Raw genomic sequence first — 55814 nt, forward strand, 5'->3', positions numbered from 1 at the left:
TCTGCGCCGGCGAGTGCATCACGACGGTGTCCCGCGACGGCGCGGAGCTCTCGCTCACGGCCTGCACACGCGACCAGGGCTGTCCCCGCTCGAACCTGGCGATGCTTACAGACGAAGGCGCGCGAACGCTCGACGAGATCGAGGACGCGCTCTCGGGCGCCGCCCTCGACGACCGCTACGGCTGCCCTGACTGCGCCGACGGCGGCGCGACGTCGGTGCGCCTGCGCCGCGATGGTCTCGAGACGTCGCACCTCTACGAGTACGCCGAGGCGCCGGCGCTCCTCCAGGCGCTCGATCGCCTGGTGGCCGACCTCCGGCTCGGCCTGGACTCCTGCACATCGGGACCGCTCCTGAAGCCCTCGGCGGGGTGCACGCCCAAGTGAACGCGCTCGACCGGAGGCTCCGGGCCGGCTCGTCCGGGTGAGACCGCCGCCGGAGCCGCGCCCGGCCAGCGCCGCCCGCCGGAGCGGGCGCTACCCGTCGTCCGGCAGATAGAGCTTCACGTCGTCGAACTCGGCGGTGCCCTCGTAATAATTGATGTGCGGATCACCGAAGAAGAAGTGATCCGGGTAGGCCGACCCCGCCGGCCAGGTCTCGAAGGTCTTGCCGAAGTCGACGGTCTCGTTGGGGTGTTCCGCCTCGATCTCGTCGGGGCGCTGGTTGTAGTGCCACGTCACCGGCGGCTCGCGGAAATCCCTCCGCGCGGCGTACGTCGTGCTGCCGCCGTGGTGGAACCTGCCCGCCGCGGACATCGCATAACCCCGGCCGTCGCGCTCGACGGTGACCACGTAAGCCTCCCTGTCGAGGTACTTGTCCACGAAGATGGGGCCGTTTTTCCACCCGCCGGCGGTGTACGACGTGAACCCATTTCCCGTCCACGGGCTCCCGAACGCGTCGCCGCGGAGCCAGATCATGCTCACATAACGTGATCCGTCCTGCTCGGCCCGGCCGGTCGAGGGGTTCCATACCTGCGACCAGGGGCCGTCCTCGCCGAAGTTGCTGTCGGTGTCCATCACGACCTTCCGGTGGTGATGGATGAAGACGTTGTTGTGAGGGGCCGGCCGCGGATAATCGGTGATGCAGAGAAAGTAAACACCATTATCGGATGTCGCCGACCGCGGCGCGGCGCTGTGATCGCCGAACCGCCACGGGTCGGCCAGCTCGTCCCCGTCGTAGCCGTTGGTCTTGCCCCCGTGCGTCCAGCTGCCCTCGCGCAGGCCGCCGAAGTCGATGTTCGAGACCGTCACCTCCACGCGGTACCGCGCGGGCAGCGGCGCGGTCGAGCGGAGGATCGCGCCGTCGTAGTGGCGGGTGGAGACGAGCCTCGCCTTGCCGCCCGCCGCCTCGAAGCGGCCGCCTGTCTCGGGGACGCCGTCGCGGTCGCTGTCGCGGCCATACAGCTCGACCGTGAGCCAGCCACCCTCGCCATACGTGAAGGACTTCCGGAACGATCGGAACCTCGCCAGGCCTTCCCGGAACACCTCGCCGCCCTGCGCGGAGAAGAACTCACCATCTTCGTCGAAGACATCGACGTGATAGGGGCTCTCGTCGCCATACCGATCCTCGGTCCACGCCGCGGGCTCCTGGAACGGCGCATCGAAGGTCTCGTGGTGGACGAGCTTCCAACCGGCGCCGGCGGCCCGCGCCGCCGGCCTCGGCCCGCCGCCGCTCGCCCCGAGCGACTCGGGCGCGGGCGCGCGCGAGCACGCCGCCGGCAACACGAGGGCGAGCGCGGCGAGGCGTCGCGTCGTCGCCTCGCGCGTGGGCGGCGCCACGGCGGATCAGCGGTTGGGCTGCGGGGTGAGGCGCAGGTACGGGCGGACGGCGTTGTACCCCTTGGGGAACTTCTGCGCGAGGACGGCGGGGTCCTGGAGCGAGGGGACGATCACCACCTCATCGCCGTCCTTCCAGTTCGCGGGCGTCGCCACGGAGTGGCTGTCCGTGAGCTGGAGCGAGTCGATGAGGCGCAGGATCTCGTCGAAGTTGCGCCCCGTGCTCGCCGGGTACGTGAACGTCGCGCGGATCTTCTTGTTCGGATCGATGACGAACACCGAGCGCACCGTGAGCGTGTCGCTCGCCTGCGGGTGGATCATCCCGTAAAGGCCCGACACCTTCCGGTCCACGTCGGCGAGGATCGGGTAGTTCAGCTTCGTGCGCTGCGTCTCCTCGATATCCACCGACCAGCGCTTGTGCGAGTCGACGTCGTCGACGCTGAGCGCGATGGGCTTCACGCCGCGCTTGTCGAACTCCGCCTTGAGGTTGGCGACAGCGCCGAGCTCGGTCGTGCAAACCGGGGTGAAATCCTTCGGGTGCGAGAACAGGATCACCCACGAGCTCCCGGCCCACTCGTGGAATCGGATGGTCCCGTGCGTGGACTCTTGCTCGAAATCAGGCGCGATGCTTCCGAGTTGCAGGCTCATGACATTCCCTCCTGGCCGCAGCCATAGTCTCCGCTATGGCGGAGGAATGTCCGTCAAGCCGCTCAGCGTGTCAAGCCGGGAGCGGCGGTGTTTCGCGCCGGGGCGCCGCAGGCGCGCTCGACCGCGCCGCGCCTGGCCGGCGCGGCCGCGCCTCAGAGCGCGCCGACCTCGCGCCGGAGGCCGCGCCACGGGATCTCCCGCGGCGGCGCGGCGCGGCGCTCGCCTGCCCCGTCCGGCGGCGCCGCGGTCGAGCACTCGCCGTGCTCCAGCAGGTGCAGGGCCTCGGCGAGGCACGTCTCGCCCGCGTCGCCGAGCTCTGCGCCGAGCGTGTCGTCGGCGGCGCAGTCGGGGGGGAGGCCATCGTAGAAATCGCCCTCTTCCTTCGCGTTGAGCACCCGGAACGCGATCGGGTGCACGACCATGTCGCAGTGGTCCCATCCGTACATGCCGACGGGCTTGCCGTGCGTGGTCGAGCCGACGATCTTCACGTCCATGTAGGCGCGCAGGCTGTTGATCAGCGACTCGCTCGCGGAGGCCGTCCCGCCGGACGTGATGACGACCAGCCGGGACAGGGGGAGCGGCGGCTGGTCGAGGTCGTCGAACGTCTCCCGCTTGTCCCAGTCGACGTGCCTGTCGTTGTGCGCGGTGATGTCGAGCAGCGCGCCGGCCTCTGCCGGCCGGTGGATCAGGCTCGCGAGGTGCCTCTCGACGGAGAGGCGCCCACCTCCGTTGTAGCGCAGGTCGAGCACCAGCTCGTCGACCTGGCTCTCCCTGAACAGCGCGAAGGCGCTGTCGAGCTCGCTCACCGAAGGCTCGATGAAGGTGGTGAGCATGAGATATCCGACGGTCGCGGACCCTGCCTGCAGGATACGCGGGCTCACGACGGTGGTGATGCCATACCACGCCTTCCGGAGCGCGACCGTGAAGGCCTCGGCGTCCGCGCGCTCGATCGTCAGCGACATCTCGTACCCTTCCTCGTCGGGGCCTGCGAGCTCCTCCCAGAGGTCGTCGCTCACGACCTGCTCGACGTCGATGCCGTTGATCGCCACCACCGCGTCGCCCCGCCGGAGGTCGGCCTCTCCGGCAGGCGAGCCCGGCTGGACCAGCGCGAGCCGGAGGCTGCCTTCCTGGTCGAAGCTCCACCGCATGCCGAACCCGAGGGTCTGCCCTTCCCGGAAGAACGCGTCATCGACGCTCTTGGTCGAGATGTAGCTCCAGCGGTCTCGCGGCTCTGTGGCGAGATCCACGAGCAGCGCCTCGGGCGAGGGGTACGCCCGGTAGTCCAGGTCGGGTACGCCGTCGTACCAGAGATAGGCGTCCTTCATCAGCTCGAACAGGAACTGGTTCTGTCCCTGCAGCGAGCAGTCTGCCTTTGGCTCCGCATCACCGTCCGAGGCGGAGCAGCCTCCCGTCGCGGCGGCGGCCAGCGCGAGGGTGCATGCGGAGAGGACCACGACGAGCTTCGAGGCGAGCATGCGCCTCAGCACACCACGAAACGGAAAGGGCGAGCAACGCGATCCCCGACCGAGGTTGGTCCCTGAAGGGGCTTGGTTGGCCGTTCGTCCCGACCGGGGTTGAGGTTTATTGTAACGCGACTCACTCTGCCGCCGTTCGTCCCGACCGGGTTGGGTTCACCGACCGGTGCGAGCCCCGACCGGGGTTGGGTTCAGCCGCAGCCGCGGTTCATTCCCCGACCGGCGCTGCGGCCAATTGTGATCTATTTCACTTCGCACCTCGACCAGATCCCGACCGGGGTTGAGGTTTGCCCGATCCATTTCCCGACCGGGGTTGAGGTTTATCCGACCGGGGTTGAGGCTTATTGTAACGCAATTCACTCTGCCGCCGCGACCAGGTCCCGACCGGGGTTGAGGTTTGCCCGCTTCTGCAGGATCGGGACCACGTGCTCGACGAACGCCTCGAGCCCCGACGGCAGCACCGGCGGCATCACGTTGAAGCCATCGGCCGCCCCCTGCTCCCACCAGTGCTGGATCGCGTCCGCCACCTGCTCGGGCGCGCCAGCGAACGTCCGGTGGCCACGGCCGCGCCGCCCAGCCGCCCGATCAGCTGGCGCACCGTCAGCCGCTCCCGCCGCGCCAGGCTCACGATCAGCGTGTACCGGCTCTTCGCCCCCTCGATCTGATCCTCGCTCGGCAGATCCCGCGGCAGCTCCGCGTCGAGGTCGAGCTCCTCCGGCTTCACCCGCAGCGTCTGCGCGAGCTGGCGCTTCGCGTACTCCGGCTTGACGTGCCGCGGCGGGTAGATCTTGCGATCATCGCCCCAGACGCCGTTCTCCTTGTCGCCGAGCGGCGCGTCGTCGCCCCAGCTGTCCCACAGCTTCAGCGACACATCGATGAACTCCGCCGCCCGCGATGAGAAACGCGTTGAGATGCAGCTGTCCGGGTCGTTGGGTCACGGGGAACTCCGTTCCAGTTCAGGGTTCGCGTCAGGATCTCCGGCAGCGGCCGCGCCCGGCGCGCCCCCCAGCGCCGAAAGCAGCGACTCGCGGTGGGCGAGGAACCGCGGCTCGCGCAGCGGGCGCGGCGCCGGCAGATCGATCCGCCGCTCCTCGGCGATGCGGCCGCCCTCGAGCACCAGCACCCGATCGGCGAGCGCGATCGCCTCGTCGACGTCGTGGGTGACCAGCAGCACGGCCGGCCGGTGCCGCGCGCACAGCTCGCGCAGGAGGTCGTGCATGCGCGCGCGGGTCAGCGCGTCGAGCGCGCCGAACGGCTCGTCGGCCAGCACGAGCTCCGGATCGCGCACCAGCGACCGCGCCAGCGCCACCCGCTGCTGCTCGCCGCCGGACAGCTCGACGGGCCACGCGCGCTCCCGCCCGGCGAGCCCCACCTCCGCGAGCGCGCCCAGGCCGCGCTCCCGGGCCTGCGGCGCGTCGAGCCCCAGGATCACGTTGTCGAGCACCCGCGCCCAAGGCAGGAGCCGCGTGTCCTGGAACACGACCGCCCGGTTGTCCGGCACGTGCAGCTCGCCCGAGCCGGTCACCTCGTCGTCCAGCTCGGCGATCGCCCGCAGCAGGGTGCTCTTGCCCGATCCGCTGCGGCCGAGCAGCGCGACGAACTCGCCCCGCTCGATCGTGAGGTCGATCCCGTCGAGCACCACGCGGGCGCCGAAGCGGCGGACCAGGCCGCGGATCCGCACCGCGGGCGGGGCCGCCGTCAACCGGCCAGGATGCGGCGCCATGACAGGGCCTTTCGCTCGATGAGCCGCACGGCCGAGTCGGAGGCCAGGCCGAACAGCCCGTACACGACGAGGCCGAGGAGGATGATCTCCGTCTGCCCGTACGAGCGCGCCAGCGACATCATGTAGCCGATGCCGCTCGTGGCGTTGATCTGCTCGACCACCACGAGCGCCAGCCACGCGCCGGTCACCGCCAGCCGGAGGCCCATCAGGAAGCCCGGAAGCGCCCCCGGCAACGCCACCTTCCGGATGAACTGCCACCTCGTCAGGCGGACCGCCTCGGCCAGCTCCACGTAGCGCGCGTCGATGGTGCGCAGCGCCGCGTGGGTGTGGACGTAGACCGGGATGACGACGCCGAGCGCGATGGTGAGCACCTTCATCTGCTCGCCGATGCCGAACCAGAGGATCAGCAGCGGGATGAGCGCCAGCGTCGGGATCGCGCGCTTGATCTGCACCGGCCCGTCGAGCAGCGCCTCGCCGACGCGCGTCAGCCCGGCGAGGAGCGCCAGCACCGTACCCAGGCCGGCCCCGAGCGCGAGCCCCAGGAAGGCCCGCTGCGCCGACGTGAGCAGGTTGGACAGGAGCCGCCCATCGGCGATCAGCTCGTGCGCCGTGGTCACCACGGTCCACGGCGCGGAGAGCACGCGCGCGTCGAGCGCGCCCGTCGCCGAGGCGGCGGCCCACAGCGCGAGCAGCAGCGCCGGGCCGAGCGCGAGGCCGTACGGGATGCGCCGCCCCGGGCCCAGGCGGCGCCGCAAGCGGCGGCCGGACAGGCGGCGGCCGGTCGGGGCGCCGGACGGCGGCGCGGAGACGTCCGCTGTTGCGGTGAGATCCGGGAAGCTGGCGAGGCGCGGCGAGGCGGCGCTCGTGGGCAGTGCGGTCGTCATGGAGTGCTCCTGTCGGCCGTCGCCGGCCGGTCCGTCGGTCCGGCGCCCTCGGCGGCGCCGGCCACCTCCGCTCCGATCGTCTGGAATCGGAGGTCGAAGATCGTCCTGGCCTCGAACCGCTTCTGGCCGGAGACCTCGGCGAGCAAGTCGGCGGTCTCCTGGGTCAGCGCGATCGCCTCGGACCAGTCGCCCGGGTACTGCGGCTTGCCGGCGGCCTCGATGAGGAAGCGCCCTTCCCTGGCCGAGAGGCCCTGATCCTTGACGTAGTACGCCTCGATCCACGCCTCCGGGTGCGCATAGGCCCACAGCTGGGCCCTGGCCCGCCGCTTCGCGTAGTCGACCAGCGCGGCCGCCTTGTGAGCGTCCCTGAGCGCCTCGGCGCGCACGTAAAGGAAGCCGAGGTTGTCGCGGACCCCGTGCGCGATCGACGAGGCGCCCTCGGCGCGGTACTCGTTGAGATAACGCAGCAGGGTGACGCCGGCCAGCGGCGCGACGTCGACCTGGCGGCTGGTGAGCGCCTCCTTGAACTCGGTGCTCCCGAGCTGGACGAGCGTCACCTCCTCCTGCGACAGCCCGGCCTTCTTCAGCACGCGCAGGACGAGCGCGCCCTGCGCCTGCCCCGGCGAATAGGCGATCTTCTTGCCGCGGAGATCGCCGATGGACGCGACCTGCGCGCCCGGCGCGGTGGCCAGCTCGTAGATGGGCTTCTCCCGCACCTGCACGGTGAGGATCTTCACGTCGACCCCGGTGAAGGTGGCGTGGATGGGCGGCGTGTCGCCGACCGCGCCCGCGTCGAGCACCCCGGCGCGGAACGCCTCGATGGTCTGCGGTCCTCCGCTGATGTTCTGCCAGTCGACGCGGAATGGCAGCCTGTCGATGTCGCCGGAGAGCTGGAGTTGCTTCTGCACCGTCGGATCACCGATGCTGAGCCGCGTCTCGCGCGGGATCTCGGCCGGGATCGGGGCGTCCGGAGCGAGCGTGGCAGCCGCGCTCGTCTCGCCGCCGCGCTTGCACCCGGACGAGGCAATCAGCGCTGAGAGCGCAGAGAGCGCCGCGAACGTCGCGAGTGAGCGAACCCTGTCGATGAACGAGCGCAGATGGACCTCGGTGCGCGGCTGGAAGCGGTGCCGTTTCGCGGATGCCCGGGCGCCGCCCCGCCCGCCGCCCAGCCGGCGGGGGAGAGGAGCGCTCGGGAGACGCCGGGACGGGCCTCGCGGAGCCGATGGCCCGCGGCCCGTCCTCGGGATCGTCTCGCCATGACCAGCAACGCCCGTGCCGCCGCGCCGCTCGCCCGTCGACAGCGCCGTCCAGCGGCCCGCGCCCGCCGCCGCGCGGCGCCCGCCGGCCGGGCCAAGGCCGCGCTGCTTCCCCAGCAACAGCCGGTGGTGATCCGCTGCTCCGGCGCGAGCACGGCCCGCCGCCCTCCGGCGGGAGCAGGCGCGGAGGGGGCGGCCCGCTACCGCGCCGCGGCGGGGGCCTCGCGCCGCCCTTGGACGCCGAACGCGTCGAGCAGGTAGTCGCGGAAGGCGCGGATCTTGGACGGCAGGAAGCGCGTCCCCGGGTGGACGAGGTACAGGGAGGCGGCGCCGTGGATCGCGTAGTCCTTGAGCACGGGCACGAGCCGCTTCGCGTCGAGGTCGCCGCGCACGTTGAGCGCGGGGACCAGCGCGATCCCGCCCCCGGCCAGCGCGACCTCGCGGCAGAAGGAGAAATCGGAGGCCGAGATCGCCGCGCGCACCCGGAGCTCCGCGCGATCGCGGCCGTCGCGCGCCGAGAGCGCGATCGACGCGTGCCCGCGCGCGGTCTGGGCGAGCAGCAGCCGGTGCCCCGCGAGCTCCTCGGGCCGGCGCACGGCCCCGTGCTTGCGCAGGTAGGACGGCGCCGCGAACAGGCCGACCTCGATGTGCTGCAGCTTGTGGGCGATGAGCGACGAGTCCGGGAGGCTCGAGGTCGCGCGCAGGGCCACGTCGACCTGGTGGGCGTCGAAATCGAGGAGCGCCTCGGTGAGCAGCAGCTCCAGCGAGATCTCGGGGAAGCGCTCCGCGAAGCCGGCCGAGAGCGGCGCCAGGATGCTCAGCCCGAGATCGAACGGCGCCGTCACGCGCAGGTGCCCGCGCGGCCTCGAGCGCGCCTGCTGCACCGCCACGTTCGCGTCCTCCAGCAGCTCGAGCGCCCGGCCGACGCGCATCCGGTAGGCGAGCCCGTCCTCGGTCGCCTGCACGAGCCGCGGGCTGCGGCGGAGCAGCTCCACCCCGAGCGCGTGCTCCAGGCGCGTGATGCGGCGGCTGACGCTGCCCTTCGTCTCGCCCAGCGTCTTCGCGGCCGCCGTGATCGATCCGAGGTCGACCACCAGGCAGAAGGCCCGCAAATCGCTCACATTCGCGTCGATCGTTTCCGTTTTGACAACCCGCCGTTTCATTTCAGGGTCATTGTACCACTCCTGGAAACGACCTAGGGTGGGCTCATCATGGATCGCCGGGCTGCATTGAGGCTCCTCCTTGCCGCGGGCGGGGCCGCACCGATCGCCGGCGCCTGCGGGCGCTCGACGTCGACCGCGCCCGGCCCGGCTCCGGCGTCGAGCTCCACGTCCAGCGCGGCCGAGAGAGGTTCGATGTCAGACATCCAGCAAACAGCGCGCGAGGGGCGCATGCCAGCCCTGTTCCTCGCGCACGGCTCTCCCTTCCTGCTCGACGATCGCGCGTGGGTCGCCGAGCTCGCCGCCTGGGCGCAGGCGGTGCCGCGCCCCGCGGCGATTCTCATGATCTCGGCCCACTGGGTGGACGCGCCGGTCACGCTCGGTGCGACCGAGACCGTGCCCCTCGTCTACGACTTCTACAACTTCCCCGAGAGGTACTACCAGGTGACGTACCCCGCGCCCGGCGCCCCCGCGCTCGCGCGGCGCGTCCGGGAGCTGCTCGGCCCGCTGGGGCCGGTCGCCGAGGCGCCTCGCCGCGGGCTCGACCACGGCGCCTATGTGCCGCTCCTCTGCATGTACCCGGGCGCGGACGTCCCGGTGCTCCAGATCTCTTTGCCGACGCTCTCTCCAGCTCCGCTCCTCGAGATGGGGCGAGCGCTCGCGCCGCTCCGCGACGAGGGGGTGTTGATCGTCGGCAGCGGTTTCTTGACCCATAACCTCCGCGCGGCAGACTGGCGCGGAGATGCGGTCGCGCAGCCCTGGGCCACGGAGTTCGACGCATGGTGCGCCGAGGTCCTCTCGCAGCGCGACGTGGGCGCGCTCATCGAGTACCGCGCCCGCGCGCCGGGCGTGCGGATGGCGCTCCCGACCCACGAGCATTTCGTGCCGGTCGTCGCCGCCATGGGGGCGTCGATCGACGTGAGCGAGCCGGTGCAGTTCCCCATCACGGGGCTCACCTATGGCTCGTTCACGAAGCGTTCTGTGCAGTTTGGCTGACCGATAAGGAGATTGTCTCTCATGTTCACCGCTCGTTTCGCTCGCATCGCCCTCCCCGCCGCGCTCTTGCTCTCGCTCGCGGGGTGCGAAGATCCGACCAAGGACAAGCCCAAGGCGACCATCTCGACCGCCGCGCCCGCGCAGACCCAGGCCGCCGCCGCGCCCGCGGGCCCCGCCGAGGCGCTGCCCCTCGACGCGGCCGCCTCGACCATCGGCTTCGTCGGCTCGAAGGTCACGGGCAAACACGAGGGCAAATTCGAGAAGATCTCGGGCTCGATCACGCTCGCCGGCGGCAAGGCCGCGGGCGGCAAGGTCACCGTCGAGGCCGACGCGTCGTCGGTGAAGAGCGACGCCGAGAAGCTCGACGGCCACCTCAAGTCGCCGGACTTCTTCGACGTCGAGAAGTACCCGAAGGCGACGTTCACCTCGACCGAGATCAAGGCCGGCGGCGAGAACGGCGCGACGCACACCGTCACGGGCGAGCTCGAGCTGCACGGCGTGAAGAAGACGATCACCTTCCCGGCGACCATCACCGAGGGCGCCGACGCCGTGTCGGGCAGCGCGGAGTTCGTGATCAACCGCAAGGACTTCGGCATCGTCTATCCGGGCAAGCAGGACGATCTGATCCGCGACGACGTGCTGCTGAAGCTCTCGCTCAAGGCGCCCCGCAAGCAGGGCTGAGCGCCGGCCGGACAACCGGGCGCGCCGCCCGCGCGGGCGGCGCTGTCCCCCACTGGCGCGCCGCGAAGAGGCGCCGGGTTAGACGCGCCACTCCTGGAAATGTCCACAGCTGGGGCAGCCCGCTCGGGCGATGACGATGTCGAACAGTCCCACGACGCTTAGTTTGGCTAACTGATCACGGATGTCTCTGCACCAGCATCGCCGGGTGGGCGAAAGAGACCAGCCCCGGCGCGAACAGGTGCACGATTCCAAGGCGCTCCAGATCCCCATCGAGCCCGCCGTAGGCCCTCCGGACCACGAAGAGGGCGACCGCTCCGAGGAGGCCGGCCAGGATTCGCAGGAGAGACCCGGCGCCGAACACGGTGAGGGCGAGGCCGGACAGCAGGAGCACGCTGAGCCAGGGATCGCGCCCGCGGGGGAGCAGGATCGCGGGCATGGCGTGTGCGCTGTGCATCGCGTTCCCCGATGTGTCTACCGATCCTGGCGTTCAGCCGCGGACGCCGGATCGGGCATGGTGAGGGAGGGCGCCGTCGTCTGCGACGGCTCGTCGGGCGGCGTCACCCGTGTCACGCCGGCTCCTGTCCTCGCAGGCGAAACTCTTCGTCTATGCGGGCCTGGAGCAGTTTTTTGGCGTCGTCACGAAGCGGCTCACCGTGCGCGCTGATGAGATGGCGAAACGGCAGATCGGCCAGGCGGCGAAAATCTGAAATATCGGGGGCGCACGCCTCTCGCCAGGTCGCGGGGATGTTCGCCGCGCCGATCAACCCTTGAGCGACGAACAGCACGCCCGTTTCTTCGGAGAAGAAGCGATCGACGTGTGACCAGTTCTGGACGGCATCACACGTGATGAGGATTCCGCCCTCTCGCGGGAGCAAAACGGCGGCTTCAGGGAACCGCGCCGTCGTGAACTCGAATACGGAGCCTCCGTGAGCCGGGAACGGGCCCCCTGCTGCGAGCGCTCGGTCGGCAGGTCGGCCGTCGGCCGCCACCGCCTCGGGGAGCGCCCACAGGGTGGCGCCGTAGCGGTCACGATAGAAGGGATCGTCTCGACCGTGGAATGCACCGAGCCGCACGATGTGGCGGACCTGGCCGAGAGCGTCGAGCTGGCGCAGCCCCTCCTCGGTCAGGCGCACGGTGTTCACGAGCGTGAGCTCTCGGTTCTGCCGGAGCACGGTCATCGTGCGGCTCGTCTGGAGATCGATCCCGGCGTGGTGAGTCCTGTTCGTACCCACGACGTAAAAGACCTCTGGGAATGCGTCCTGAACCTCGCCATGCGGCCATGCGGGGCTGTACTCAAGCATTTGGAATGTCTCCACACGGTCGCGGCGTCGCGGCGCCTCAAAAGTATCCCCGCCTCGTCCAGCCGTCGCGGGTCTGCCGGATGCGCCACCCATTCGTCGCGGCCACGCTTCCTGAGCTGCCCGCATGGTGCCGATACTACAGGGGTCTGTGGCTACTGTCAGGCCGACCTTCGCGTCTGCCGAGCCCGATCGAGCGCCACGATCGTGCTCGCCGCGCCAGCCTCGGCCACGCCGTGAGAACGATGCGCGCATGCTCCACAGCGACGTCTCTCGACACGCCCTCTGCCTGCTCGCAACCCTCTCCGCCTCCACGCTCCTCGCCGGGTGCGTGGATCACGACGCGTTGCCCCCGCACGAAGGCGATCCGGTCTGCACCGGCTGGGGCGACGAAGCGCCTGCCGACGGCGTCCTCGAGCTGCCCCGCCCGACCGGCCCGCACCCGGTCGGCACGCAGATCCACGCCCTCACCGACAGCGCGCGTGGAGAAGAGGCGACGGAAGATCCCGACGACCGCCGGGAGCTCATGGTGCAGCTCTTCTACCCGGCCGATCCCTGCGGCACAGGGCAGCTCGCGCCGTACCTGTCGCCGGAGGAGGGCGACAGCCGCCGCATGACCGGCGGCCTCCCGATCGAGGACGGCTTCGAGGCGAGCATCCTCACGCACGCGCGCGTGGGCGTGCCGCTCGCCGAAGACGGCGCGCCGCACCCGGTGCTCCTCTTCTCGCACGGGTTCGGGATGCTCCGCGCCGACTACACGAGCCTCCTCGAGGACCTGGCGAGCCACGGCTTCGTCGTGGCCGCCATCAGCCACACCTACGACACCGAGCTCACGGTGTTCCCCGACGGCCGCGCCGTGCCCTTCGGCTCGGTCGTCCCGACGCCGGCGATGGACGCGTCGGAGGAGGAGATCGAGGCCTTTTCTCAGGCGATGAACGAGCACGTCGCGGTCTGGGTCGACGACGCGCGCTTCGTGCTCGACGAGCTCACGGCCGCCGCGCAGGACGACCCGGGCGGCCTGCTCACGGGCCGGCTCGACCTCGAGCGGGTCGGCGTGCTCGGCCACTCCTACGGCGGCGCGATGGCCGCCGAGGCGTGCGCCCGCGACGACCGCTTCGACGCCGGCCTCGACATCGACGGCAGCCTCTTCGGGCCGCAGAAGGGCGCCGGCGGCAGGAGCCTCGCGCAGCCCTTCTTCATCCTGCTCGCGGCGAACCACCCCGACGATGCGAGCATCGACGAGACCTACGGCGCGCTGAAGGGGCAAGCCTACCGGGCGCGGGTCGACGACACCGCCCACCTCACGTTCTCGGACCTGCCGCTCGTCGTCGAGCACTTCCTCGGCGAGGGCGTCGCCCCGGAGCAGCTCGGCACGCTCGCTCCGGCGCGCGCGGTCGAGATCACGAACGCGTACACGCGCGCCTTCGTCCAGGCGCACGTGCGCGGCGACGCGGCCCCGCTGCTCGACGGTCCCTCGCCGGAGTACCCGGAGGTGACCTTCGAGAAGCGGCCCTGACGCCCGGCGGGCCCGCTGAGCCCGCCCGTCCACGCGCCGCGCCCGCCCGCCGGCCCCGCGCTCCTCGCCACGGCGCTCCGGAACCTTGAAGATGTCACGCCTCCATGTCCGGGGTACACCCACGTCGTGGGCGCTGTAGAGTCGGTCCCCGGAGATCGCCGCCGTCCTCAACCCTGGAGAGGTTCATGCTGACGAAGCTCAACGAGCGTGAAGCCGTCGCGTCTTGCGAGCGCTGCTGGGAGCAGGAGATCGTCCCCGCGCTGCACGACTACATCCGCATCCCCAACAAGTCGCCCGCCTTCGACCCCGCCTGGCGCGAGAACGGCCACATGGACAGGGCGGCGTCGCTGATCGCGGCCTGGTGCGAGGCGCAGCCGATCCCCGGGCTCACGGTGGAGGTGGTGCGCATCGGCAACCGCACGCCGGTGATCCTGATGGAGGTGCCGGGCACGCGCGACGACACGGTGCTCCTCTACGGACACCTCGACAAGCAGCCCGAGATGACGGGGTGGCGCGAGGGGCTCGGCCCCTGGGAGCCGGTGCGGGAGGGCGACAAGCTCTACGGCCGCGGGGGCGCCGACGACGGCTACTCGGCCTTCGCGTCGCTCGCGGCGCTGCGCCTGCTGCACGAGCAGGGGATCCCGCACGCGCGCTGCGTGGTGCTCATCGAGGGCTGCGAGGAGAGCGGCAGCCCGGACCTGCCGGCCTACATCGACGCGCTCGCGGGGCGCATCGGCAAGCCGAGCCTCGTCGTGTGCCTCGACTCCGGCTGCGGCAACTACGACCAGCTCTGGACCACGACGTCGCTCCGCGGGCTGCTCCAGGGCACGCTCGACGTGAACATCCTGCGCGAGGGCGTCCACTCGGGCGTGGGCAGCGGCGTGGTGCCCTCGAGCTTCCGGATCCTGCGGCAGCTCCTGTCGCGCATCGAGGACGAGCGGACCGGGCGCGTCCTCGTGGACGCGCTGCACGTGCAGATCCCGGAGGAGCGCGCGGCGCAGGCGCGGGCCGCGGCCGACGTGCTGGGCGCGTCGGTCGTGTGCGAGCTGCCGTGGGTGAAGGGCGCGTGCCCGGTGACCGGCGACACGGCGGAGCTCCTCCTGAACCGCACCTGGCGCCCCGCGCTCTCCGTGACGGGCGTCGACGGCCTGCCGCCCATCGCGGGCGCGGGCAACGTGCTGCGCCCGTTCACGAGGGCGAAGCTCTCGATGCGCCTGCCGCCGCGCCTCGACCCGAGGAAGGCGGCGGCGGCGCTGAAGGAGGCCCTGGAGAAGGACCCGCCGTACGGGGCGGAGGTCCGGTTCCACGTGAGCGAGCCGTCGGCCGGTTGGGACGCGCCGGCGACGGCGCCCTGGCTCGATGCGGCGGTGCGCAAGGCGTCGAAGATGTTCTTCGACCGGCCGGCCATGGGGATCGGCGAGGGCGGGACGATCCCGTTCATGGCGATGCTGGGAGAGAAGTTCCCGGAGGCGCAATTCCTGATCACCGGCGTGCTCGGGCCGCAATCGAACGCGCACGGTCCGAACGAGTTCCTGCACCTCGGCATGGGGAAGAAGCTGACCTGCTGCGTGGCGAGCGTGATCGCGGACCACGGGGCGCGGGCGCGCTGAGGGATGCGGCCGCGCGCTTTGCAGACGCGCGCGCGTCCACGGCGGGGGCGGGCACGACCGGGAGCCCGCACGCGCCGCCCGTTGACACACGGTTGACACACCGCCGGGATCGCCGTGTGCTGGGGCCGAGGAGAACATCGTGATGGCACAACTTCGATATGCCGCGCTCTGCCTCGCTGCGCTCTGCGCGGGAGGCTGCGGTTCGAGCGACGAGCCCGGGGACACGGGCACGCCGAGCACGGGCGCGACCACCACGTCTCAGAGCTCGAGCTCGAGCGGCGCAGGCGGCGACCAAGGGGGGACGGGCGGCGGGACCGCGACGACGACCGTCGTGGTGAACGAGATCTCGGCCAAGGGCGGCGACTGGATCGAGCTCGGCAACCCGGGCCCGGGCTCGGCCGACCTCGGCGGGCTCGGCCTGTGCGACTCCGACGACAGCGGGGAGTGCAACACGGCCGACGCGCTCAGGTTCCCCGAAGGCACGCAGCTCGCCCCGGGCGCGTACCTGCTCATCCTCGGCGACCAGCTGCCCGAGGACGGCCCTGGGCCCCACACCGCGTGCCTGCCGGACGGCGGCCCGAGCAGCTGCTTCTATGCGACCTGGAAGGTGAGCGCCTCCAGGGGCGAGACCGTCTACCTCATCTCCGAGAGCGACCAGGTGCTCGCCGAGCTCAAGTACCCGATCGAGGCCGCAGCAGATGGGGAGACGTGGGGCAGGTTGCCCGACCTGACCGGCGAGGGCGCCGCCACGGCGCCGACCCCCGGGGCGGCGAACGCGGCGCCCTAGCTCGGCCCGCCGGGAATCCGGAGAGAGAGTCAACGCAAAGGCGCAGAGGCGCAAAGGCGCAAAAGAAAGAATGGATATCATGCATCTTGGCGTCTTTGCGCTCTTGGCGCCTTTGCGTTCAACTCTCTCTCTGCACCGAACCGCGATGCTCATGTCACCGACGTCTGCACTCGAGATCCTTCGCGCTCCGCAGCTGCCGCCGTGCCGCCTCCGGGCGCCCCATCCGGAGGGAGGGCCTGCGCCTGGCGTCCTGGCACGCCGCTCTGCGGCGCCGGCGCCGGCGCTCGCGCTCTCGCTGCTCCTGTCGGCTTGCGGGGCCTCGGATCCGCCGGCGGTGCGGGAGACGGGCTGCCCTCGTTGCACCGGGGCCGCGCGAATCGGCGCGCTCCCGCCGGGCGACATCGACGAGTGCTCCGGTGTCGTCGCCAGCGGGCTGCACCCGGAGGTGCTCTATGTTCACAACGACCACGGCGATGACCCCCGCTTCTTCGCGATCGGGCTCGGCGGCGCGCTGCGGGCCGAGGTGACCGTGGCCGGCGCGGCCGCGGTCGACTGGGAGGACATCGCGCGCGGGCCCTGCCGTTCGGGCGGGGGCAGCTGCCTCTTCCTCGCGGACATCGGCGACAACGACGGCGAGCGCGACAGCACCACGATCTACAGCGTGCCGGAGCCGGACACGCTGGGAGGAGGGCCGCTCGCCTCGACCGCCGAGGTGTTCGTGCTCTCGTACCCCGACGGAGCCCACGACGCGGAGACGCTGCTCATCCACCCCGCAACAGGAGCGATCACCCTCGTGACGAAGGTCAACAAGGGCACCTCGAGCGTCTACGAGCTGGCAGCGCTTCCCGCCGCGGGCGCGCCGGCGACGCTCGTCCGGACGGGATCCATCGAGCCGCCCGCCGGCAGCGCGCGCTTCACCAGCGGCGACGTCCACCCGGACGGCACGGGCGTGCTGCTGCGCACCTCATCCCACGTGCTCTACTACCCGATGACACCGGATCAGACAGTGGCGCAGGCGCTGGCCGAACCGCCCTGCGTGCTGCCGTCGCCCGACGAGGAGCAGGCCGAGGCGATCGCGTGGGTGCCCGGCGGATGGGACTACGTGACGGTCGGTGAAGGGAAAGAGGAGCCGATCCACCGCGTGTCCTGCCAGGCGCCCTGAAGGACGCCCGAGGTGCCGAGTCCGCGCGGGTCGTTGCGCGCGGCCCGATGACGACACGCCTTCTCGGTGGACGAGGCTTTCTGTATCCTCATCCTCCTCCCGCCACCGAGGCCGCAAGGAGGACCATCATGTCGCGATACTGGAAGACCGCGGCCGCGCTGCTCATCATGGCGCTGCTCGATGCCGGCTGCGGGTCCTCCGAGCAGGACACGTCCTCCGGCGCGACGGGCGGCGGATCCACCTCGGTCAGCGCCGCGTCCAGCGCGACCGGCGGAGCCTCGTCGAGCGACGCCAGCAGCGCATCGACAGGCCAGCCGCCCGTCAATCCGGGCGAGGTCGACTGCCGCACGCCCGGTGACGGGAAGTCCACCCTGGCCTTCGTCAACAAGTGCGATCAGCCGCTCCAGTTCCTGGGGAGCCTCATCGACGGCGGGGAGCTCGGCCCGGGACAGTTCGCGTGCCGCGACGTGGGCACCAGCGAGGAGCCGCTGTCGTCCCTGCGCTACTGGGCATACGCCGGGTCGGACCCCGGCGGCGGCCGACACACGCTGGCCGAGATGACCCTCAACACCGATTTCAACGACTTCGATTGGTACAACATCAGCCACGTGGACGCGCACAACCTCCCGCTGGCGATCGTGCCCGTCGGACTGCCGGACTGCCGGACGCTGTCGTGCCCGACGAGCCTGCTCGCGCAGTGCCCGGAGGAGGGCCGCTACAAGGACGAGAGCGGCGCGACGATCTCCTGCGTGAGCCCTGACCGGGACGATCCCGCGAACCCCGTGGCCGCGTACTTCGAAGAGGCATGCAAGGACGCGTATTCGTGGTCCGGCGATGATCAGGAGTCGATGGCCGCCTGCGCCGGGGAAGACTACGACATCGTGTTTTGCCCCTGACGTGCGGAAGCGCTCACGCGCCCTGTTCAGCGCGCAGCGTCGGCACCCCGCCGCCCTCGACCCACGCGACGTGCACCCCGTGCAGGCCCGCAGCCCAGGGAGCCGCGAGCTTCTCGAGGGCCGCGGCCGCAGGCGGGCGCTTGCCCAGCCCGATGGCGTGGCGGGCGAGGCGCGGGCCCCTGTCGAATGCATGAGGCCAGGCCCGCAGATCTCCGACCCCGGCGCGCTCGAAGGACGAGAGCAGCGCGCGGATCCGGCCGCGCACCCAGCCCAGGCCGGAAGCCACGCCCTCGGGTTCGGGCGCCTCGACGGTGATCACGGCCCAGGCGGCGTGGCGCCGGTGCAGCGGCGGGGGCGCGAGCAGATCGGGCAGCGGATCGCGGCCGGCGGCCAGGGCCGACTCCACGGCTTCCCAGGCGGAGTACAGCTCGTCGGACAGCGTCGCAAGGGCGGCGGCGCCGACGGTATCGCTGCACGAGCGCACGGGCGCCGTCGGCGTCGCGATGCGCACGGGATCCCCGGGCGTGCCGACCGCCGGAGCCGAAGGATCCAGCGCGATGGGCCGGCGAAAATCCCAGGCTGCCCAGGCGCCGAAGAAGCGGGACAGCAGGGGCCCGGGCTCCAGGTCCGGGGCCTCGCAGACGACCCGCGCGGCCAGGACGAGCCATGCGATGCCCGGCAGACCACCGAACGGCGCGGCGTCGATGCCCTTTGCGCGAGCCCATGCCTTGACGGCGCGGGCCAGCGCCAGGAATGCCTCGCGGCGCCGAGGAGCAGCGGAGGGAGCGGACGCCGCATCGACAGCCTCGAGCAGCGCGTCGGCGTCGGTGACGGCGCTCAGGGCCACCGCGGCGGCCTCGCCCAGCTCGAGGCGCCGCGCGACGGCGTGCTCGGGTCGCACCGCGCCCGCGTCGACGAGCGTCAGGTCCGCGTCCAGGCCAACCGCGCAGAGCTCGAGGCACGGCACGCGGATCGCCTCCACACGCCGCACGGTCGACGCCTCGGGCAGGGCCGAGCGCACCTGGACCTCGACGGCGTCGAGATCGATGGGCCCCGGCAGGGCGGCGACGAGGTCGAGGTCCGCGCCGGGCAGCGCGCAGCCGAGCCGCCGCGAGCCCGTGACGTGGAGCGCGCCCCCGGGCAGGGCCGCCTTCAGCCGGGCCACGAGCGCTGACGCGCGGTCGGGCTTCGGAGCGCGGCTGGACGCGGCCGGCGCGGGCTCGGCCGCCCAGCGCACCGAGCCGCTGCCCAGCGCGACCGAGGCCCGCACCTGCATCGGCTCGGCGCCGCGCCGCGACAGCAGGACCAGCTCGCCGACCGCGGCCTCGCGGCGGCCGAGCTGCGCGGCCCAGCCGGGCTGCACGCGCGCCGGGTCGTCCACGCGGCCCAGGGTCAGGTGGGGCGTATAGCCCTCGGCGCGCCCCACGCACCGCGGAAAGCGGCGCGCCAGCGCCTGATGCAGCCGCGCCCACGGATCTTTGCCGCCCGCGGCGGGGTCGAGCCAGACGGTGGCGTCCGCGCCGTGCCGGAACGAGCGCGTACCCTCCAGCACCGCGGGGAACGGGCCGACCTCGCGCGCGGCGGCCGACAGGAGCGGGAGCGCCGCCTCGAAGCTCGACTCGGGCACGAAGCCGAACAGGAGGTTCACGTGCGGCGGCCAGCGGTCGATCTGCGGGTCGTGGAGCGCGCGGATGGCCTGGATCTCGGGCCAGAGCGGCTCGGGCGGTACCCACGCGAGGGCCGTGCGCGCGGTCGTCGCCACGTCGAGGACCTCGCCCGGCGCCTCGCCGACGGAGAGCTCGACACGGACGCCGTAATGGTCGGACAGGAACAGGCCATCCGGCGGAAGCGGCGTCGTCCCTTCCAGATCGGCGGTGATCGGGCGCAGCGCCGCCCCGCGAAACATCACACGATCCAGCCGGCAGGCGCGGCCGGACAGCGACGAGACGGCGGCCAGCGGGTTGACGGTGGGATCGAACGTGGGCGCCTCGTCCCCGGCGCCGCGGGCCTCCAGCCAGGCGTCCACGAGGCCGAGCTTCGACGCGGGACCCGGCCCGCCGTCATTGAGGTCGCCCAGCAGCACCACGTCGCCCTCGACGGCGGAGAGGCCCACGGCGAGGTCTTCCAGCTCGGCCGCGCGTTTCCGTGCCCCCTCCTCCGCGTGATCGCTCGTGAGGTGCGTGGTCACCACGACGAGCGGCTCTCCCGCGAGCGCCAGCGTCATCGCGACGGCGGCCTTGTACTTCCCCAGGGCGTGCCACCCCACCTCGATCACCGGCAGCCGGCTCAGGAGCAGCAGGTGGCAGGTGTCGACGTCGCGCCCGCGCGGCCCGTCGCTGACGGTGTAGTCGGCGCGGACCCAGCCGGCGCCGAGCAGGAGATCGAGCAGCGGCAACTCGACCTCCTGCAGCGCGATCACGTCGGCGTCGGCGCGGCCGAGCGCCTCGACGAGCAGCGGCCGGCGCCGCGCGGTGTGGATGCGCTCGGCGTCGTAGCGGTCCCAGAGCGTGTTCCACGAGAGGACGCGCAGCCGCGCGCTCGCGCCCGGCGTGAACCGGGGCGCCGCGGCCTCGGCCGTCGCCCAGCGGCCCTCCGTCGCCTCCCAGCGCATGGCCGCGCGCGCCGTGAAGAACGGCGGCCGCAGCCGCTGCGGCGCGCGCACCCGGCCGGCCTGCGTCGTGTCGAGGGAGTCGAGGCCCGTCTGACGATCCCAGACCCTCTCGCCCTCGGCCTCGATGTACACGACCCGATGCCAGGGCAGGTCGCCCCCCGGCACGAAGGCCGGCAGCGGGACGCGCTTGGGCTCCGCCGCGTGCACGTCGATGCCCATCACGAAGCGTGCGGGATCGAGGCGCGCATCCCAGCGGATGCGGTGGTAGATCTCCTCGCTCGTACGCATCGCGATCTTTTAGGTCTCCTTCACGCGAATTGTCCAGTGTGGCGGCCAACTGAAGCCTCCGGCCAGAGATTCATCTCTCCGGGGAGGCTGTCGACAGCCTCCGGCCAGAGATTCATCTCTCCGGGGAGGCTGTCGACAGCCTCCGGCCAGAGATTCATCTCTCCGGGGAGGCTGTCGACAGCCTCCGGCCAGAGATTCATCTCTCCGGGGAGGCTGTCGACAGCCTCCGGCCAGAGATTCATCTCTCCGGGGAGGCTGTCGACAGCCTCCGGCCAGAGATTCATCTCTCCGGGGAGGCTGTCGACAGCCTCCGGCCAGAGATTCATCTCTCCGGGGAGGCTGTCGACAGCCTCCGGCCAGAGATTCATCTCTCCGGGGAGGCTGTCGACAGCCTCCGGCCAGAGATTCATCGGTGGTGCCCTAATTAGGGCAGACGCCAAGTTTCACCTTGGCAGCGCGGCGACCCCGGTACCGCTGGCAGCGCACCCGATGTCGGCATGCGTGCGGCATGTCATACCAGTCCACCGACTTGGTCCTGGCGGTCCGCCACGAGGCGTCAATTGTGGGACAGTCATAGACCTTTCAAGTCTTGATGCAGTACAGCATTGGCCTCACGAGCTAATACCTCGAACTCCTCCGCTACGCCCAGCACGTCATCGATGGTCCAGGTTTGGCGTGTCCCGTGTGAAAGCCCGCCTAGAAGCTGGTTTCCGTCCTGGTCCGTAAATGGATGCGCGTGTAGCAGCAGATTTCGTCGCCGTGTTGCCTGATCGAATCGCCTTGAAATCGCCACGAGCTTCGCTCGCGTCGGAGCATCGATCTTTTTAGATGCCGTGGCCTCATGCGCGAGATCCCTACGGATTGTGCCGGCGGTCTTCGGAGGATTTGCGGATTCGATTTCGCCGAAGTAGCCACTTTTCAATTTGGCCACCAGCCAAATAACACTCCACTCTAGGTAGGTAAAATTATAGAAGGCTTGGCCGACAGCCTGTATGTACGCTGGGTCTGATCCGATGCGAGGCGTGTAGGTTTTGGTCGCAGCCATGGGTTGATCCTACCACGGGCCATGCGCTTCTATCGGGGCGTTCGCGTTTGCCTGAAACGCGAACGCCCCGAGCGCCGCGATCGCATCGTAGGCATAGCGGGGAGCTAGCATCGCGTCCCGTCGCGCAGTCAACCATCTACCCATGTGGCCGCCAGCCAGATGCCTTGCCAAGGCGCCCGGCGTCCCGTCGGACGAGCCGTGTCACACGGCGCACCCGTGCCCCTTGGCGGTGTAGGAAAGCCCGTATTTGACGCTGGATCCGCGACGGAGGCTATGACAGCCACTGTCCCACCGCGCTGGAGCCCTAGAAAACAAGGGCTATACTCACTTGCACAGGCAAAGCGCCCCGCCTCGGCTGGAACCCGAGACGGGGCTGCGGAACGCCGGATGGTGGCCCACCCGTCGCACGTCGCACTGCGATCATGGGCACGCGTCCGGAGAGGTGCAAGTCCATGGCGAACGTGCTCCCGGCGGAGCGGCGGCTAGAGGTGCTCGCTGCGCTCGTGAACGGCACCAGCATCCGCGCCGCGTCGCGCATGACCGGCGTCCATCAGGACACCATCGGCCGCTTCGGGCAGGCCATCGGCGAGGGCTGCGCGCGGCTCCATGATCGCATGGTGCGCGATCTGACCTCCCCGCTCGTGGACCTCGACGAGATGCACTCCTGGGTCTCCCGTCGTCAGGTCCACGTCGACCCGGCGAAGCACGACGCGGCGACCAGCGGGGAGACCTGGACCTGGGCGGCGATCTGCCGGACCAGCAAGCTCATCATCGCGTGGCACGTCGGGAAGCGCGACCAGGAGAGCGCCGATGCCCTCGTCGAAGACGTGCGCGCGCGGCTCGCGGTCATGCCGCAGATCACCACCGACGGGCTCGGGCTCTACGCGCAGCCGATCGCCGCGAACTTCGGGCGCGCTGTGCCGTACATGCAGACGGTCAAGAACTTCAGCTCGCGCCCTGGGAAGCCCGGCACCTCGGAGAAGTTCGCGGTCGAACGCGGCGTCGACTTCATCCAGAAGCGCGCCATCTTCGGGACGCCGGACCCGGCGAAGGCGACCAATTTTGCCATAGAACGCAGCAACCTAACGGCGCGGCAGTGGAACGCTCGGCTCCGGCGCCGCACGCTCGCCTTCAGCAAGAAGCTCTCGCGGCACCGCGCGGCCATCGCGCTCCACTACACGTACACGAACCTCTGCCACATCCCGCGAAACATGCGGATCACCCCCGCGATGGCAGCGGGCATCACGGACACCGTGTGGACGCTGGAGGAGCTCATGGTCGCCGCGCTGGAGGAGCCGGCCGGGGAGAAGCCGGAGCCGCAGCCGCTCGCCATCCCGAAGCCGGAGGGGCCGGCGCGGGAGCTTCCGGGCGGGCGTGGCTGGCTGCGCGTGCTCCCGGGCGGGTCCGCGCCGACGGCGCCCTCTGCTCCGCAGCCGCCTCCCGTGGCGGCTGCGCCCGCGATTCCTCAGCCGGAGCCAGCGGCCACAGGACAGGCCGCTGCCCCGGCACAGCCCCCCGCGCCGGACCGGGAGCCGGTCGGTCAGCTCGACCTGCTGTCCTGGCGTCCGAGGCCGAGGGAGCCGGTACAGCTCTCGCTGTTCGGGGATCCACCCGAGCAGTAGCCAGCTGCCTGGTCGATCTACTCGTGACGCTCGACGTCCGTGCTGTATTCTGCGTGGGCGGACAGCCGGACAATGTTGACGAGTAGACCGCGCCCTGTACTGGCGCCATAGTTCGGCATGAGTACTGTCATCGGGCTCCTCGGCATCCTGTTTTTCGTGGGCCTTCCCATCATGAGCCTCGTCACCTCCAAGGGCGGCAGAAGCGGCGGAGGCCGCACACCCAGGGGGCTGACCAACCGATTCACCGTATAGCTGGCTTGTCGCGTCAGCTGTACAGAGTGGGGTCATTGCAAGCCTGGTGAGGCAGTTGCCCCACCACCACAGCAAGCGCCTCCCGCATCACAAGGCGGCCGCCGCGCTGCACATGATGTTCAACAACTTCTGCCGCCCGCAAGGCGCTGCGCGTGACGCCCGCCATGGAGGCCTGGCTGACCGACCACGTGTGGAGCGTGGAGGAACTCGTCGCCGCGGCGCTCGCCGAGGCACCAGCTGCGCCCGTGGCGTCCGCAGCGGCTCCCGCCGAGCCGAAGCCCCCGCCGTCAGAGCCGCCGCCCCGGCCCCGGCGGATGCTGCAGCCGAGCCTGTTTGGAGAGCCCGAGTGATGCCACGAATCCTGGTGGTAGTAAGTGAATTACGGCGTCGAACCTGCCTGTTCGTCGTTCGCGAACAGGTTGCGAATCTCCCGAAGTTGATCGTCACGGGGTCGCTTGTCTGCCTGAAATGCCGCGTCCAAGGCATTTCGCTTATTCCCGGCCAATTCCTGGAGGATGCGGAGGATGTCGGCGATTCTAGGGCCGGCGCGGAGGTCCTCCAGATGCGGAGAGGTGATCGTGAGCCCGTAGTTGCCGTTGATGAGGATCGGCGCAGCGCCTTCCTCATCCAATTCCCATGCCATACAAACTCCTCGAGGCGGGTCATGGCCAAGCGCCGTTCGTCGACGCGGTCTGAAACGCTGGCGCGGGTCTAGCGCTGGATCGTTTAACCGCCAAACTGCAAAAACTGCGGCATATCGGATTTTGTGCTTGACACCGTGCTGCATGAGTGCATCCAGGCGGAATTCGACCAGGACGGCCAGAGTCGGCGTGCACAGCAGCTCGTCGGCCAGAGGTGGCGCCGGACGGTTCCGCTAGGCTCCGTCCCGTCGGCGCGCTCCGTCCCGCGCCGCCGCCCGCGGCTCCCACGGCGAGCACGCCGGAGCACGAGTTCCCGCCCCCGTCAGAGCCTCCGCCAGCGCCGCAGCCGAGGCGGATGGTCCAGCTCAGCCTGTTCGGGGACTCCTAGACGATCAGCGCGCAGCGGCAGGGCCACCGCGATCATGGACGGCAGAGGTCGCCCGGCGCTGTCTTGCCCACGCGACACTACATGGCGTAGCATGCTAGCCGCGGAAGGATCGTCTCCATGGCTGGCCCCAGATACAGCATCATAAATTGGGGGGAGTCCGCAGTTGGGTACTGCGATCCCCACTACTGCACCATGTCGGGCATAGGCAAGCTCAACACGCCTATGGCGCCGTATGCAGTGGCAAACGAATATATCTGTGGACGCCTCGCCATGATGCTTGGCCTGCCGATGCCGCCAGGTCTCGTCGCAACGACGAATGACGGGGAGATCGCGTACGTGTCTCTCCAATTTGGAGAGCACGACGAGATGCTGCCGCCGGTCATACCGAGCGAGTTGGTGCATGATCATCCGCGCGTCGCGTCTGGCATTGTCGCGTTCGACTGCTGGGTCGCAAACGAGGATCGGCACGAACAAAACATCTGGTACTCACGAGATTGCCCGCCGCCCATGGCGTTCGATCACAGCCACGCGTTACTAGGCAATATCAAAGGCGGTGCGGTTCAGCGTCTGCTGGATCTGTACGACGAGCCATGCGTAGCCGGATGTCTCACGGAGCACATCAGCTCGTCAGACCACTTTTCGGAGTGGGCGGAACTGATCAGATGGATTCCAGAAAGTCTGGTTGTGCAGCTCTGCGAAGACATGGCCGACATGGGTGCCGTTTCTGAAGAAGAAGCGAGCGCGGCTGGTCAATTTCTGCTATACAGACAATCGCAGATTCTCAAGCTGCTGAAGAGTGACACGGCCAGTTTTCCGCAGGTTAGCTCATGGGTGATGCTATGACTACGAAGTGTTTCGTGGCCAAGTACATGCCGGATCTAAGGCGTAGAGAAAGCCTAAACATCGGCGTTGTGCTCACCAGCGGCGGGATCACAGTCTCTAAATTCCAGGGACAGCGCCCGGATGGAACGATTGATGGCCGCTCGGTCAGGTGGGCGCACTCGGTCAATGTGTACAAGTCGTGGGTCCACTACTGGAAGCACTTGATAAGCTCCCCGAAAGGCCCTGAGCTCGAGAAGCTGACCCGGCGCAGCAGCGGTCAAAACTACATCATGGAGCCTTGCGGAGATTTGCTCAGCGGGTCCGTGATGGACCCGTACGACATGGTTGAATACCTATACAGCACGCTGGTGGAACCAGAAGCCCCAGCGCCTGCGTCGCTGAGCGTCGAGCAGTTGTCCGTGTCGCTGTTCAACAATCTCGGGATTGGTGACAGAGTGCGGCGCAGGTACAGTTTTGCTGTTTCTGACGAAACAAGCTCAGAAGATGAGATATCGTTCGACTATAGGTTCGACAGCGACGCTGTGAACCTGATGCAACGCGTGTCGCTCGCGTTCTCGGACTCGAGAAGCTGGGAAACGCTCCACGCCGCCGCGTGGATTCTGAGGAAAGCGGCCCGGCATGGCGAGAGCTTTCACGGCCGGCAGCGGCTCATCGCCCTGATCAAAGGCAGGGAGCCGGACGAAGTGCTAGAAAAGCAGCTGCGCATCCTCGGCGAGCACACGGACGCTGTTGTTGATGTGACTCAGCAGCGGGAGGCTCAGATTAGGCTGGCCGAGATGTTACACGTGAGCCCGAGAGTGGGGACGTAACGGCAGACGGCGAACAAGTTTCCCCCCGCGTCGCTGCGCTCTCGCGCAGCGCCTCGCCGGGCGCGCGCCTACCTGTCGTGCCGGACGAAGAACTGGTCGATGGCGTCGAGCGTCTGGATGGCGCCGAGTGCCTGCTGGGCCGCGGCGCGCTCGGCCTTGGTTCTCGCCCCGATGAGGGCGTCGAGCACGTCGGCCCAGAGCTTGTCGCGGTTCCAGGGACGCACGCCGCGGAGCTCGGCCAGCGCGGGGATCTTGCTGGTGATGAGGGAGAGGTCCTCGTCGGTCAGGACGCGCTTCTTGAAGTCGGGGCTGCTCATCGGCGCCTCCGGAGCTTCCGAGCGAGGCGGGCCCGCGCGAGCCGGAGGCGACTGCCTGCTGTGCCGAGCGGGATGCGGAGGATGTCGGCGATCTCGGTGCCGCCGTGCCCCAGCGCGGCGAGCACCAGCACCTCGCGAGCCCAGAGCGGCATCCCGGCGATCGCCATCAGCGCCGTGCCGGCATCGATGCGATCGCCGACGTGCCCAGGGTCGACGCGCTCCTCCCCCGTGGCGGTCCACGGGTCGGCAACCGACACCTCCCGGCGTCGGAAGGCACGCTCGTGGTAGTGGGTGCAGTGGAAGCGGCACACGCCGAAGAGCCAGCGCTTCAGAGCGTCCAGAGGCTCGCGCGTGCGGTCGGGCCTGTAGCGCCCGGCTTGGGAGCTCATCCAGGCCCCGAGCACGACGTCCTGCACCACGTCGTCGAGATCGACGGCGCGCACACCGAGTCCACGCAGGGCGCTGCGGATGTGCGGCTCCTGCGCGGCGATCTCGGTGATGGTCAGGACGCGCGCGGGGCCAGCATGCGGGCCCCACGGGCTCATGGGGCACCCCGGCCGCAGGTTGGGCAGCGATCGGCCGCTACGGGCCGGCCCAACAGGCGCTCGATCGTGGTCCCAGCCGCACGCGCGGCGCGCATGGCGGTACCGGGCGACCCGCCGTACTGGCCCGACGCGATCGCGCGGATCGAACGGGTCGGCATGCCCATGACCTCGGCAAGGCACGCCCACGTGCCATACAGGCCGCGCAGGTTGCGCAGCGCGGCGCGGAGCCGCATGCGCTCGACGTCGGAGAGGGATCGGGTGACGCAGGGGCGGCGCCGCTTGGGCGCACGTCCGCGTTCTTGCTCACCGTCGGGTGAGCGGACTACGGTCAGCATGTCGGACCTCGTGTGTCGGGGTTCGGCCACGCTGCCCGGGGTGTTACCAGCACCCGCGGGCAGCACTACTTCCGGCCGAACTTAGCCGCTCATCCGAGGTCCGCGGTCAAACTAGGGCACTTCGGGGCAAACTAGGGCACCACCGATTCATCTCTCCGGGGAGGCTGTCGACTGCCTCCGGCCAGAGATTCATCTCTCCGGGGAGGCTGTCGACTGCCTCCGGCCAGAGATTCATCGGTGGTGGCCGGATCCGGCCACTGGGCTGGGCTGGTTGAATTTGGGTTCTACCCCTCCGGCGTGTCCGACGGGCCGGGCTTCGAGGCGAACAGATCGAGCTGGACCGGGTCACGGGAAGGGTCGTCCGCCCCCCCGGACGACTTCGTGCTCCTCCTCCAGTGCGTAAGAAAACGAAGCCGGCTCGCCGCGCGAGGAAGTGTGGCGCGGCGAACCGCCGTGGCCGGACGGCGCGCGGCGCGAAGCCTCGTTCATGGGTCGCGGTGAGGAAGCGGGCAATGCTGCCTCAGGATCTACCCGTCCCTCCGTGAGAGCGCTCGGCTTCGGGTACTGAAGACACCCGAGCAGCTCCGGGTCGAACCTCGTGATAGGTGGCACGGGCTCGGTATCAACGGATTGCTCGGCCGTCATGGTTCCATAGACAGGTCATCGGGGGCTGCCGCTCCGGCGGAGCGCCACCGGCGGCGCCGCGGGGCGCCTGCGGGTCACGGCACCGCGTGGCCGTCGCCCCTGAGCTGGAACAGGAAGTACGGCGGGATGCAGGCGCCCTCGCCCGAGCTCGTCCTGGCGCAACGTAGTCCTCGCGGCAGGGCGCCTCGCTCGAGCAGCAGCGCAGGCCCGCGGGCGTGACGTGGCGGCTCAGGCACTCGGTGAACACCGTCCCGCGGGCGATGCAGCGGTTGAACGGGTCGAGCACGGCGATGGCGCCGCAGACGCCCTCCTCCGGGAGCCCGACGCAGCTGCCGGTGCACATGCCGCCGGGGAACCCGACGGGGCTCGTGTTGCACACCGCCGCGAGCGGGCACGCCCCGGGCTGCGCCGCCGCGGCGCGATCGCGGTGCGGGTCGGCGCGGCGGACGGCTGCCCCCCTGACATCCTGGCGCGCCGCGGAGGGCCCCTCGGATGGCCACCACGAACACCCGGCGATGCCGGCGCTGGCCACCAGGGCGGCGAGGGCGAGGGCGCGACGGAGGAGGCGGGGCGCACGCTGCCAGGCTACACCGGCGCGCGCCGCTACGATCTCGAGGCGATCTCGACGAAGCGAGCAAACCGAGCCGCGTCGCGGTCGACGTACACACACGACGTGTGAATACTGTCCCCATGCAGCACGCCGCGCTCGCACGCCGGCTCCGCCACGTTCGCGCGCCTTCCCCGCTCCACTTCCCGGAAGAGGCCCTCGAGCCGGAGACCAGGCGCCACCTCGAGCTCAGGACCCTGCTCTATGTCGTGCTCAAGACCTTCGCGGCTCGCGCGTCGATCGGATCCGACCAGTTCGTCTACTGGTCCGCGTCGGATCCGAGCCGGTGTCTGGCGCCGGACGCCTTTGTCCGGCTCGACACCCCTGACACGCCGTTCGGCTCCTGGAAGACGTGGGAGCGTGGTGCCCCTGAGCTCGCCGTCGAGATCGTGAGCGAGCACGACTCGGATCCGCAGACGTGGGCCGACAAGCTCCGCAAGTACCACGAGCTCGGCGTGCTGGAGCTCGTCGCGTTCGATCCTGACGCCGCGCCAGGAGAGCGGCTGCGGGTCTGGGATCGCATCGACGACGATCTGATCGAGCGCGTCGTCGAAGGGGAACGCAGCCCGTGCACCGTGCTCAATCTGCACTGGGTCATCGTCCCTGCCGCAGGCCAGCCGGCGGCGCTTCGTCTCGCCCGCACCCCCGACGGGGCGGAGCTCGTCCCGACCCCTGAGGAGGCGGAGCGACGCCGCGCCGAGGCCGAGCAGGCCGCCCGCGCGACAGCGGAGCGGCGCATCGCTGAGCTCGAGGCCGAGCTGCGCCGACGAGGCGGCTGACCCCGTCGGCATCCGCCGGGTCAACTTCACCACCATCTCCGACGAGGCCAAGAAGCACTGCTGACACCCGGCAGGGGTGAGGGGAAGCGCTGCTGACGCCCACAGGTCATCGGGCGCGCGCAGGCGCGGAGCGAGCCTCGATCCAGCGGCGGAAGAGGCGGGCCTCGCCCGGCGGAAAGAAGGCGGTGGGCGGCACCTCGGCGTGGTAGCGCCGGAACGCGGCGCTGAACTCCGCAGGATCGCGGTCGAACCACGCCTCGGCCTCGGGCGAGCCGCGCAGGAGCCGCTCGAAGCGCAGCCGCGCCACGAGCAGCGCCGACATCCTCACGCCGTCCTCGTCCGCATCGAGCAGCGCCCGCCGGAGCGTGGGCGGCAGCGCCGGATCCTCGGCCGCGGCGCGCAGCGCGGCCACGGGATCCTCGGCGGTCATCGCGCGGGCCACGAGCGCTTCGTAACGCGCGTGCGCCTGGGCCCCGGTCAGCCGCGCCGGCCGCGCCGCCGCGCCCTCCCCTGCCCCGCCACGGGCCTCCCCTGCCCCGCCACGGGCCTCCCCTGCCCTGCCGCGGGCCTCCCCTGCCCCGCCACGGGCCTCCCCTGCCCCGCCACGCGCCGCGCGCTCCGCCGACCTGCCGCCGGCCGCGCGCGTCACCCGCGCCTCCCGCGCCGGCCGAGCGTCCGCCGCGCGCGGCGGAGCTCCTCCCGCACGGCGGCCGCGTCGCCCGCGCCGTGCACCGTGCCCTCCATGCGCTCCAGGGTCACCCCGCGCAGGTTCGGGCAGCGCGGCGCGACCTCGTCCAGGAGGCGCCACACCGGCTCCGGCACGGCGTCGTCGTGGCCGTCGAGCCGCAACACCCGGCCCGAAGGCAGCCAGCCCGGATCGCTCGGGCCGCCGCCGGAGAGGTGGATCTCGATCACCCGGGCGAGATCGAGCCGCGCCACGTACTCGGCCGGATCGAAGCCGAAGTTCTCCGCCATGGTGTGGACGTTGTGCAGGTCGAGCAGCAGGTGCGTCCGCGGCGCCCTCAGGATGCGCTCGAGGAAGCGCGGCTCGTCCAGCGGATCGCCGAGCACGAAGTAGCTGACGCTGTTCTCGACGCCGACGTCCTCCACGACGGCCTGCATCGCCCGGAGCGCGCGGCGGGCGACCGCGGCGCCGTGCGCGTTCATGGGCATCGGGAGCGGCAGCCCGGTCGAGAGCCCGGCGGGCGCGCTGATCCCGAGGTGCTCGGTGTACCAGCGGAACCGGAAGATCGCGTGGTCGCGCCGGAGGGCGGCGCGCCAGCGGGCGCGCCGGCCCGCGTCGGCGGCCGAGGCGCCGCCGAGCGACCAGCCCACGCCGTGGGCGACGAACGGCCGGTCCGACCGGCGCGCGAGCTCGGCGAAGCGGCGGTGAAAGCCGTTCTCCTGGAGATCGGCCTCGGCGGCGTCCGGCACGCGCCAGAGCGTCTCGGGCGCCACCTCGTAGTAGTCGGCGTCGCGCAGGATCACCTCGGCCAGCAGGTCGAGGAACGCCGCGTCGGGCTGGAGCGTGAGGCCGACCGGGATCAACGCGTGGAGGCCCCGCGCCCGTCGACCGAGAAGAAGTACAGGAAGCGCCGCGACTTGGAGGGCACGTGCCCCATGCCGCAGGCCATGAGCCCGCTGTCCTCGGCCCCCTCGACGTCGATCCCGCAGCCGCTGGCGATCGCCCAGCGCGCGCCCGCCGGCGGCGCCTTCACGAGCCGCGCGCGCACGCTCGCGGCCCGGGCCTCCGCGTTGCGCGCGTCGGCGCCAAGGCCCTTCCGGAGCAGCGCACCGAGCGCGCCGATCCGCTGCGCGGCGATCCTGTCGTCGTGCTTCAGCTGCTCCTCCCGGCCCCCGCCCGCCATGCGGCGCATTCCGTCGTAGCTCGGGAGCGCGACGTCGAGCTGCGTCGCGACGACAGGCACCTTGTCGGTCCTGACCACCACCAGGAGCGGCTCCCCGCTGCCGGCGCCGGGCACGAGCTTCTTCAGATCGGCCATGGTCGCGCAGACGACCTCGACGCCCGCGAGCGGGGCGAGATCCCCGTCCGCGCCGAAGTTGAGCAGCTCGCCGAACGCGTGGCCGCGCTCCCACTTGGCGCTGTCGTCGGCGGGGATGACGAAGACGAACAGCGCCCTGCTCGCCTGCCGGGCGCGGCGGAACGCGGCCGAGACCTGGACCAGCGACCCCGCGGCGGCCGCTGGCTTGCCCGTCTCGTCGCACGCGGCGCCGTCGCCGAACGCGTCGCGGATGAACGCGGGCCACGCGGTGGCCGCGAGCCCTGCTGCAGTCGCTCCCAGCCAATGCCTGCGCTTCATGGTCACTCCTCACCGCCGTTCCCGAGCAGCTCGCTCTCCGCCTCGCCCCGCCCCGAGGGCTCGGGCATGAGCGGCGCGTAGGCCTCCCAGCCCAGCTGCATCAACCTATCCCGATCCCGGCCCAGCACGATCGGCGCCGCCCCCGCGGATCGCAGCATCACGCGATCGCCCTCGACCGAGTACTCGCCGGTCGCGACCACCTCGCCGGAGCAGCGGTCCTCGAGCGTGAAGCCCCCGGACGCGTCCAGGAGGAGCGTCCGCAGCCCCGCAGCGTAGAGGCCGACCAGCTCTGCCTCCGCGCTGCCAGGCTCCAGCGCGCCGCCTCTGGCGGCCGCTGGCACCGCGGCGAGCGCGTCCAGGGCGTCCTGCGCCGCCGAGGGCGCGAGCGCGGCGGGATCGCCGGGATCGCGCCGCGCGTCGGGCAGGGCCTCGATCACGCCCTCGGGCGGATCGAGGAAGGAGCCACGCTCCAGCAGATCCGGCGCCGTGAGCGTCCACATGCCGTCGCGGCGCGGGGAGATCTCGCCGCCGACGAGCGCCGCGAGCGCCGCCGCGGCCGCTTTGCTCGCGTGCAGCGTCAGGCGGTCGTCCCGCGCCTCCTCCCCCAGCGCGAGCCAGCGGATCTCGCCCTCGGCGCCGCGGACGTGCGCGAGCATGCCCCCGCGCAGCGCGATCCGCTCCGCGCCCTCCGGGCCGCGCAGCACGGCCGTCTCTTCCACGTCGAGGGCGACCGGCAGGATCGGCGCGCCTTGCCAGCCGTCGCTGGCCACGGTCCAGCGAGCGCGCGCCGCGGGATCGAGCAGCACGTACGCGGTCGCGTCCGGAGCGTCGATCGGCGCGGCACACCCGGCGGAGAGCAACGCCGGACAAAGAAGGGAGAACGCAAGGAAGAGACCACGACGTCTGGGCATCGGGCGGAACCTCCGGGGAGCTGAGACGCCCCACGGCGGTGAAAGTTTCATGATGAATGCTTACAGGACGCGCCCTGCCTACCAGCAAAACGATGATATCGGGTGGATCCATCGAGCGAGGCGGCAGGACACCAGGGAGAAGCGCCTCCGCCAGAGGCTGGATGAGCTCGAAGCCGGCGGTGGTTACATGAACATGAAGCATCCGGCATCGGAGAAGACATGAGTTATCCCGCGGAAGGGAACGGCGAGTCCCTGCTGGCCTATGTGTTCTGGCACTGGAGGCAACCGCAGGCCGCCGCGGGCGAGTACGAGCGCCGGCAGCGCGCCTTCCACGCGGCGCTCGCCGCGGCGCCCGCGCCGGGCTTTCACCGGTCGTTCAGCGTCGGGCTCTCCGGGGCCCCGTGGGCGGCCGGCGGCGGCGACGTCTACGAGGACTGGTACCTCGTGCAGGATTTCGGTGCGCTCGGCGCCTTGAACGAGGCCGCGGTCTCCGCCAGCCGCTCGGCGCCGCACGACGCGGCGGCCGCGGTCGCCGGCGGCGGCGCCGGGGGCCTGTATCGCCTCCGGGGCGGGGTTGCGCTGAACGCGCCCGGCTACGCCCACTGGTTCGGCAAGCCCGGCGGCGTGTCCTACGGTGAGCTGTTCGCCCGGCTCACGCCGATCCTGGAGCAAGCGAGCGCCGGCCTGTGGATGCGCCAGATGGTGCTCGGGCCCGGCCGGGAGTTCTGCTTGCACGCGGCGACCCCTGTATCGCTGCCCGCGCCGTTCGATGCGCTCGTCCTCCCGCTCCGGCCAGCCTGGCCGGCGCTCGACGGCACGGGCATGCCTCCGGCGCGCTGAGGCGCGCGCCCCGCGGCGTTCGATCGCGTCTGGATCGAGCTCTTCTCCCTCGTGCGGCCGGCCCTTGTCGACCTCGGCATGCCCGAGTCGCTCATCGCGCTGGCCCGCTGATACGACAGCGCCCGGCAGCAGCGAACAGCACGAGCGCTCCGAGTCGACGCCGAGAGCGTGTACTGGACGAACGACGACGGCAGCGTGAAGAAGGTGCCCATCGGAGGCGGCGATCCCGAGACGCTCGCGACGGGGCAAGATCATCCGCTGGGCATCACCGTGGACGCGACCAGCGTCTACTGGACGAACAGCGCCGCAGGCACGGTGATGAAGCTCCCGAAGTGACACCCCGCTTGCCAGGAGCCCGGTTCGAGCGCGACGATCGGCGCCTCCATGAAGCGCGCCGCCCTCCTCCCGATCGCCCTCCTCACCGCGTGCGCCGGCGCCCCGGCCCCCCAGCGTGCTCCTGTCGCGCCGCTGCCCGCGGCGCCGCGCCCCGCCGTCGCCGCGCCCGCGGTCGCGGCGGCGCAGCCCGTGAGCGCGCCGGCGGAGCTCGCCTTCGTGCTGAGGATCGCCCATCCGAAGCGGTCCTGGAACAACGCCGCGCAGCTCCTGCCGAGCAGCGCGCTCGTGTTCAGCATGGGCTCGACGGACCCCAAGAAGATGCTCGATCCAGCGGTGGGCCCGGACCTCGCCGAGATCGTCGATCTGGACAGGCCGCTCGACATCGCCTTCCTGGGCACCACGCGCGATCACGTCGTGGCCTCCCTGTCGGTCGCGGAGCAGGAGGTGCCGCGGCTGGCCGATCGCTTCGTGCTCAGCGAGCTCAAGGAGCACCCGGGCCTGTTGCGCGTCGAGCGCGCGCGTGACGCAGAGCCCGACGAGGAGGCGCCGCCCTGGGCCTGCGCCTTCGATCCCGGCGAGCGGCGGGGCGGCGCGCGCCTGCTCTGCGGCGAGGACGTGGAGGACATCGAGACCGCCGCGGCCTACCTCGTCCAGGTCGTGGCCCGGGAGCCGCTCGACGCGGACGCCCGGATCGAGCTCTCGGAGCGGACCCTCCGCCAGGCCGTGGAGGAGGCGACCGCCACGGACGACGCGGACGAGGACGACGGCCGCGCGGAGGCGCTGGGCCAGGAGCTCGCCGCGGGCTTCCTGCGCGACATCGAGAGGTTGAACGTCGACCTCACGTGGGGCCGCGCGGACGTCGAGGTCGGCCTCACGCTGCGCTTCGCGAGCCGGCGCTCGCCCCTCACGCTGGCCTTCGTGCCGGCGGCGGCGAGGGACGCCGCGCCGCCGCCGGCGTTCTTCCGCCTCCCGGCCGACACGGCGGTCGCGTTCCACACGCAGGGCGCGTCGCGCGCCGAGCTCGCCCCGGTGCGGGAGGCCGTCTTCAAGGCGCTGCGCGACGACATGATCGACGACGGCTACGACGAGGCGCGGCTCGATCAGGTCCTCGAGCGCCTCGGCACCCTGGCCCTCACGGGCGGCCCCCTCGTCGTCGGCGCGGGCGCGAACGGCGCGGCGGCGGAGAAGGCGCTCGCGGCCTACCAGCGCGACAAGGGCGCGCCGCGCGCGCGAAAGGCGGCGCGCCTCGCGCTCCAGGGGTGGGTGCTGGCCTCGGTCGAGGAGCCGGCGCAGACCTGGATCTCCGGGGTGAAGGAGCTCCTCCAGCGCGGCGATGAGCTCGACAAGCTCAAGCGGAGCGCGCCGAAGGACGGCGCTCGCAAGGACGACGAGGACAAGCAGAACACGACGCACGCGATCGTCCGCGCGCCCGCCTCGCTGCCCGCGGGGACGCTCCACGTCGAGCTCCGCTCCAGGCCGCTCACGAAGGGCGCCCCGCCCGCGCACACGACCCACCTCTATGTCGTCCCCGCCGGCCAGCGGACGTGGCTCGGGATCGGCGAGGACGACGCCGCCCTGGTGGCTCGGCTGCGCGTCGCGGTGGATCCGGGGCGCGACGAGGGCACGCTCGGCGCGGCGCCGGACATGGACGTGCTGCGGAGGCGCGGGACGCTGGCCGGCGGGCTCTTCTCGCTGGCTGGCGTGGCGCTGCTCACGGCGAGCGGCGACACGCCGGAGGCGCTGGACGAGGCCGCCAAGGGCCTCGCCGCGCTCGCTGCGCTGCCGGCGCGGGGCGCGGTCGCCACCCCGCTCGCCGTCACCTCCGAGGTGCTCGACTCCGGCGCGGCCCGCCTCGACGTCCGCGTACGGCTGACCCACGCCGGGATCCAGGACGCGATCGCGCTCCTCGCCCGCTGACGTGCCCCGCGCGCCTCGCGGTCAGCCCCACCCCTCCAGCACCGGCTTGCCCACCTCGGTGCTCTGCGTAGTGAAGGATGAGCTCCACGTGCTGCAGCCCCGCGGCCTCGAGCCGCGGCCGGCGCGACGGACAATCCACGCGCAGCGACGAAGATCTGTGAATGCGGTTCACAGATCGACCCGGTCGCAATCGTGCCACTGCCTCTCCCCGCAGGTTACGTCTGTTACTTTTACAACATGCGAAGAGGCTTACTTCCGTTTCTCTTGTTCATGAGCGCTGGCCTCGCGTGCCAGCCGGAGCCGACGCCCTCCAAGTCGGACACGGGCGGCGCGGAGCCGCTCCCTGACGACGGCGAAGAGCCGCTCCCTGACGACGGCGAAGAGCCGCTCCCCGACGACGGCGAAGAGCCGCTCCCTGACGACGGCGAAGAGCCGCTCCCCGACGACGGCGACAACCCCGACCAGCTCTGCCCCGGCCCCGTCGAGCCGGACACCAGCGAGGTCGCGGCGCTCTCGCTCCCGGCGCGCACGGTATCGACGGTGACCGGCGCTTACTACGCGAGCAACCAGCGCTCGACGCGGACGCGCGTGGTCGTGGAGGGTCAGGCCGCGCTGGCCATCGGGCCCGACTATCCGAGCTCCGTGACGATGGCGCTGGATTCGGTCATCGACCCGCGCTGCTGCTGTAGTCCGATCCCGGGCGCGATCACCATTGACCAGATAGGCGCCATCCAGGGTGCGATCGACGTCGAGCAGACGGGGCCCACGACGTTCTCCGTCCGCGTGAGCGAGGAGGGGACGTCGACCTTCGAGGTCTCGGGCGTGATCGCGGTGCCGGAGGGCGGCCTCGACGCGTGCTCCGCGTACGACGACACCCGCGAGCTCCCCGTCACGCTGTTGATGACCGTCCGGGCGGCGCGCCCGCGCTGGCAGATCCAGACACCGGCCGAGTGCGGCGCGAGCGCCGTCATCCAGTCGAACCGGCCTCTCCCGATCACCACGGCGGCGTTCGACGCGGCGGGCGTGCGCTTCTCTCCACAGAACGTCAAGCACCCGGCGGTCGACGTGGTGGGGACCGGCGTGGGGCTCCGGGTGCGCGAGGGGGGCGCGCCCTCCGATATCGTCGCGACCGGAGACGGCAGCGTGGTGATCACCGCGGCCGACGGCGGCGCATCGCGCGAGGTCTCGGTGATCCCTGCCGCCCGCATCGACGCCATGGACGTGGTGTTCGCGCTCCCGGGCGTCGCGGGGAGCGTCAGGACCCTCGTGGATGGCGGGACGTTCGATGGGTTCCACCGCACGGGGAACCGGGTGGTCGCCGTGATCTCCGGGCTCGCGTCCGGCGGTGTTCCGCTGTGCAGCGAGGCGAGGACCGAGGATTTCGAGGTGACGTCCTCCACGCCGGAGGCTTGCGCCGTCGACGGCCGGTTCTGCGAGAGCACCGAGGTCCCCCCCGGGGATATGCTGACGCGCTCCGCGGAGGTCATCGCCGATGGGACGTGCGCGGTGCGCGTCGATGCGCCGGCATTCGCCGGCGGGGCGGGCCTGGACGCGGAGATCTCCGTGACCCTGAAGGGCACCGAATCGCTGATCGTGCTCACGCCCTAGGTCGTATTACCGGCCACTCGTCGAGGAGCGGGGCGAGCCTCTTCTCGAGGTCGGCCGGGTGGACGAGGCTGAGCGCGACCAGCGGCCCGAGGTGGGCCCTGTCTTCTTCCTTGCGTGCGAAAGCCGCCACAACGTACTTCTTGATGCGAGAGCCGTCTCCGCTCGAACAGCTCGAGGAGATCACCATGCCCTGGTATGTCCATCTCGCGTACTTCTTCGGCGGGGCGTTCCTCGCCAATGCGCTCCCCCACTTGATCGCCGGCGTGTCCGGCCAGCCGTTGCAGACCCCGTTCGCATCACCGCCATTCAAGGGGTTGTCGCCGCCGGCGGTGAACGTCGCCTGGGCGCTGGCCAACCTCGCCCTCGCGTACCTCTTGCTTGTGCGCGTCGAAGCCCTCGACCTCCGGCGCTGGTCCGACGTTGGTGTCTGTTTTGTCGGCTTCGGCGCCATGGCCCTCCAGTGCTCTCGCTCTCTCGCTCGCATTCGCAAGCAGGCCGTCCCCTGACCTGCCCCTTCGCAGGGCGACGAAAGCACGCGCCGCGAACACCATGAGACCACGGCGAGACGATCGAATTTTTGCGACGGGCACCGCGCGCTCCGCCAGCCCCCGGAGACGCCGCTCGCCCACACAGGACCTCGGCGCACCGCCTCTCAACGTGCGTCGCCGGAGCCGCGCACGAGGACGACGCGCGTCTTCGACAGCCCGTCGTGCAGGCCCACGGGCGCCTCGCCGCGCTTCAGGAACGTGAACGCCTCGAAGGGGATGAACCGGCACAGGGTGCGGATCGCGATCCGACCGAGGCCTGCGCGGCTGCCGTCCTCCATCACGACCCGCGTGCCAGTGACGAGCTTGCCCAGCGTGGCGCCGAAGAGCGCCTCCATCGAGACATAGTACACGAACATCATCACGAGACCGAGCAACGTGTCGTTGGCCTGCTCGAACACCTCGGCGCCTCCGAGGAGCCCGAAGATGATGCCCACGAAGAACGTGAACAGCATCATTCCCATGTAGTCGACGACGAGGTTCACGAACCGCCGGCCGCCGCTCGCGAGCAGCAACCGCGAGCGCTCCTCCGGTTGCAGCGCCGCGGGTGCGTCTGCCCTGGGTGCTTCGTAGGGGTTGTAGCTCTCGGCGGGCTGGGCGGTCGGAGAACGCATGAGACCTCTCGATGCGGGTTGGGTGACGTCGCGGCGCAGCGCTCGAGGGCAGGCTGCCCTCGAGTCGACGCGCCCAAGCGCATGCTACGCCCCGTATGCGGCGGCGTGAAGGCAGCCCCGTCGACGGCGATGAACGATCGAGCCGGCGTCGCTTTTCGGAGTGTGGACGGATCGCAAGGGCGACCGGTGCGCTCTCTGCGCTCTCGAGGACTGCCGCGACGTGCCGGGCTGCCGCGTCGCGCGCTGATCGCGGGGCATCCTTCGGCTCGACGAACGCTCCCGGCCGAGCGAAACCCAAATACGTTCACGGGCCAGCGGGCATTGTAGGGGTGATGGAGACGTGGCGAACGCGGGCATCCGGAGGGCATTCCGCGTGTCAGCCGGGCGGTATCTCCAGTGAGGCAGGATAAATACGATCATGGCAAAGCGCGTGAACCGAAGAATTTTCCTCCGGGGGCTGGGCGGAGCTTGCGTCGCGGCGCCGTTCCTCGGCTCGATCCTCGACCGCTCCGTGATGGCGCAGCCGGCCACGCCGCCGAAGCGGCTGATCGTGATGTACACGCACTATGGCTGCATCACGACGCGGTGGTTCCCGAAGAAGTCGCACGGCCCGCTCACCGCCGCGGACCTCGAGTCGACGACGCTCAAGCACCTGGCGCCTTACGTCGACAAGCTCCTCATGCCCCGAGGCATCCGCGCGATGAACGAGTGGACGGCGACGATGGTTCGGGGACAGGGGAACGATGAAAACACGCAGGTGAACGGGTCGTACTTCACTTGCCACCCGGTCACTCCCAACAGCAACGACCCGTTCAGCTTCAACACGGCGACGAAGTTCCACGCCATGCCGACCGGTCCCTCGCTGGACCACGTCATCGCACGACAGCTCAGCCCGCAAGGCACTCCGTTGCTCATGAACACGATTGGTGGGAATGACAACTCTCAGTCGGCGATCTCCTACTCGGCCGCCGAGACCCTCTTCAAGGCCCTCGACGCGCAGCAGGCCTTCAGCAGCCTCACCGGCCTCTTCGAGGCGGGGAAGCCGACGTCTCCGGACACCTACGCGGCGATGCGCGGCAAGAGCGTCCTCGACATCGTGAGGGATGATCTGCAGACGCTCGAGCGGTTCGACATGAGCCGTGCCGACAAGCAGAAGCTCGCAGCCTGGAAGGAGCTCCTCCACGCGACAGGAAACGTCGTGGTTCCTTCGCAGTGCAACACGTCCCTCGCCACGGCGCTCGGCGTGACGCAAGAAAACATCGACCTGACGAGCACGGCCTCGTACGCCGACAAGCTGACGCTGCGAATCTCGGACAGCCTGGACGGAGCCGACCTCTATTCGAACCTCGCCGTGCTCGCGGCGGCGTGCAACGCGAACCCCGTCATCTTCCTGAAGTACCCCGCGGCTTACAGCTTCAAGGGGCTCGGCCTGACGCAAGAGGCCGCCGGTCTCGCGAGTCGCCTGGACCACGCGGGCATGACGGGCACCTGCGTCCCGGGGGTGATCGACATGATCCTCACGATCGACGACTACTATGCGAGGAAGTTCGCCCACCTCGTCGGGCAGCTGAACGGTATCGACGAAGGCGACGGGACGCTCCTCGACAACTGCGCGGCCGTCTGGTTCCAGGACGCGTCGGACGGCTGCGCCCGCAACCTCAACAACCTGCCGATCGTCCAGGCCGGCAGCGCCGGCGGCTATTTCAAGACCGGCTGGGCCGTGAACGTCGATGACGGCTCGCCCGATCTCACGACCGGCAACAGCGAGATCACGTGTGCCGACGGCACGTCGGACCAGGTCGACGCGATCTCCCAGGAAACGGGGACCGATCCGTCGCTCGCCAACGCGCCGATCAACAAGTACTTCTGCAGCTTGATGAACGCCCTCGGGGTCAAGGCGGGCGCGGATGGTTTCCCGGCGCGGGGCGGTTCGGGACCGGTGACGCACTTCGGCATGTATGACCGGACGGAAGACTTCATCGGTGGCGGGACCAATCCCCCCACCATCCACGATCCAGGCGAGTTCACCGCGCTCAGGGCGAACTCCTGAGCGGTCTCCCTCGTCTTCATCGGCCTCGGGACCGCCGTGCTCCCCGAGCCCTCCAGCGACCGCGCCGACGCCCCCGGAAGCCGTAGGCACCAAATCGCTGATCGATCTCACCCCCTGTTCGTCCTACCTCGAGCGCTGCTGGAGCCGGCCCGGCATGCGCTCGCGCCGAGAGCACGAGTACGTCCACCTCGCGGATGGAAGCAGCCAGCCTGCGGGTTCAGAGATTGATGACCAGCACGGTCACGGCTTCGCCGTCGTCGTACACGATGTCGGGCTTTTGGTCCCCGTCGAGGTCGCCGACACCGAGAGACAATCCCTCCCTGCTGCTCGCCTCGTCGAAGGTGTGATCTTCGCCGAACGCCGTCCCCTCGCTCACGACCAGGTGGATCACGCCGTCCATGGCCCAGTTCCCGACGACATCGTCTCTCCCGTCGCCGGTGAAGTCGGCCATCGCGGTCCTGGCCCTCATCGTCGAGAATTGACCCAGCTCTGCTCGCGAAAAGTGGTCCACCCCCTGGCTGACGGTGGTCGTGCCGAGCGCGCCGCCGGCGCGTTCGCGGTGGAGGCGTTGGTGAGCTCGCGGACCGTGACGAGGAGCAACGTGCGACGCTCGGGGGATGCGTCGTGCACGACCGTGCCGGGTCTGCCGTCGGTGGTTCCAGCCTGATCCTTGCGTTGGCGATCGGCAGCACGTGTGCTCGTCGCCATCGTGCCAGGCCGCGAACCTCGGGCAGGACACGGTGCGGGCTACGGCGTGGGATCTGGGCGAGGCGGAGGCGCTGTTGCTCGTGCGGATGACGCGCGCGGGCGACGCGGACAACGCGCTGGAGCAGGGCTGGTTTCTGCGCGAGCTGCGGGAGCGATTCGGCCTCAGCGGCGAGAAGCTGAGCAAGCGATTCGGCCGGACGCCGAGCAGGGTGAGCCGGCGGCTAGCGCTGGTCGCGGAGCTGCCGGAGTCGGTACACGCGCACGTGCGCGCGGGCTCGATCGGCGCGCACGCGGCCATGAAATACCTGGTGCCTTTGGCGCGCGCCAACCGCGCTGACGCAGGGCCGGATCTTCCGGCCATCAAGCAGCCTGCTCGGTAACACGCGTCTCATCGACCACATCCTGCCCGGCGCGCTCGCGTCGGGCAGGGAGGAGGGCCAGCAACGCGACGCTCGCCGAGCCCGGCGGGGTCTTCGAACCTGGATGGCAGCCCGGCGACGGCTGCGCAGATCGGAGCTCTGGGCCGTGGGGGCGCTCCCCGCCGACGCTCGGCGCGCAGGGCGACCAGAGCAACACGGGACCGATCGTGACATGTCACGCTTGCACCGTGACATGTCACGCCGGAAAACCCTCTCCGCGAGCGACGTCGCCGGTCGCTGCGCGCCCGGCTCCGGAGACATCGACCCGCTTCGCGGTCTCGGGCATCGTCGAGACCGATCACGTCGCCTCCCCCTGGCGCCATAACCCTGCGATGGGGTGGCCCCATGCCCCTGCGACGTGGCAGCCTGCATGCAGGCAGCATCGCGTTTGGATTTCCTGGCCGCACACGCCGCCGAGGTTCTCTTTTCCTTTCCGCCCCGAGACCGCGGTCTCTGGAAACCGATGACTCAAGGAGGAGCGTCATGATGCGTTTCGATTCCCCCTTCCAGCGCTGGCTGTTCATCTTGTCTACCTTGCTCTTTTGCGGGGCGCTGTCCACGGGCGGCGCCGGCTGCGCGCTGGGCCCCGAGCCGCCCGCGGGCGACGAGCTCCGGCTTCGCTTCCCCGAGCACGCGCTGCAGATCCTCGGGGGCGGCGAGGCATTCGTCGCGGTCGACCGCGGCTTCGCGCTCGCCTCGACCGTCGGATTGGCCGGCGACGGCGAGATCGAGGCCTCGCTCCAGCGACGCGGCGGGCTGCACGCCGCGCTGCCGGCGCGCGGCGAGGGGGAGATCCGGTTCCATCTGCCCGGCGGCTTCGAGGCGCGTGTGCGCGAGATCGGCGCCGAGGGCGAGGGCGTTGTCGCCGAGCAGGCGGTGGCGTTCCGGCGCGAAGGCGGCACGTCGTTCTGGTCGGCGATCGAGGAAGGCTACGAGGAGTGGCTGCTGCTCGACGCGGGCGTCGCGCACGCGGGCGCTCCCGCGGCCGCGTGGGAGGTCGCGGGCGCGACCCTGAGGCAGCAGGGCGACGCCGTCGAGGTCGTCGACGAGTCCGGCGCGCCGCGGCTGCGCGTGACGGCGCCGGCCGCGTTCGCGCGCGGCGGTCGCCCGATCGCCGCGCGCCTCGCGGTGCGCGGGGCGACCATCGAGCTCTGGGCGGACGCGGGCGGCGAGCCCGCGCTGGTCGACCCCGTGTGGGCGCCGGCCGGCGCGATGAGCACCGCGCGCCACGGGCACTCTGCAACGCTGCTCCAGCACGGCGACGTGCTCGTCGTGGGCGGGTACAACGGCGCTCTCCTGGCGAGCGCCGAGTTCTACAGCCCGAGCACGAACACCTGGTCATCCGCCGGATCGGTGGCCGCCGCCCGCCGCTACCACACGGCGACACGGCTGAACGACCACAGGGTGCTCATCGCGGGCGGAAACGGGGCCTCGAACGCGCCAGTCGCGAGCGCCGAGCTCTACGACCCGAGCACGAACACCTGGTCGACGGCCGCGCCGATGGCCGCTTCGCGCGAGGGGCATACCGCGACGCTGCTCAACGATGGCACGGTGCTGGTGACCGGCGGGCTCACCGCCGGCAACACCTACGTGGCCAGCGCCGAGATTTATCATCCCGCGACCGACACCTGGTCGGCGGCCGCACCGATGACCCAGGGCCGTGGCGAGCACACCGCGACGTTGCTCACGAGCGGCAAGGTGCTCGTCGCGGGCGGGCGCAACGGCTCCTACCTCTCGAGCGCGGAGCTCTACGATCCGAGCACCGGCGCGTGGTCGTCGGCTGGATCGATGAGCACGCCCCGCAATCAACACGCCGCGGCTCGGCTCGCGAGCGGCAAGGTGCTCGTCACGGGCGGCTACAACCCCTCCTCCAACAAGCTCGCGAGCGCCGAGATCTTCGATCCGGCAGCACCCTCGTGGACGGCGGCCGCTCCGATGGCTGCCCCCCGCACCGGACACACTGCGACGCTGCTCTACAATGGCGACGTGCTCGTGACAGGAGGGGCCACCGGCATCACATCGACCGCGACCGCCGCCCTCTACAACCCGGCGGCCGATGCGTGGACCTCGGTTCCAGCGATGAGCGACGAGCGCAGCGGGCACACCGCGACGCGGCTCGGGAACGGCAAGGTGCTCCTCGCGGGCGGCCTGGGGTTTGGAATCTTCACGAACGTGTACCTGTCCAGCGCAGAGCTCTATGCCGATCCGACCACGACGTGGGCTGCCACGAAATGGACGATGGTCACGCCAATGAATGACGATCGAGCCGAGCACGCAGCGATCGTGCTCAACGACGGCAGGGTGCTGGTGACGGGGGGTGGCCATGCGCCAGCGGCCAACCGCGCCGAGCTGTACGCTCGGACAACCAATACCTGGACAGCGGCCCCTCCCATGGCGACTGGGCGAGATGAGCACACGATGACGCGGCTCCCGAACGGCAAGGTGCTGGTCGTGGGAGGCCACGGGACGTCCGCGTCCAACGCCGCCGAGGTGTACGATCCGACGACCAATTCATGGTCACCCGCGGCATCGCCGCACGCCGCCCGAGTCGGACACTCGGCCACGCTGCTCCTGAACGGCAAGGTGCTGGTCGTGGGTGGGTTCCTGCGCGACGCTCTCACTGCCCCAGTCGCGCTTTACGATCCGGCGAACAACACCTGGTCGCCTGCCGCGCCGGACGGCGCCACCCTCGGCCAGCATACCGCGACGCGGCTCACGAGCGGCGACGTGCTGGTCACGGGCGGTAACGGCAACGGGACGCTGTTGGACAGGGCCATGCTCTATCATCCGGCGACCGACAGCTGGTCGCCCGCGGGCAGCATGAGCGTCCCGCGTTGGTATCACACGGCGACGTTGCTGAACAATGGCGACGTGCTGATCGCCGGAGGTGTCGACGGCCACAACTATCTGTCGAGCACCGAGCTGTATCATCCGGCGACGAACAGCTGGTCAGCCGGACCGTCCATCGGTATCCGCGCCTACCACACGGCGACGCGGCTCGCGGACGGCAGGGTGTTGATCGCTGGAGGCTATATGGGGACGTCTCAGGTGGCGACAGCCTGGCTCGTGAATTCGACAGGAACGACTTCGGCCCCCACCGGCTCGATGCACCAGGCACGAAACAGCCATACAGCGCTCCTGCTCGGGAACGGCATGGTACTGGTCACAGGCGGAATATACTTCGGAAGTCTGCCGAGCGCCGAGGTCTACACGCCCTGACCCCGGCGAGGCCCGCGCATCCCCGCGGGAGCGAGGCCGTCGCGCAGGCGCACGGCTCGCGCGGGCCACGCCGCGCAAGATCCGCCGGAACCTGTTCCGGGTGACGGCCGAGCCGAGGGTCCGCGTGGCGTTTGCCCCGTAATCGTCCCCGCGCCAGCTCAGCGCGCCGGTGATGATGAAGCTCTCCGACGCGCCGGGGCGCGCGCCGCGCGCCCCTACGCTGCCTACGCGCTCCGGCGTGCGCCCCTCGGCCGGGCCGTCGCCGCCGCTGCCCGCGCCCTCGAGCGCCCCCGCTCCTGTCGCTGCCCGCGGCGCCCACGCGGCCAGACAACCTCATGATCGACGTCGACGACCTGTCGCCGATCTCCCCAGGCCCGGGGCTTGACAGCTGGGCCCGATCTGGGTCCGCGCCGTCCGAGGGGGCGCGGTCCACCGTCACGCCCCCCTGAAACCGCACCCGGGCGATCAGCCGACGCGCGATCGGCCTTCACGCCGGCCGAAACGTCGCCCCGCTTGCATCGGCTGCCCGTTCCTGGCTACGCGTCCATGCAAGGAGGGTCCCGATGGCAACGACCGCTGTTCTCCAGTTCCTGCCTGACTGGCAGCACGCGCAGCAGGGTCCGATCGAGCGCGGGGGGAAGCTCAGGATCGAGTACGAGCTGAGCCGCCTGTCGCGCTGCTTCACGACGTGGCGCGGCGCCGAGATCGGCGACATCACCGCCTACGTCCGCTTTCACCCGCGCGGCGCGATCGTGCAGGGGAGCGTCGTCGAGGAGGTGCGGGCCCCGGGGAACCCGCCCGGGCACGTCGTCGCGCACAGGCCCGCGGCCCTGGAGATCTCGGTGCCCGACGACGCGACCCAGGCGGAGATCTGGTTCCACGGCTTCTCTCAGACCAGCCGCCGGTGCGAGGCGTGGGACTCGCGCTTCGGCGACAACTACTGGTTCGACGTGGGCGGCCCGCCGCCGCGGATCCCGGCGCAGCCGGTCCTCTACCGCGCGGGGGCGCAGCGGCGCCCCGACATCACGAACGTCCGGGCCTTTCGGGTCTCGAAGGTCTACGCGTTCCCGAGGCCCGCGCAGGGGCCGATCGCGGGGACAGACATCCAGATCCACCTGGACCTCGACGCGTGGGTCAGCCATTCGGCGTGGGGCGCCAGCGCATGGATCGATGTCCACGTGTTCGACGGCCACGACGCGCTCGTCCACGCCGAGACGATCCCGCTTTCGTACACCGGGTGGGGCCCGAACCAGCAGTTCAGCTTCGCCGGCAAGATTTTCCAGGGATCCACCGCGACGCCGGGCTCGGTGTCGCCGCGGCCGGACGCGCGCAAGGTGCAGCTCCGGCTCTATTACGAGATCGACGGCCAGGTGTTCACGGATGGAGTCCTTCACCAGGCCGAGCTCCCCGAGGACGCGCTGATCTGATCGGCGCCGCGCCGGCTCGCCGCGGGAGAGCGCCCCATGCTAAGAGGGCGCTGCCATGGCGAGCCGCTTCTACGTCACGACGCCCATCTATTACATCAACGACGTCCCGCACCTCGGCACCGCCTACACGACGATCGCCGCGGATGTGCTGTGCCGCTACCACCGGCTGCGCGGCCACGAGAGCCGCATGCTCACCGGCACGGACGAGCACGGCCTCAAGATCCAGCGCGCCGCCGAGGCGCGCGGCGTCGCGCCGGGCGCCCACGCCGACGAGATCGCCGCCGTCTTCCGCGCCACGTGGCCGAAGCTCGGCTGCGCTCCCGACGACTTCATCCGCACGAGCGAGCCGCGCCACAAGAAGGCCGTGCAGGAGCTCTGGAGCCGGATCAAGGCGCGCGGGGACATCTACCTCGGCCACTACGAGGGGCTCTACTGCGTCGGGTGCGAGGCCTACTACACCGAGAAGGACCTGGAGCAGCCCGGGAACGTCTGTCCGCTGCACAAGAAGCCCGCCGAGAGCGTCAAGGAAGAGAGCTACTTCTTCCGCCTGTCCAGGTACGGAGACGCGCTGCTCGATTATTACAAGCGCAACCCGACCTTCGTGCAGCCGGCGAGCCGCCTGAACGAGGTGGTGAGCTTCGTGCGCGAGGGGCTCCAGGATCTGTCGGTCTCCCGCACCACGTTCGAGTGGGGCATCCCCGTCCCCGACGACCCGAAGCACGTCATGTACGTCTGGTTCGACGCGCTGGCGAACTACATGACCGCCCTCCGGGAGCCGGAGGACAACACGCGCTTCTGGCCCGCGGACGTGCACCTCGTCGGCAAGGACATCCTGCGCTTCCACGCCGTCTACTGGCCCGCGTTCCTGCTCTCGGCCGGCTACGGCGAGGCGGAGCTGCCGCGCCAGGTCTTCGCCCACGGGTTCCTCACGTACAGCGGGCAGAAGATGTCGAAGACGCTCCGCAACACCATCAGCCCCGTCGAGGTGGCGGCCGCCCTCTCCGAGGCGGCCGCGGCGGCCCTGCCCGGCGGCCCCGGCGCGGCGGCCGGCGCGCCCCTCATCGGGGCGGACGTGGTGCGGTATTGCCTGATGCGCGCGATCTCGTTCGGCCAGGACGGCGACTTCAGCCTCCAGGACGTGCTGTCGCGGTATGGCTCGGAGCTCGGCAACGCGCTCGGCAACCTGCTGAATCGCGTGCTCCCGTTCGCCGAGGAGGTCCCCGCGAAGGGGGCCTCGGGCCCGCTCGAGGAGGAGCTCGCCGGGGCGCAGCGGCAGGCCGCGGCGGCCGCGGCGACGGCGTTCGACGCGAACCAGCCGACGCGCGCGCTCGACGCGATCTGGACGGTGATCGCCGCGGCGAACCTCTACGTCGACAAGGCCGCGCCGTGGGTGGCCAAGAAGACGGACCCGGCGCGCCTCGGGACGATCATCGCGACCTTGATCGAGCAGCTCGAGGCGATCAGCGTGATGATCTCCCCCGTGATGCCGGTCGTGGCGGGCAGGATGCGCGAGCAGCTCGGGCTGCCGCCGATCGCGTTCGAGGAGGGCAGCGATCGCTGGCCGATGGCGCTCCCCTCGCGAGCGCCGGGCGAGAAGCTCCGCAGGGGCTCACCCATCTTCCCGCGCCTCGAGAAGGAGAAAGAGGCCGAGCTGCTCGCCCGGTTCGCCCCGCCGCGGCCGGACGCCGAGCCGGGGAAGGCCGACGCGAAGGCCGATCCCGGCGCGAAGGCCGATTCGAAGGCCGCCCCGGAGGCGAAGGCCGCGCCCGGGGCGAGCGGCGGCGCCGAGGTGGCCGCCCCGCCGGCGCGCCAGGGCAAGAGCCCTGTGGCGTTCGACGATTTCGCCCGGCTGGACCTCCGGATCGGCGTGGTCACGAGCGCTGAGCGCGTGAAGAAGAAGGACCGGCTGCTCGATCTGCGGGTCGACACCGGCGACGGCGCTCCGCGGCGCATCATCTCGGGCATCGCGGCGAGCTACGCCCCGGAAGAGCTGGTGGGCAAGCGGATCGTCGTCATCTGCAACCTGCCGCCGCGCGACTTCGGCAAAGGGCTCGTGTCCGAAGGCATGCTGCTGACCGCCGAGGTCGAAGGGCGAGTCCGCACCATCACGGTCGAGGACGCCGCGCCGGGCACGCCGGTGCTCTGATACCGCACGTCGGCACGCGATTCACAGCGCAGCGCGCGGCATGGCCGCGATCGCAGCGCCGCGATCGTGCTTTTCACGCCGGTGGGCGGGGGACCAAAGGGGGATGCCGGTCCGCGCGCCGGGGGGCGTGCTAGACTTGGTGGATGCGCGCTTGCCTTGGCACGAGGAGGCGGTGAGCATCTCCCTGCGGGGGCGCGATGCCGTGGCCCTGGCCATGGCGGTCGCGGCGCACGCCGCGATCCTCGCCGCGCCGACGCCGGAACGGCCTCTCGAGGGCTTTGCCGAGCCGTCGGCGCTCGTGGATGGCATCGATTTCGAGCTGGAACCACCGGCTCCCCGGGCCGCAACCGCGGCGCCGGCCGGGGGCGAGCCTGTCGCGGGCGAGCCGGAGGCGGCCGGCGAGATCGGCAAGGCCCCTCCGGCCGAGAAGGCGCAGGCGCCCGCGCCGGGCGCCGCAGCGGCCAAGGTCGCCTCGGTGGAGCGCGCGAGGCCTGCGCCGGCCGCCCGCGCCGCAGAGCCGAAGGCCGCACCTCCGGAGACCACGCCGCCCGCAGCCGAAGGCGCCGCCCGGCCTGCGGCCGAGGCCGCCGCGCCCACCGCCGAGGCCCACGGCGCACCCGCGCCCACCGCCGAGGCCCCTGCGCCCGCCGCCGAGGCACCAGGGACCCCGGCGACGGCGCCGCCCGGCGACGAGTACGGCGGGGCACCTCCCGCTGCGGGCGGGGGCATCGCGCTCGCGCCAGGGCTCGGGACGCCCCTCTGGACCGTGCCCGGCGTGCTCCCCGGCCCGGACGCGCCGCGCGCCGCCCCGACGGCCGCCCCGCGCGCTCGCCCCGTGGATCCGGCGATCGCAGGCACGGTGCTCAACGAGACGCTGCACGGCAAGGACAAGAGCGTGGGGATCAGCGTCCCCGCCGCGGGCGCGGTGGCGAGCACCCTGGCGGACATGGTGCGCTCCTCGACCGCGCCCCTCGACGCGCGGGCGACCTTCGAGGTCAAGCTCGGCGCCGACGGCCAGGTCCTCGGCGTCCGGCTGGTGAGCGCGTCGGCCGGAGACGGCCCCACGTGGGATCGCATCGTGGACGGGGCCAAGGGCGCGCTCGCGGGGAGCGCGCTGCAGATGGGGCCTGACCGGCAGCCGGTGACCGTCACGGTCAAGGTCCAGTCCAAGGTGCAGTATCCGTCCGGCAGCAGGAAGAAGCCCAAGCCGGAGCTCGTGTGCGCCGAGGAGGTGCTCGAGCAGCTCCAGCAGGCGATGGAGGACCCGAGTCGGCTCGGCCAGCTGCGCGGCCCGGGCGACGGGGCGCCGCCGGGGGGCGACATGGATGAAGAAGAGCGGAAGAGGATGTTCTGCATCCCTGTCGGGCTCCGCGCCAAGGGCGATCTGTCCGATATCGGCGCCCACAAGGTCAACGTGGTCTCGGCGTCGTTCGCGGTGAAGCGCGAGGGCGAGCGCGCCCTGCCGCACGAGGACATCCTGCCGATCGACACGCGCGTTCCGTGGGCGCCGAAGGACCCGAACAAGACGAAGCTCCCGCCGCCCAAGAAGAAGAAGTGGAAGAAAAAGAAGGAGCCTTGAGGGCCCCGGCCTGCTCACTCCCCTGACGGGCTGCTGAGAGCTCAGCCGAGCGAGCAGTGACGCTGCGGGCGCCTGGGGTCGATCAGGTACTCGCGCTCGCGGTACTCGAAGTAGTCGAAATCGGCGGGGCGCGCGGAACCCGACATGTCCTGGCACGCCATGCCGACGAACGCACCGGTGAAGTTGGGAAGGCCAGGCGCGGAGGCCTCGTCCGAGAGGATGCTGGCGTCCAGGTGCTCGGGGAACCAGCTCCAGTCCGTACCGTCGAGGCTGTAGGCGAAGTAAAGCCGGTCGTGGTCGAGCTCGGCGCGCAGGTGCACGGGCGCGGTGCCCGGGATGGGGACGGGTGCGGTGAAGGCGTCCGCCATGACCCCATCCGGAATCGCCGACATGATCCGGAGTGTGCGCCCGACCGTCTCATCGTGCGAGATGTGCAGGTAATGGAACTTGCTCGCGTTGTAGTAGCAGATGAGCCCGGCCATCTGCTGATACGCCTCGGGCGCGAAGTCGACCGACGTGACCGCGGTGTAGCAGTGCGCCTGCTGGCGGCGTGCGACGAGCGACTGGCGGAACAGGCTGCCGAGCGTCTCGCGGCCGTAGAGCCGGAGATGACCGGGACGAGCGGTGAGGCTGAACAGCTCGTCGGGGTAGGGCGAGCGCAGCCACTGGAAGTCGATCGGCAGCTGCGGTGAATCGAAGTCCTCGCGCGCGGCCGGGGCGGGGAAAGGATGCGCGGGCAGGCCGGGGGCTGGGACCTCGACGCGCGGGATATTTTCACCATCGGCCGTGCGAAGCCAGCCGTCGTCCGACCAGACCATCCTCTGGATCGCGGTCTCGCGGCCGAGCGTCGAGCGCCCGCGGTTCGGGATGGGACGGCTGCACAGGTGGACCATGTACACGTCGCCAGACGGCGTATCACAAAGGTCAGCGTGGCCCGCGCGCTGCAGCGCGACGTCGACGCGAGCGCGCGAGGTCAGGATGTACGTCTCGGGGTGCAGCTCGTACGGGCCGGTGAGGTGACGGGAGCGCGCCATGGTGACGGCGTGGCCCTGGTACGTGCCGCCCTCGGCGGTGATCAGGTAGTAGTAGCCGCCGCGCTTGTAGATGTGCGGACCCTCGGTGTAGCCGAGCGGCGTGCCCTTGAAGATGTTCGTGACAGGCCCGATGAGCTTGCGCTCGGCGTGCGAGTACTCCTGGAGCACGATGCCGGCAAAGCGATTGCGGCCGGGCCGGTGGTCCCACAGCATGTTGCTCAGGTACTTGCGGCCGTCGTCGTCGTGGAACAGCGAGGGGTCGAAGCCGCTCGAGTTGAGATGAACGGGATCCGACCACTCGCCGTCGATGGTGGGGCTGGTCACCAGGTAGTTGTGGAAGTCGCGCATGGACGCGCCGGACGCGCCGCCGACGCTGGTCCGGCCGTAGCGCTTCACGTCGGTGTAGATCAACCAGAACAGGCCATCCGCATACGTCAGGCACGGCGCCCAGACGCCGCACGAATCGCCGTCGCCAAGCAGGTTCAACTGGCTCGCGCGGTTGAGCGGGCGCGAGAGCAGACGCCAGTGCACGAGGTCGCGCGAGTGGTGGATCTGCACGCCGGGGTACCACTCGAAGGTCGAGGTCGCGACGTAGTAGTCGTCGCCGACGCGGACGATGGACGGATCGGGGTTGAAGCCCGGCAGGATCGGATTGCGGATGACGGCATCAGGCATGGATGACTGGCTCGCCGGCGAGGGTCCAGAGGACGATCGCGCCGAGGATATCGAGGAACGGGGGGAAGGAAAAGTGAAACGATTCGAGGATATCCAGGGCGAATCCCCGCGGTCAGAAGCCCCACACGAGCGGGACGACGATGACGGTGGTCGCGAGCACCAGGAGCTGCAGCGGCAGCCCCACGCGCGTGAAATCGTTGAAGCGATAGCCGCCTGGCGCGAGCACCAGGACGTTCACCGGAGACGCGATCGGCGTGGCGAACGCCGCGGAAGACGCGAACGCGACGCCGATGAGCAATGGCTCCGGCGCGAGGCCCAGCGCGCCGGCCAGACGAACCGCGAGGGGGGCCACGAGCAAGGCCGTCGTGGTGTTGGAGAGGACCATCCCGAGGGCCGAGGTGAAGAGGACGAGCAGACCGAGGACCACCGTGGGCCGCGCCCCCGTGAGGAGCCCCTCGACCGCGGACACGGCGGCCCCCATCGCCGCGGTGCGCTCGAGCGCCGTGCAGACGGGGATCATCCCGGCGATGAGCACGACGCTCTCCCAGTTCACGGCGCGGTAGGCGTCCGCCGGGCGCACGCACCGCGCGAGCACCAGGAGGACCGCGGCGAGCAGCACGGCGACCACGTTGGGCAGCCACCCGAACGCCATGATGACGAGCATACCCAGGGTGACCCCCACGGCAGCGAGGGCGCGCTCGCGATCGACGAGCACGGCGCTCGGCGCGTCGGGCTCGGCGACGAGCACGAGATCCCGCCGCTCGTCGCGGAGGTTCCTCAGGTGCTTCTGCCGCCCTTTGACGAGGAGCGTATCGCCGGCGCGGAGCTTGAGATCGCGCAGCTCGGGCGTCGCATGGAACACCGGCAGCGATCCTCCGCCCCGGCGGATCGCGAGCACGTTGGCGCGGTAGCGATCGCGGAACTTGGCTTCCCGCAGGGTCTGTCCCGCCAGCCGGGAGCGCCGCGGGAGCACGACCTCACACATGGACTCTTCGTCGGGCAGCGAGAAGACGGGGCGCTCCGGGAGCGCTTCGAGCCCGAAGCGCTCTGCGAGCGCGGCGATCGCGCTGTCGCTCCCGAGCACGCGCAGCTCGTCGCCCACGACGAACACGGCTTGCGGGACGACGCGCTTGGCCGAGGGGCCACGAGGCCCGGCGTGCGCGATCCCCACCACGGTCACGCCGAACTCGGCGCGGAGGTTCGCGGCGCCGAGCGTGAGGCCGGCGAGCTTCGAGCGGGCAACGACGCGCAAGACGCGCAGCGACGTGTCGAGCGCGTAGTCCATCGCGAGATCGTTCAGCGTGAGCGAGCGCGGCGCGCCCGCGTCCGCCGCGTCCGCCTTGCCAGGGAGCATGCGACGACCGAACGACACGAGGTAGGCCACGCCGATCACGAGCACGGCGAGGCCGGGGACGAGGAAGCTGAAGAATCGAAATGGCTCGCGCCCCGCCTCACGGAGGGTGTCGCTCACGAGGAGGTTCGGCGGCGTGCTGATGAGCGTAAGGTTGCTCCCGAGGTGCGCGGCGAACGCCATGGGCATGAGGAGCCTCGCGGGCGCAATTCCGCGCTTCAGCGCGAGGGTCCCGACCACCGGCAGGAGGATCGCCACGGTCCCTGTGGAGCTCATGAAGGCGGACAAAAGCGCCGTCGCCCCCATCACGACCACCATCACCCTCGCCTCTCCCGATCCCGCGACGCGCTCGAGGCGGTGGCCCAGCCAGTCGGCGACGCCGGTGTCCGTCAGCGCGGCCCCCACGATGAACAGGCCCGCTATCATGAGCACGGCCGGGTTGCTGAACCCGGCGAGCGCTTCCGAGACCGTGGTGACGCCGGAGAGGGTGAGCGCGAGCAAGGACATCATCGCCACGACGTCGAGCCGCAGGCGATCGCTCACGAACAGGACGATCGTAACTCCGAGGATGGCCAACGTGAGGGCAGCTTCCGGCATCATGCGACGGCGCAGCCTATCCGAAGGGGCCGCAGAGCCAACCCCCTATCGTCTCACCGGCGCTCACGCCGTCTTGCCCTCGGCGGGTCGAGTCGACGCGCGTTTCCAGGCGCCGCCGGAGCATGCTTCGCTGCCGCGCCGCTCAGGGCAGCTCCAGCACGAACGTGGAGGGGCGCGCGACCAGCACGTCGCACGGCGCCGAGCGCATGACGGATTCGGCCACGCTGCCCAGGAGAGCGCGCGAGATCCCCGAGCGCCCGTGCGTGCCCATGATGATGAGATCGGCCTTCCATCGCCCGGCTTCGCGGACGATCGCGCGCCTCGCGTCGCCGCGCCGGACCGACGACTCCCATGTCACGCCGAGCCCGTCGAACGAGTCGAGGAGGCGCCTGAGGCCGGCGCGCGCGTCGTCATGGTATCGCGCCTTGTAGGCCGCGAACTCCAGCGAGGGGAGGGCGAGCGCCATCCTGTCCTCGAAGGGCACGTGGTAGGCGTGGATCGCCCGGATGCGGCTCACCTCGGGGTCGATGACCTTCGTCGCGAGCGCGGCGCTCCGAAGCGCGACGTCCGAGAGCTCGACGGCGAGCAGCGGCCGGCTGTAGGCGCCCGCGGGGGGTCGCTGTACGACGAGCACGGGAGTGTCCGCGTGACGGATGGTGAGCTCGGCCGTCGACCCGAGCAGGAGATCGAGGAACGGGCGCTCCCCGTGCCTGCCGAGGACGATCAGCTCCGCGCCGCGGCTGCGCGCATGGCGGATGATCTCGACGAACGCTCTGCCGACGAGCACGCTCGGGGCGACCTGCAGACCCGCGTTCCCCGCGCCTCGGGCGACGTCGAGGGCGCGGGCCGCGATCTCGTCGAGCGAGCGACGCGCGGCCTGCTCCGCGCTCTCGCCCTCCGCGGGCGAGGCGGGCGCAGGCAGCACGTGAACGAGGTGCAAGGTGCTGCCCGCCGAGAGGGGGAGGCGCGCGGCGCGCTCGATCGCCGCGAGGGCGCCCGGCGAGAAATCGGTCGCAGCGAGGACGTCGCCGAGGCGGGCCTCGCGGCGCAGCGTGCCCGCCGTGCGGCCGTCGAGCTGGGGGGCCGGCTCCGCCTGGGCGGGCGAGCTGGGCGGCGTCGTGGGCATGGCGTTGGTGCGGCGCATCGGCTGGTCGCGCAAACATAGCAAGCTGCGGGCCAGGCGTCGCGCCGCTCCGCCGAGCGGCGCGAACCACCTCCGCCAGCGACGTGGGGGGCAGCCCCATCAACGCGAGGAGGCCTTGATGGCGGCGAGCGCAGACGTGTACTCGGCCATCGCCGCCGAGATCGTTGCGGCTTGCCGCTCGAGCGTCGATGCACGTTCGAGCGCCTCGCGCTGCCAGGAGAGCGCTTCGCGCGCGAGGTCATCGTCCCCCGCTCGAACCGCGAGCATCGCGCGTCGTTCCCACTCACTGGCATTCGCCGCCTGCTGCGCAGCCGCTCGTGCCAGCTCCGCCCCGTATTCCTCAAGTGATTCCATACGGCGTTGAGCCGCTTCAAATCGACGAGCTCCCTCGTTCTCGGCGCTCGGCTGAGCCTTCAAACCATGTCGAAGCTTTGAAAGGACGCGAGCGAGCCAATGAGGTCCCCTCTCCCGTGCCCGCACAGGTTCGAGCCGGGCATCGGCGAATGCAGCATCATCGATACGCTTCAACTCGCGTTCAATTCGCTCGGCGATCTTGGCAAACTTCTCGGCATGGGAATCCATCTCGATTGAACCGCCTGCTGCTCATCTTACGCTGGAGCCCGTCCAGAGCCCCCTCCCCCACCCCCACAACGTCCTCGCGCCCTTCACCCGGGGCACGGCGGGTGCGCCCCCGCGGCGGGCGCGGCGGCGCGCCTCCCCGGCTCGAAGCGGATCGGCAAGCGCGCCGGACCGTGCACGATGATCGCCTTGCGCGGCTCCCA

Annotated in this window: 52 protein-coding genes and 1 pseudogene (2 of these 53 running past the window's edge); 24 read left to right on the top strand and 29 right to left on the bottom strand. The window is 70.8% G+C overall.

What is annotated here, in order from left to right; all coding sequences use genetic code 11:
- On the top strand, positions 1–383 hold the 3' portion of the coding sequence (locus tag ACSRUE_RS00665; RefSeq protein WP_441289334.1) for a hypothetical protein. It extends 166 nt beyond the left edge of the window; only the last 383 of its 549 coding nucleotides appear in the window; its start codon lies beyond the left edge, outside the window; its stop codon occupies positions 381–383.
- A gap of 90 nt (positions 384–473) precedes the next feature.
- On the opposite strand, the gene ACSRUE_RS00670 is transcribed toward ACSRUE_RS00665, so the two are convergent.
- From ACSRUE_RS00670 to ACSRUE_RS00705, 8 genes and pseudogenes are all read right to left on the bottom strand, one after another.
- Positions 474–1775, bottom strand: a complete 1302-nt coding sequence (locus ACSRUE_RS00670) for a hypothetical protein (protein WP_441289335.1) — start codon at positions 1773–1775, stop codon at positions 474–476.
- Between the two features lie 6 nt (positions 1776–1781).
- Entirely contained in the window at positions 1782–2420 is a 639-nt protein-coding gene (locus ACSRUE_RS00675) for a peroxiredoxin (protein ID WP_272097229.1), read from the bottom strand.
- A gap of 152 nt (positions 2421–2572) precedes the next feature.
- On the bottom strand, positions 2573–3895 hold the full coding sequence (locus ACSRUE_RS00680) for a S41 family peptidase (protein WP_441289336.1): 1323 nt from the start codon (positions 3893–3895) through the stop codon (positions 2573–2575).
- A 401-nt stretch (positions 3896–4296) separates the two neighbouring features.
- A pseudogene (locus tag ACSRUE_RS00685) lies at positions 4297–4664 on the bottom strand (LLM class flavin-dependent oxidoreductase); the annotation flags it as partial.
- A gap of 165 nt (positions 4665–4829) precedes the next feature.
- A complete protein-coding gene (locus tag ACSRUE_RS00690) occupies positions 4830–5618 on the bottom strand; it encodes an ABC transporter ATP-binding protein (protein WP_441289337.1) in 789 nt (262 codons plus the stop codon).
- Positions 5594–6502, bottom strand: a complete 909-nt coding sequence (locus tag ACSRUE_RS00695) for an ABC transporter permease (protein ID WP_437762163.1) — start codon at positions 6500–6502, stop codon at positions 5594–5596. Before ACSRUE_RS00695 ends, ACSRUE_RS00690 begins: the two co-directional genes overlap by 25 nt.
- The gene (locus tag ACSRUE_RS00700; RefSeq protein ID WP_441289338.1) at positions 6499–7410 is read right to left on the bottom strand and encodes an ABC transporter substrate-binding protein; all 912 of its coding nucleotides are present in this window, start codon (positions 7408–7410) and stop codon (positions 6499–6501) included. The genes ACSRUE_RS00695 and ACSRUE_RS00700 overlap by 4 nt, the downstream gene beginning before the upstream one ends.
- Before the next feature lie 548 nt (positions 7411–7958).
- Positions 7959–8879: a LysR family transcriptional regulator gene (locus ACSRUE_RS00705; protein WP_441289339.1), complete on the bottom strand. Its 921-nt coding sequence runs from the start codon at positions 8877–8879 to the stop codon at positions 7959–7961.
- Between the two features lie 234 nt (positions 8880–9113).
- Between ACSRUE_RS00705 and ACSRUE_RS00710 the strand changes: the two genes are divergently transcribed.
- On the top strand, positions 9114–9914 hold the full coding sequence (locus tag ACSRUE_RS00710; protein WP_437762166.1) for a dioxygenase family protein: 801 nt from the start codon (positions 9114–9116) through the stop codon (positions 9912–9914).
- A 21-nt stretch (positions 9915–9935) separates the two neighbouring features.
- Entirely contained in the window at positions 9936–10595 is a 660-nt protein-coding gene (locus tag ACSRUE_RS00715; protein WP_441289340.1) for a YceI family protein, read from the top strand.
- Positions 10596–10770: 175 nt separating this feature from the next.
- Here ACSRUE_RS00715 and ACSRUE_RS00720 read toward each other — a convergent pair whose 3' ends face one another.
- Together ACSRUE_RS00720 and ACSRUE_RS00725 are read right to left on the bottom strand one after the other, a co-directional pair.
- Positions 10771–11049 (bottom strand): hypothetical protein, encoded by a 279-nt coding sequence (locus tag ACSRUE_RS00720; protein WP_441289341.1) that lies wholly within the window; start codon positions 11047–11049, stop codon positions 10771–10773.
- Positions 11050–11161: 112 nt separating this feature from the next.
- Positions 11162–11896: a hypothetical protein gene (locus ACSRUE_RS00725; protein ID WP_441289342.1), complete on the bottom strand. Its 735-nt coding sequence runs from the start codon at positions 11894–11896 to the stop codon at positions 11162–11164.
- 250 nt (positions 11897–12146) lie between these two features.
- Here ACSRUE_RS00725 and ACSRUE_RS00730 point away from each other — a divergent pair, with 250 nt between their 5' ends.
- The 5 genes from ACSRUE_RS00730 (at position 12147) to ACSRUE_RS00750 (ending at position 17864) form a co-directional block, all read left to right on the top strand.
- Complete coding sequence (locus ACSRUE_RS00730; protein WP_441289343.1) at positions 12147–13409, top strand: alpha/beta hydrolase family protein; 1263 nt, start codon at positions 12147–12149, stop codon at positions 13407–13409.
- Positions 13410–13594: 185 nt separating this feature from the next.
- Complete coding sequence (locus ACSRUE_RS00735; protein ID WP_441289344.1) at positions 13595–15019, top strand: M20 family metallopeptidase; 1425 nt, start codon at positions 13595–13597, stop codon at positions 15017–15019.
- A 142-nt stretch (positions 15020–15161) separates the two neighbouring features.
- A complete protein-coding gene (locus ACSRUE_RS00740; RefSeq protein WP_441289345.1) occupies positions 15162–15806 on the top strand; it encodes a lamin tail domain-containing protein in 645 nt (214 codons plus the stop codon).
- A 151-nt stretch (positions 15807–15957) separates the two neighbouring features.
- Entirely contained in the window at positions 15958–16968 is a 1011-nt protein-coding gene (locus ACSRUE_RS00745) for a hypothetical protein (protein WP_441289346.1), read from the top strand.
- A 128-nt stretch (positions 16969–17096) separates the two neighbouring features.
- Entirely contained in the window at positions 17097–17864 is a 768-nt protein-coding gene (locus tag ACSRUE_RS00750; RefSeq protein WP_441289347.1) for a thaumatin family protein, read from the top strand.
- A 13-nt stretch (positions 17865–17877) separates the two neighbouring features.
- On the opposite strand, the gene ACSRUE_RS00755 is transcribed toward ACSRUE_RS00750, so the two are convergent.
- From ACSRUE_RS00755 to ACSRUE_RS00765, 3 genes are all read right to left on the bottom strand, one after another.
- A complete protein-coding gene (locus ACSRUE_RS00755; protein ID WP_441289348.1) occupies positions 17878–20763 on the bottom strand; it encodes a poly(A) polymerase in 2886 nt (961 codons plus the stop codon).
- Between the two features lie 20 nt (positions 20764–20783).
- Entirely contained in the window at positions 20784–21173 is a 390-nt protein-coding gene (locus ACSRUE_RS00760; protein WP_441289349.1) for a hypothetical protein, read from the bottom strand.
- Positions 21174–21334: 161 nt separating this feature from the next.
- Positions 21335–21808, bottom strand: a complete 474-nt coding sequence (locus ACSRUE_RS00765) for a hypothetical protein (protein WP_441289350.1) — start codon at positions 21806–21808, stop codon at positions 21335–21337.
- A gap of 452 nt (positions 21809–22260) precedes the next feature.
- On the opposite strand from ACSRUE_RS00765, the gene ACSRUE_RS00770 reads away from it, so the two are divergent.
- Together ACSRUE_RS00770 and ACSRUE_RS00775 are read left to right on the top strand one after the other, a co-directional pair.
- Entirely contained in the window at positions 22261–23430 is a 1170-nt protein-coding gene (locus ACSRUE_RS00770) for an IS1 family transposase (protein WP_441289351.1), read from the top strand.
- Between the two features lie 404 nt (positions 23431–23834).
- Entirely contained in the window at positions 23835–24032 is a 198-nt protein-coding gene (locus ACSRUE_RS00775) for a hypothetical protein (RefSeq protein WP_441289352.1), read from the top strand.
- 29 nt (positions 24033–24061) lie between these two features.
- On the opposite strand, the gene ACSRUE_RS00780 is transcribed toward ACSRUE_RS00775, so the two are convergent.
- Entirely contained in the window at positions 24062–24325 is a 264-nt protein-coding gene (locus tag ACSRUE_RS00780; RefSeq protein ID WP_441289353.1) for a hypothetical protein, read from the bottom strand.
- Positions 24326–24828: 503 nt separating this feature from the next.
- Here ACSRUE_RS00780 and ACSRUE_RS00785 point away from each other — a divergent pair.
- Both ACSRUE_RS00785 and ACSRUE_RS00790 read left to right on the top strand, forming a co-directional pair.
- Positions 24829–25554: a hypothetical protein gene (locus tag ACSRUE_RS00785; protein WP_441289354.1), complete on the top strand. Its 726-nt coding sequence runs from the start codon at positions 24829–24831 to the stop codon at positions 25552–25554.
- A 14-nt stretch (positions 25555–25568) separates the two neighbouring features.
- Positions 25569–26363 carry a hypothetical protein gene (locus ACSRUE_RS00790; protein WP_441289355.1) on the top strand — a complete coding sequence of 265 codons (795 nt, stop codon included), beginning with the start codon at positions 25569–25571 and terminating at the stop codon, positions 26361–26363.
- A 68-nt stretch (positions 26364–26431) separates the two neighbouring features.
- On the opposite strand, the gene ACSRUE_RS00795 is transcribed toward ACSRUE_RS00790, so the two are convergent.
- From ACSRUE_RS00795 to ACSRUE_RS00805, 3 genes are read right to left on the bottom strand one after another with little or no spacing between them, the layout of a single operon-like run.
- Positions 26432–26680 (bottom strand): hypothetical protein, encoded by a 249-nt coding sequence (locus ACSRUE_RS00795; RefSeq protein ID WP_441289356.1) that lies wholly within the window; start codon positions 26678–26680, stop codon positions 26432–26434.
- Positions 26677–27225 (bottom strand): RNA polymerase sigma factor, encoded by a 549-nt coding sequence (locus ACSRUE_RS00800; protein ID WP_441289357.1) that lies wholly within the window; start codon positions 27223–27225, stop codon positions 26677–26679. The genes ACSRUE_RS00795 and ACSRUE_RS00800 overlap by 4 nt, the downstream gene beginning before the upstream one ends.
- Positions 27222–27560 (bottom strand): helix-turn-helix domain-containing protein, encoded by a 339-nt coding sequence (locus ACSRUE_RS00805; RefSeq protein ID WP_441289358.1) that lies wholly within the window; start codon positions 27558–27560, stop codon positions 27222–27224. The genes ACSRUE_RS00800 and ACSRUE_RS00805 overlap by 4 nt, the downstream gene beginning before the upstream one ends.
- Positions 27561–28895: 1335 nt before the next feature.
- Here ACSRUE_RS00805 and ACSRUE_RS00810 point away from each other — a divergent pair.
- Positions 28896–29591: a Uma2 family endonuclease gene (locus ACSRUE_RS00810; RefSeq protein WP_437943723.1), complete on the top strand. Its 696-nt coding sequence runs from the start codon at positions 28896–28898 to the stop codon at positions 29589–29591.
- Between the two features lie 106 nt (positions 29592–29697).
- Here ACSRUE_RS00810 and ACSRUE_RS00815 read toward each other — a convergent pair whose 3' ends face one another.
- Genes ACSRUE_RS00815 through ACSRUE_RS00830 form a run of 4 tightly spaced genes read right to left on the bottom strand, consistent with a single transcriptional unit; the run spans position 29698 to position 32823 of the window.
- Positions 29698–30240, bottom strand: coding sequence for a hypothetical protein (locus ACSRUE_RS00815; RefSeq protein WP_441289359.1), 543 nt, complete (start codon positions 30238–30240; stop codon positions 29698–29700).
- Positions 30237–31139 carry a DUF692 domain-containing protein gene (locus ACSRUE_RS00820; RefSeq protein ID WP_441289360.1) on the bottom strand — a complete coding sequence of 301 codons (903 nt, stop codon included), beginning with the start codon at positions 31137–31139 and terminating at the stop codon, positions 30237–30239. The genes ACSRUE_RS00815 and ACSRUE_RS00820 overlap by 4 nt, the downstream gene beginning before the upstream one ends.
- Positions 31136–31912, bottom strand: coding sequence for a hypothetical protein (locus tag ACSRUE_RS00825; RefSeq protein ID WP_441289361.1), 777 nt, complete (start codon positions 31910–31912; stop codon positions 31136–31138). The genes ACSRUE_RS00820 and ACSRUE_RS00825 overlap by 4 nt, the downstream gene beginning before the upstream one ends.
- 2 nt (positions 31913–31914) lie before the next feature.
- Entirely contained in the window at positions 31915–32823 is a 909-nt protein-coding gene (locus ACSRUE_RS00830) for a hypothetical protein (RefSeq protein WP_441289362.1), read from the bottom strand.
- A 219-nt stretch (positions 32824–33042) separates the two neighbouring features.
- On the opposite strand from ACSRUE_RS00830, the gene ACSRUE_RS00835 reads away from it, so the two are divergent.
- The 4 genes from ACSRUE_RS00835 to ACSRUE_RS00850 all read left to right on the top strand — a co-directional run bounded on the left by ACSRUE_RS00835 (position 33043) and on the right by ACSRUE_RS00850 (position 37524).
- On the top strand, positions 33043–33663 hold the full coding sequence (locus ACSRUE_RS00835; RefSeq protein ID WP_441289363.1) for a hypothetical protein: 621 nt from the start codon (positions 33043–33045) through the stop codon (positions 33661–33663).
- 168 nt (positions 33664–33831) lie between these two features.
- Positions 33832–33999: a hypothetical protein gene (locus tag ACSRUE_RS00840; RefSeq protein WP_437943717.1), complete on the top strand. Its 168-nt coding sequence runs from the start codon at positions 33832–33834 to the stop codon at positions 33997–33999.
- Positions 34000–34047: 48 nt separating this feature from the next.
- The gene (locus ACSRUE_RS00845; protein WP_441289364.1) at positions 34048–35916 is read left to right on the top strand and encodes a hypothetical protein; all 1869 of its coding nucleotides are present in this window, start codon (positions 34048–34050) and stop codon (positions 35914–35916) included.
- A gap of 270 nt (positions 35917–36186) precedes the next feature.
- Positions 36187–37524, top strand: a complete 1338-nt coding sequence (locus tag ACSRUE_RS00850; RefSeq protein ID WP_441289365.1) for a hypothetical protein — start codon at positions 36187–36189, stop codon at positions 37522–37524.
- Here ACSRUE_RS00850 and ACSRUE_RS00855 read toward each other — a convergent pair.
- Complete coding sequence (locus ACSRUE_RS00855; protein WP_441289366.1) at positions 37514–37711, bottom strand: hypothetical protein; 198 nt, start codon at positions 37709–37711, stop codon at positions 37514–37516. The genes ACSRUE_RS00850 and ACSRUE_RS00855 overlap by 11 nt on opposite strands.
- Here ACSRUE_RS00855 and ACSRUE_RS00860 point away from each other — a divergent pair.
- Positions 37710–38030, top strand: coding sequence for a hypothetical protein (locus ACSRUE_RS00860; RefSeq protein WP_437943713.1), 321 nt, complete (start codon positions 37710–37712; stop codon positions 38028–38030). The two genes, ACSRUE_RS00855 and ACSRUE_RS00860, sit on opposite strands and share 2 nt — an antisense overlap.
- A 146-nt stretch (positions 38031–38176) precedes the next feature.
- On the opposite strand, the gene ACSRUE_RS00865 is transcribed toward ACSRUE_RS00860, so the two are convergent.
- On the bottom strand, positions 38177–38683 hold the full coding sequence (locus ACSRUE_RS00865) for an RDD family protein (protein WP_437943712.1): 507 nt from the start codon (positions 38681–38683) through the stop codon (positions 38177–38179).
- A 430-nt stretch (positions 38684–39113) separates the two neighbouring features.
- On the opposite strand from ACSRUE_RS00865, the gene ACSRUE_RS00870 reads away from it, so the two are divergent.
- Positions 39114–40733, top strand: a complete 1620-nt coding sequence (locus ACSRUE_RS00870) for a DUF1552 domain-containing protein (RefSeq protein WP_441289367.1) — start codon at positions 39114–39116, stop codon at positions 40731–40733.
- 217 nt (positions 40734–40950) lie between these two features.
- Here ACSRUE_RS00870 and ACSRUE_RS00875 read toward each other — a convergent pair whose 3' ends face one another.
- Positions 40951–41184 carry an FG-GAP repeat domain-containing protein gene (locus ACSRUE_RS00875; RefSeq protein ID WP_437762220.1) on the bottom strand — a complete coding sequence of 78 codons (234 nt, stop codon included), beginning with the start codon at positions 41182–41184 and terminating at the stop codon, positions 40951–40953.
- A 241-nt stretch (positions 41185–41425) separates the two neighbouring features.
- On the opposite strand from ACSRUE_RS00875, the gene ACSRUE_RS00880 reads away from it, so the two are divergent.
- The 5 genes from ACSRUE_RS00880 to ACSRUE_RS00900 all read left to right on the top strand — a co-directional run bounded on the left by ACSRUE_RS00880 (position 41426) and on the right by ACSRUE_RS00900 (position 50231).
- On the top strand, positions 41426–41821 hold the full coding sequence (locus ACSRUE_RS00880; protein WP_441289368.1) for a ParB/RepB/Spo0J family partition protein: 396 nt from the start codon (positions 41426–41428) through the stop codon (positions 41819–41821).
- A gap of 522 nt (positions 41822–42343) precedes the next feature.
- Positions 42344–45079, top strand: coding sequence for a Kelch repeat-containing protein (locus ACSRUE_RS00885; RefSeq protein WP_441289369.1), 2736 nt, complete (start codon positions 42344–42346; stop codon positions 45077–45079).
- Positions 45080–45642: 563 nt separating this feature from the next.
- On the top strand, positions 45643–46506 hold the full coding sequence (locus ACSRUE_RS00890; RefSeq protein WP_437762223.1) for a DUF6209 family protein: 864 nt from the start codon (positions 45643–45645) through the stop codon (positions 46504–46506).
- A gap of 55 nt (positions 46507–46561) precedes the next feature.
- Positions 46562–48652, top strand: coding sequence for a methionine--tRNA ligase (gene metG, locus ACSRUE_RS00895; protein WP_437762224.1), 2091 nt, complete (start codon positions 46562–46564; stop codon positions 48650–48652).
- A 172-nt stretch (positions 48653–48824) separates the two neighbouring features.
- A complete protein-coding gene (locus tag ACSRUE_RS00900; protein WP_441289370.1) occupies positions 48825–50231 on the top strand; it encodes a hypothetical protein in 1407 nt (468 codons plus the stop codon).
- Between the two features lie 41 nt (positions 50232–50272).
- Here ACSRUE_RS00900 and ACSRUE_RS00905 read toward each other — a convergent pair whose 3' ends face one another.
- The 5 genes from ACSRUE_RS00905 to ACSRUE_RS00925 all read right to left on the bottom strand — a co-directional run.
- Positions 50273–51940 (bottom strand): glycoside hydrolase family 43 protein, encoded by a 1668-nt coding sequence (locus ACSRUE_RS00905; protein WP_441289371.1) that lies wholly within the window; start codon positions 51938–51940, stop codon positions 50273–50275.
- A gap of 112 nt (positions 51941–52052) precedes the next feature.
- Positions 52053–53834: an SLC13 family permease gene (locus tag ACSRUE_RS00910; RefSeq protein WP_441289372.1), complete on the bottom strand. Its 1782-nt coding sequence runs from the start codon at positions 53832–53834 to the stop codon at positions 52053–52055.
- A gap of 196 nt (positions 53835–54030) precedes the next feature.
- Positions 54031–55032, bottom strand: coding sequence for a universal stress protein (locus tag ACSRUE_RS00915; protein WP_441289373.1), 1002 nt, complete (start codon positions 55030–55032; stop codon positions 54031–54033).
- A gap of 99 nt (positions 55033–55131) precedes the next feature.
- A complete protein-coding gene (locus tag ACSRUE_RS00920) occupies positions 55132–55614 on the bottom strand; it encodes a PspA/IM30 family protein (RefSeq protein ID WP_441289374.1) in 483 nt (160 codons plus the stop codon).
- Positions 55615–55697: 83 nt separating this feature from the next.
- Positions 55698–55814: the 3' portion of a cytochrome P450 gene (locus ACSRUE_RS00925; protein ID WP_441289375.1), read on the bottom strand. The gene runs 1101 nt beyond the window's last position; 117 of the gene's 1218 nt are visible here — the last part of the coding sequence; the start codon falls outside the window, past its right edge — the gene reads right to left on this strand; the stop codon is at positions 55698–55700.

This window comes from Sorangium sp. KYC3313 (assembly GCF_052075895.1).
In the GTDB taxonomy this organism is placed as follows: domain Bacteria; phylum Myxococcota_A; class Polyangia; order Polyangiales; family Polyangiaceae; genus Sorangium; species Sorangium cellulosum_B.

Bases quoted from the DNA above. Each gene is read 5' to 3' on its own strand.
- ACSRUE_RS00875 (WP_437762220.1), bottom strand. From the start codon at position 41,184: ATGGCCGACTTCACCGGCGACGGGAGAGACGATGTCGTCGGGAACTGG.
- ACSRUE_RS00695 (WP_437762163.1), bottom strand. From the start codon at position 6,502: ATGACGACCGCACTGCCCACGAGCGCCGCCTCGCCGCGCCTCGCCAGC.
- ACSRUE_RS00835 (WP_441289363.1), top strand. From the start codon at position 33,043: ATGAGTTATCCCGCGGAAGGGAACGGCGAGTCCCTGCTGGCCTATGTG.
- ACSRUE_RS00730 (WP_441289343.1), top strand. From the start codon at position 12,147: ATGCTCCACAGCGACGTCTCTCGACACGCCCTCTGCCTGCTCGCAACC.
- ACSRUE_RS00680 (WP_441289336.1), bottom strand. From the start codon at position 3,895: ATGCTCGCCTCGAAGCTCGTCGTGGTCCTCTCCGCATGCACCCTCGCG.
- ACSRUE_RS00845 (WP_441289364.1), top strand. From the start codon at position 34,048: ATGAAGCGCGCCGCCCTCCTCCCGATCGCCCTCCTCACCGCGTGCGCC.
- ACSRUE_RS00710 (WP_437762166.1), top strand. From the start codon at position 9,114: ATGTCAGACATCCAGCAAACAGCGCGCGAGGGGCGCATGCCAGCCCTG.
- ACSRUE_RS00740 (WP_441289345.1), top strand. From the start codon at position 15,162: ATGGCACAACTTCGATATGCCGCGCTCTGCCTCGCTGCGCTCTGCGCG.
- ACSRUE_RS00720 (WP_441289341.1), bottom strand. From the start codon at position 11,049: ATGCACAGCGCACACGCCATGCCCGCGATCCTGCTCCCCCGCGGGCGC.
- ACSRUE_RS00860 (WP_437943713.1), top strand. From the start codon at position 37,710: ATGCCCTGGTATGTCCATCTCGCGTACTTCTTCGGCGGGGCGTTCCTC.
- ACSRUE_RS00780 (WP_441289353.1), bottom strand. From the start codon at position 24,325: ATGGCATGGGAATTGGATGAGGAAGGCGCTGCGCCGATCCTCATCAAC.
- ACSRUE_RS00765 (WP_441289350.1), bottom strand. From the start codon at position 21,808: ATGGCTGCGACCAAAACCTACACGCCTCGCATCGGATCAGACCCAGCG.
- ACSRUE_RS00785 (WP_441289354.1), top strand. From the start codon at position 24,829: ATGGCTGGCCCCAGATACAGCATCATAAATTGGGGGGAGTCCGCAGTT.
- ACSRUE_RS00865 (WP_437943712.1), bottom strand. From the start codon at position 38,683: ATGCGTTCTCCGACCGCCCAGCCCGCCGAGAGCTACAACCCCTACGAA.
- ACSRUE_RS00855 (WP_441289366.1), bottom strand. From the start codon at position 37,711: ATGGTGATCTCCTCGAGCTGTTCGAGCGGAGACGGCTCTCGCATCAAG.
- ACSRUE_RS00890 (WP_437762223.1), top strand. From the start codon at position 45,643: ATGGCAACGACCGCTGTTCTCCAGTTCCTGCCTGACTGGCAGCACGCG.
- ACSRUE_RS00795 (WP_441289356.1), bottom strand. From the start codon at position 26,680: ATGAGCAGCCCCGACTTCAAGAAGCGCGTCCTGACCGACGAGGACCTC.
- ACSRUE_RS00830 (WP_441289362.1), bottom strand. From the start codon at position 32,823: ATGCCCAGACGTCGTGGTCTCTTCCTTGCGTTCTCCCTTCTTTGTCCG.
- ACSRUE_RS00770 (WP_441289351.1), top strand. From the start codon at position 22,261: ATGGCGAACGTGCTCCCGGCGGAGCGGCGGCTAGAGGTGCTCGCTGCG.
- ACSRUE_RS00725 (WP_441289342.1), bottom strand. From the start codon at position 11,896: ATGCTTGAGTACAGCCCCGCATGGCCGCATGGCGAGGTTCAGGACGCA.
- ACSRUE_RS00745 (WP_441289346.1), top strand. From the start codon at position 15,958: ATGTCACCGACGTCTGCACTCGAGATCCTTCGCGCTCCGCAGCTGCCG.
- ACSRUE_RS00735 (WP_441289344.1), top strand. From the start codon at position 13,595: ATGCTGACGAAGCTCAACGAGCGTGAAGCCGTCGCGTCTTGCGAGCGC.
- ACSRUE_RS00810 (WP_437943723.1), top strand. From the start codon at position 28,896: ATGCAGCACGCCGCGCTCGCACGCCGGCTCCGCCACGTTCGCGCGCCT.
- ACSRUE_RS00885 (WP_441289369.1), top strand. From the start codon at position 42,344: ATGATGCGTTTCGATTCCCCCTTCCAGCGCTGGCTGTTCATCTTGTCT.
- ACSRUE_RS00750 (WP_441289347.1), top strand. From the start codon at position 17,097: ATGTCGCGATACTGGAAGACCGCGGCCGCGCTGCTCATCATGGCGCTG.
- ACSRUE_RS00905 (WP_441289371.1), bottom strand. From the start codon at position 51,940: ATGCCTGATGCCGTCATCCGCAATCCGATCCTGCCGGGCTTCAACCCC.
- ACSRUE_RS00920 (WP_441289374.1), bottom strand. From the start codon at position 55,614: ATGGATTCCCATGCCGAGAAGTTTGCCAAGATCGCCGAGCGAATTGAA.
- ACSRUE_RS00850 (WP_441289365.1), top strand. From the start codon at position 36,187: ATGAGCGCTGGCCTCGCGTGCCAGCCGGAGCCGACGCCCTCCAAGTCG.
- ACSRUE_RS00675 (WP_272097229.1), bottom strand. From the start codon at position 2,420: ATGAGCCTGCAACTCGGAAGCATCGCGCCTGATTTCGAGCAAGAGTCC.
- ACSRUE_RS00715 (WP_441289340.1), top strand. From the start codon at position 9,936: ATGTTCACCGCTCGTTTCGCTCGCATCGCCCTCCCCGCCGCGCTCTTG.
- ACSRUE_RS00760 (WP_441289349.1), bottom strand. From the start codon at position 21,173: ATGAATCTCTGGCCGGAGGCTGTCGACAGCCTCCCCGGAGAGATGAAT.
- ACSRUE_RS00800 (WP_441289357.1), bottom strand. From the start codon at position 27,225: ATGAGCCCGTGGGGCCCGCATGCTGGCCCCGCGCGCGTCCTGACCATC.
- ACSRUE_RS00825 (WP_441289361.1), bottom strand. From the start codon at position 31,912: ATGAAGCGCAGGCATTGGCTGGGAGCGACTGCAGCAGGGCTCGCGGCC.
- ACSRUE_RS00755 (WP_441289348.1), bottom strand. From the start codon at position 20,763: ATGCGTACGAGCGAGGAGATCTACCACCGCATCCGCTGGGATGCGCGC.
- metG (WP_437762224.1), top strand. From the start codon at position 46,562: ATGGCGAGCCGCTTCTACGTCACGACGCCCATCTATTACATCAACGAC.
- ACSRUE_RS00915 (WP_441289373.1), bottom strand. From the start codon at position 55,032: ATGCGCCGCACCAACGCCATGCCCACGACGCCGCCCAGCTCGCCCGCC.
- ACSRUE_RS00805 (WP_441289358.1), bottom strand. From the start codon at position 27,560: ATGCTGACCGTAGTCCGCTCACCCGACGGTGAGCAAGAACGCGGACGT.
- ACSRUE_RS00690 (WP_441289337.1), bottom strand. From the start codon at position 5,618: ATGGCGCCGCATCCTGGCCGGTTGACGGCGGCCCCGCCCGCGGTGCGG.